Below are 57,671 nucleotides of genomic sequence, written 5' to 3'. Positions count from 1 at the left end.
GAGCGAGACGAGCTCCGGACCGGTCAGGTCACGGCCGAGCGATGCCGCTGCTGCAGCGCCGACGGCGTCCTCGTCGACCCCGGGGGACACGAGCACGGGTTCGATCCCGGACTGGGCGAGCAGTGCTCGGCGGGCGGGGGATGTACTCGCGAGGTACAGACGCATGGGACCATCTCACCATGGGTGAATCCGTCGGCACGCTGCTCGAACTCGACGTCACCGGGATCGCCCACGGCGGCATCTCGGTGGCACGACACGAAGGACGGGTGGTCTTCGTCTCGGACGCGATCCCCGGGGAGCGCGTCGTCGCCCGGGTGACCGAGGACCGCAAGAAGTCGTTCTGGCGCGCCGACACGGTCAGCGTCATCACGCCGAGCGAGCACCGCGTCGACCACGTCTGGCCCGAGGCCGCGCTCGAGCGTGACCCCGAGACGCGCCCGGGTGGTGCCGAGTTCGGGCACATCGCCCTCGCGCACCAGCGCACGCTGAAGCACGACGTCCTCGTCGACTCGTTCGCGCGGTTCGCACGGATGGACCTCGCCGAGGTGCTCGGCCACGACGTCGTCGTCGAGGCCGCGCCCGGCGACGACGCGGCGAACGGCCTCGGCTGGCGCACCCGCGTCCGGCTGCACGTCGACGAGCAGGGCACCGCCGGCCCGTTCGCGGCCCGCTCCCACTCCGTCATCCCGGTGACCGGCCTGCCGCTCGCGACCGCCGTCGTGCAGCAGAGCGCCCCGCTCGGCCGCGGTGCGCTGCCGGGGTCCTCGGTCATCGACGTCCTCGCACCGAGCGGCTCCGAGGGCGCGCGGCTCGTCATCGACGACCAGAAGCCCACCGTGGTGACCGAGGTCGTCGGGGAGCGCACGTTCCAGGTCGACGACAACGGGTTCTGGCAGGTGCACCGCGCTGCGGCGTCCGTGCTCACCGAGGCCGTGCAGGACCTGGTCGACCGCGACCGACTCGACCCCGAGGGCACCCACCTGGACCTGTACGGCGGTGTCGGCCTGCTCGCCGCCGCCCTCGGTGACCTGGTCGGCCCGAAGGCACGCATCACGAGCGTCGAGAGCGCCGCCCGTGCCACCGAGCACGCGCAGGAGAACCTGTCGGAGTGGCTCGGCGCCCGGGCGGAGACCGGCCGTGTCGACCGCTGGCTGACGAACACGGTGGCGAACGCCTCGCGCGCCGAGAAGGACCGCTTCCGCGCCGGCACGATCGTGCTCGACCCGCCCCGCGCCGGTGCCGGTCGTGACGTGGTCGTGCAGATCGCCGCGCTCCAGCCGGAGCAGGTCGTCTACGTGGCGTGCGACCCGGTGGCGCTGGCCCGCGACGTCGCGACGTTCGCCGACCTCGGCTACCGACTCGAAGCACTGCGGGCCTTCGACCTGTTCCCGCACACGCACCACCTGGAAGCCGTCGCACGCCTGGTCCCCACGCGCTGAGGTCCGGGGGTCGCTCGACCGCGGGTCCTTGCGTGTCGGGGTGTCCACCAATCGGCGGACCGGCCAGCGTGGCGCAGCGGAGAAGCCCCGCACCTGAGTCCGGGCTGGGTATCCTGGGTCGTTGATGGCACTCCGGTTTCAGGGGCCGGCGTCGCGCATCGGAACGAGAGGCCACTGTGGCAGCAGGAACGACAACCACCAGCACCGAGACGTCAGGGGCGGCCACCAGGCCGGTCCGGGTCGCGATCGTCGACGACCACGAGTCCGTCCGACTCGGGATCCAGGCGGCGTGCCAGAACGAAGGGTTCGAGGTGGTGCTCACCGCCGCCAGCGTCCCCGAGTACGTCCAGAACCTCGACGGGCGAGAGGTCGACGTCGTCGTCCTCGACCTGTCCCTCGGTGACGGTTCGACCGTGACCGAGAACGTCAAGGGCGTGCAGGGGACGGGATCGGCGGTGCTCGTGCACTCCATCGCGGATCGTGTCGCCAACGTGCGTGAGGCGCTCGCAGCAGGGGCTGCCGGCGTCATCCCGAAGTCCTCGGCCACCAAGACGGTGATGGCGGCGGTCGCCACCGTCGCACGCGGTGACGTGCTCAACAACCTCGAGTGGGCGAGCGCCATCGACGCCGACCGCGACTTCGCGAAGGCGCAGCTCGGCCGCCGCGAGCGCGAGATCCTGCACCTCTACGCCTCGGGTCTCCCGCTCAAGCTCGCCGCCCAGCAGCTCGGCATCGGCTACTCGACGGCCCGTGAGTACCTCGACCGGATCCGTGTGAAGTACGTCGAGGTCGGTCGCCCGGCCCCGACGAAGGTCGACCTGCTGCGTCGAGCCGTCGAGGACGGGATCCTCCCCGGGCTCGACTCGGGCATCGACCCCGACGGCGACGGTCGCTGACACGGATGGCGACCGCGGCTGAGTCGGCGCGGACGGTCGTCGAACCGGCGCCCTTCGGCGCCGATCCGGCGCGCAGCGTCCGCGCCTCGATCACGCAGGCGTCGGTCGAGCGCGCGTTCGCGATCCTCCTCGCGATGGCGGCGATCGGCCTCGGCATCGTCGACGCGCCCGCGGTCCTGCAGCAGCTGCCGTACCTCGACCCGTTCTGGGGGCCGACGCTGATGCTCGCCCTCGCGGCGTCGTTCGTGTTCATCGGGGTCTCGGCCTTCGTGCAGCGGGTCGCGCAGCTGGCGCAGATCGTCTGTGCGCTGCTGTTCCTCGTCGTGCTCGTGACGTGGACGGCGACCGTGCAGGAGCCCATCCCGTCGGCGCAGCAGCCGTGGCCGTGGTGGTTCTGCACGGTCGGCTGCACGGCGGCGGCGATGGGCTTCGCCACGTGGCGTGCGACGGTCTACACGGCGCTCGTGCCGGCGGTCTACGTCGTCATCCGGCTCAGCCCGCTCGGCGGCGACGTCGGGGTCCTCGCGGTCCTGCTCGACGGCGTGTACACGGCGCTGCTCAGCGGTGCGGTGCTCGTCATCGCCGTGGTGCTGCGGCGTGCGGCCACGTCGGTCGACACGGCGCAGTCCACGGCCGTGCGGCGGTACTCGCTCGCCATCCGGGAACACGCGACCGAGGTCGAGCGGGTCCAGGTGGACGCCATCGTGCACGACAGCGTGCTCACGACGCTGCTCTCCGCCGCACGTGCCGACACGCTCGAGGCCAAGACCCTCGCCGCGCGGATGGCCCGGAACGCGATCGACCACCTCGAGGCCGCCGCCACCGACGGTCCCGGTGACGTCGCGCCGGTCGCCCTCGGCGAACTCCGGGCGCGCATCCGCGAGGGGGTCGGTGCGTTGCCCGCCCCGGTCCGCCTCGTCCCGACGCCGACCGGGTCGGTCCGCCTGCCCGCGTCGGTCGCCGACGCGCTGGCCTCGGCGGCGCTGCAGGCCGCGGTGAACAGCGTGCAGCACGCCGGCGACGGCGACGTCTCCCGCTGGGTCCGCGTCGAGCAGCAGGGGCAGGGGGTGCTCGTCGAGGTCGGTGACGAGGGCCGCGGGTTCGACGTCGCGGCCATCCCCGCCGAACGGCTCGGTGTCCGCCGCTCCATCGTGGAGCGGGTCGCGACCGTCGACGGTCGCGCCGAGGTGCACACCGCCCCGGGCGAGGGCACCCGCATCGTGCTGACGTGGTCGCCGGCCGCGAGGACGACCGCATGAAGGTCTCCCTGCCGGCGAGCATCGCCCTCGGCCTGGCGTCGCTGTTCTCCCTCTACCACCTGGTCCTCGCCGCGGCCACGTTGCCGCGCGTCGACCAGGTCGCCCCGATCATCGCCTGCATGGTCCTGTACGTCGCGGCCACCGGCCTCGCACTGTTCGTCCCCGGCAGGGTCCTGCCGGTCTGGACGGCCTGCTTCTCCCTCGCCACCGCCATCGTGATGCCGGTGATCGCCGCCCCCGTCCTCGTCGATGGTCGTGGTCCCGGCTCCGCCACCTGGTGGATCGCGGCCATCGGCACGCTCATGGTGGTGCTCGTCGTGCGCGGCCGGGGCCCCTTCGCGTGGGCCGGCGTGCTGTTCCTGACCGTGTACACCGTCGCCTGGGCCGGCCTCGGCTCGCTCGGTGGGCTCGGCGTGGTCGGCAGCGTCGCCTGGGTCGCGATCGCCACCGTCTTCGCGGCCGCGATGAGCCGCGCCATCCGGAACACCCGTGAACTCGTCCTCGCCGAGCAGGAGACCGCCGACTGGCAGGCCGCGCAGGACGCCCACGTGTTCGAGCGGCAGTTCCGGCTGAGCCAGACCACCCGGATGGCCCTGCCGATGCTGCAGCGCATCATCGACTCCTGCGGCGACCTCGACGATGCCGATCGCGCCGAGTGCCTGCACCTCGAGCAGGCCATCCGCGACGAGATCCGGGGCCGGTCGCTGTTGTCCGACGACGTCCGCGACGAGGTGATGCGCCTGCGTCGCCGCGGCGCGACCGTTCAGCTGCACGACGACGGCGGGCTCGACGACCTGGACGCTCCGGACATCCGGCGCATCCACGCCCGTGTCGCCGAGGCGCTCCGGCAGGCCCGCGATGCCGACAACGTCATCGTCCGGACCGTGGGCGAAGGCTCCGACTCCGCGGTGACCGTCGTCGGACTCCGCCTCGACGGCGCTGCCAGCGAGTCCGCGGCGCTCGGCGCGGGGATGGACGACGACGACGGGGACGAGGACGACTCCGTCGCACTCTGGCTGGAGATCCCGCGGCACGAGCCGGCATAGCGCGCGGCACGCCCGGTACAGCGAGCGGCAGCGCGTGCGCGCGTGTTGCGACCCTGCACCACATGATCGACGCGTGGATCGTCGCGAACGTGGTGCGGACGGCGCTGCGGACGCGCGTGGTGCGCCGGGCGTGCGGGCGGCGGTGGACGCGATGGGGGACAGCCGGGAGGCCCGTGGCGGCGCCGCCACGGGCCTCCAGGCCGTCACGTGGGTGCGTCGGGCGGGCGCGCGCACGGAAGCGACCGTGTCGCTGTCGTACGACGTCGACGGTGTCGTTCCGGATCGGCCTCGCCACCGCCCCGCCAACCGCACTGACACCCGCCCGCACCCGCGACAGACCCCCGGAAACGGGGAACGGGCCGGTCGGATACCGACCGGCCCGTTCACGACCCGAGGCTGAGCGACAACCCGAATGTCGCCCTGCCTCGCAGCGGGCGGTGGCTTCGTACCCTAGTCGGCCACCGTCCTGCGATGTCTTTCGTTGAAGGACACCGAACACCAACCACTATGCCGACGCACGAGCCGCATGTCAGTCGTCATTATGGGGGACAATTCCGGCATTTCCGGTCCGTATCCGCTGAACGTGTCCCCCGAGTGAGGGGATACCGACCGGGAAGTGCGCCCTGCAACCGTTCCGGTCGCCAGCGCACCAGGGGTACATCAGCGGAGCGATCGGCCCCAGGCACCCGGTCCGTGGTCGAGCGGGCGGCGGAGTCCGCGGGCCGCGGCGTCCCACCCGGTGCGGGGCTCGACGACCACGGCGGCGCGCCCGGCGGCAGCGGCTTCATCGGCCTGGCGCTGCAGGACGGCCACGACGGCGGCGAGTTCCTCGGGGGTGGGGTCGCCGGAGACCACCCGGACGTCCGCCACCGAGGCGGGCTCGTCCGAGGGCACGGCTGCTGCGTGGCGACCCATCAGAGGGGAATGTTCCCGTGCTTCTTCGGGGGCAGCGTGGCGCGCTTGCCCCGCAGCGACCGGAGGGCCTTGATGACCGACACGCGCGTCGCATGCGGCTGGATGATGCCGTCGAGCTCACCGCGCTCGGCCGCCAGGTACGGCGACGCGACGTTGTACGTGTACTCGTTCGCGAGCTTCGTGCGGACCGCGGCGACGTCCTCGCCGGACTCCTCGGCGCGCTTGATCTCGGCGCGGTACAGGATGTTCACGGCGCCCTGGCCGCCCATGACGGCGATCTCGGCGGTCGGCCACGCCAGGTTGATGTCGGCGCCGAGCTGCTTCGAGCCCATCACGATGTACGCGCCGCCGTAGGCCTTGCGGGTGATGACGGTGACGAGCGGGACGGTGGCCTCGGCGTAGGCGTACAGCAGCTTCGCGCCGCGGCGGATGACGCCGGTCCACTCCTGGTCGGTGCCGGGCAGGTAGCCGGGCACGTCCACCAGGGTCAGGATCGGGATGCCGAACGCGTCGCAGAACCGCACGAAGCGGGCGGCCTTCTCGCCCGCGTCGATGTTCAGCGTGCCGGCCATCGCCTGCGGCTGGTTCGCGATGATGCCGACCGTGCGGCCCTCGACCCGGCCGAAGCCGATCAGGATGTTCGGCGCGAAGAGCGGCTGGACCTCGAGGAACTCACCGTCGTCGACGATGTGCTCGATGATCGTGGTGACGTCGTACGGCTGGTTCGTCGAGTCCGGGATCACGAGGTCGAGCTCGTGGTCGGCGTCGGTGGTCTCGAGCTCCGGGGCGACGTCGTAGGCCGGCGGGTCGGACAGGTTGTTGTCCGGCAGGAACCCGATGAGCGAGCGCGCGTAGTCGAGCGCGTCGGTCTCGTCCTCGGCCAGGTAGTGGGCCACGCCGGAGACCGCGTTGTGCGTCTGGGCGCCGCCGAGCTCCTCGAAGCCGACGTCCTCGCCCGTGACGGTCTTGATGACGTCGGGGCCGGTGACGAACATGTGGCTGGTCTTGTCGACCATGATGACGAAGTCGGTCAGGGCGGGGGAGTACACCGCACCGCCGGCCGCCGGACCCATCACGATCGACAGCTGCGGGATGACGCCCGAGGCCTGGGTGTTCAGGCGGAAGATCTCGCCGTACTTGCCGAGCGCGACGACGCCTTCCTGGATGCGGGCGCCGCCGGAGTCGAGAATGCCGATGATCGACACGCCCGTCTTCAGCGCGTGCTGCATGACCTTGATGATCTTCTCGCCGGCGACCTCGCCGAGCGACCCGCCGAAGACCGTGAAGTCCTGGGCGTAGACGGCGACGTTGCGGCCGTGGACCGTGCCGACCCCGGTGACGACCGCGTCACCGTAGGGGCGCTTGGCGTCCATGCCGAACGAGGTGGTGCGGTGCCGCACGAACTCGTCGAACTCCACGAAGGAGTTCTCGTCGAGCAGCTGCTCGATGCGTTCGCGCGCGGTGCCCTTGCCCTTCGCGTGCTGCTTGGCGATGGCGGATTCGCCCGCGGCGGTCACGGCCTCGTGGTACCGGTCGCGGAGGTCGGCCAGTCGGCCGGCCGTCGTCGACAGATCGGGGGTGTCTCCTGAAGTCACCCGCTCACCCTACCGGCGGGTGCCACGCTGCCGGTTGGAGGACCCCCACGGTTCCTGCCCGTACATTTGCGTGCATGTCCACATCCCCGTCGCCGTCGTTCCCCGCCACCAGCGAGGCTGTCCGGTCGGCGGGCGCGACGATCACCACTCCCGCCAAGACCGGGTCCACCAACGCGGACCTGCTCGCCGCCGCCCCCGGGCAGCAGCACGGCAGCGTCGTCGCGACCCTGCACCAGACCGCGGGCCGGGGTCGGCTCGACCGCACCTGGACCGCTCCGGCCGGTGAGACGCTGGCCGCCAGCGTGCTCGTCCGTGCGGACCTGGACGACCACGACCGCGGCTGGCTGCCGCTGGTCGCCGGGGCGGCGATGCGCGACGCGATCGCGTCGGTGCTCCCGCCCGGCGCCGACGTCCTCGTGAAGTGGCCGAACGACGTGCAGGTCGCCGGGGACAAGGTGTGCGGGATCCTCTGCCAGGTCGCCGCCGACGGCAGCGTCGTGGTCGGGGCCGGCGTGAACCTGACGATCCCGGCTGATCGGCTGCCCACCCCGACGTCCACCTCGCTCCTGCTCGCCGGCGCGGTCGACGACGCACCCGCCCTGGCCGACGCGGTCCTGTCCGCCTTCCTGCGGTCCGTCCTGGAGGCGGTGGCCGGCCTGGTCACCGGGGGTCCCGCCGCCGAGACGGTCCGGTCCCACGTCCGCGCCGCATGCGGCACCATCGGTCGCCGCATCCGCCTCGAGCTGCCGGACGGCACCGTCGAGGAGGCCGACGCCACCGGCATCGACGACGCCGGTCGCATCACGATCCGGGACCAGGCGGGCGGCACCAGGGGCGTCGCGGTGGGGGACGTCACCCACCTGCGGTATGCATGACGGCATGACCGCCGAGCCCCCGCCCGAACGTGTCGTCGCACGCCTGCGACCACACGCCCGTCGGCTGGTGCGCCCGGCGGTGTTCGTCGTGCTCGTCACCGCGGCCGGCGGGTTCGGCTTCGGCGTGTTCCAGGCGCAGCTGGCGTGGCTGAACGCCGTCGTCGCGCTCGTCGTCGTGGTGCTCGTCGTGTTCGGCGGCGCCGTCCCGCTGTTCCGCTGGATGTCGGAGCGGTACGTCGTCACCACGCGTCGCCTGGTCGTGGTCAACGGACTCGGCACGCGGACCCGACGGGAGCTCCTGCACTCCCGCGGCTACGACGTGACCGTGCGGCGCCGCGGGCTGCAGGGGCTGTTCCGCTCCGGCGACGTGCTCGTGTTCCCCGGGGACGACCCCGCCGTGGTCCTCGCCGACGTGCCGCACGCCGACCTCGTCGTCGCCGTCCTGCACGACCTGGTGGAGGCCTACGAGGCCAGGCGTCGGCACCGTGAGCCGGACTGGGACGAGATCGTCGGCGGTCCGGACCGTCCGCCGTGGGGCGACGTGCGGGCCTGACGCGGCCGCTGCGAGCCTCGTCGCGGGCGTCGTGATGAGACTTCGGCGAGAAACCGGTACCTTCTTCGACGTGCGTATCTCTGTGATCGGCTGCGGCTACCTCGGTGCCGTGCACGCCGCCTCCATGGCCAAACTCGGACACGAGGTCGTCGCCGTGGACGTCGACCCCACCAAGATCGAGCGGCTCGCCGCGGGCGAGGCCCCCTTCTTCGAGCCCGGCCTGCCCGAGATCCTGACCGAGGCCCTCGAGTCCGGTCGGATCCGCTTCACCACCGACATGGCCGAGGTCGCCGGTGCCCGCGTGCACTTCCTCGCCGTCGGCACCCCGCAGGGCCCCACCGGTGCCGCGGACCTGACCTACGTGAACGCCGCCGTCGCCGCGCTCACCCCGCACCTGTCCGCCGGCGAGTTCGTCGTCGGCAAGTCGACCGTTCCCGTCGGCACCGCCGCACGTCTGGCCGCCGAGGTCAGCGAGGCCGTCCCCGGTGCCACGCTCGTCTGGAACCCCGAGTTCCTGCGTGAGGGCTTCGCCGTGCAGGACACCATCGCGCCGGACCGCTTCGTCTACGGCGTGCCGGACGGCGAGGCCGGCGAGCAGGCCGTTGCCGCCCTCGACGAGGTCTACGCCGAGGCGCTGTCCACCGGCACGCCCCGACTCGTCGTCAACCTGCCCACCGCCGAGCTCGTGAAGATCAGCGCCAACGCGTTCCTCGCCACGAAGATCTCGTTCATCAACTCGATGGCCGAGATCGCCGAGGTCGCCGGTGCCGACGTGACGGCGCTCGCCGACGCGATCGGCCACGACGCCCGCATCGGCCGCAAGTTCCTGAACGCCGGCCTCGGCTTCGGTGGCGGCTGCCTGCCGAAGGACATCCGTGCGTTCCAGGCGCGGGCGAACGAGCTGGGCGTCGGGGAGTCCCTGGCGTTCCTGGCCGACGTCGACGCCACGAACCTGCGTCGTCGCGCCCACGTCGTCGAGCTGGCGCAGGAGCTGCTCGGCGGGGTCGTCAGCGGCAAGCGCGTCGCGGTGCTCGGCCTGGCCTTCAAGCCGAACTCCGACGACGTGCGCGACTCGCCGGCCCTGGACATCGCAGCCCGCCTGCAGGAACTCGGCGCCGTCGTCTCGGCGTACGACCCCGAGGCCGTCGTCACCGCGCGCCGCGTGCACCCTGAGCTCGACTACGTCGAGAGCGCGGCCGAGGCGCTGGGCGGGGCGGAGCTCGTGCTCGTGCTCACCGAGTGGACCGAGTTCCGGGAGCTCGACGCGACCGCCGCCGCCGCACTCGTGGCGTCGCCGGTCGTCATCGACGGCCGCAACTGCCTCGATCGTGACGCGTGGACCGCCGCCGGCTTCACGTACCGCGGCATGGGGCGCTAGCCGCGACCGACAGGAGGCCCGGTGCCGGTCCGTGGGACCGGCACCGGGCCTCCGGTGTGTTCGCCGCGTCGTCAGCCGATGGCCGCGCGCAGCACCGCCCGGTAGCGCTCGCCGATCCGTTCGGTGGAGAACTCCGCTGCTGAGACGACGGCCTGCTCCTGGTAGCGCGAGCGCGCTGCGTCATCGGTGAGCACGCGCTGCAGTGCTGCGCGGAGCGCCGGGACGTCGCCCGGGGGCACGAGCACGCCGGAGACGTCGTCCTGCACGACGTCACGGATGCCCGGCAGGTCGCTCGCCACGATCGCGGCCCCGACCGCCGCGGCCTCGAGCAGGGTGACCGGCAGGCCTTCCTGGTCGCCGTTCGCCGCGGGGATCGACGGCACCGCGACGACGGTGGCCGACGCGAGGGTCTCGAGCACCTCGGTGCGGCCCCGCTGGCCCAGGAACGTCACCGGCAGCCCCGCCGCCTGCTGCTCGAGCTGGGCGCGGTAGGGCCCGTCGCCGACGACGGTGAGCCGCCAGGGCACGTCGTCGCCCAGGCCGCGGAGTGCCTCGATCAGGTTGCCGAAGCCCTTCTTCTCGACCAGACGACCGACGGCGACCACGTGGTGCTCCTGCGGCGCGACGCGGGCACGGGTGTCGCGGGCCGGGCCGAGGTCGACACCCATCGGGATCACGGTCGAGCGCGACTCGGGGACGCCCCACTCGGTCAGGCGATCGCGCATCTCGGAGTTCACGGTGGTGACGTGCGCCGACCGTCCGAAGATCCAGCGCTTGAGCCGGACGAGGGGAGCCGCGCGGAGCGCGTAGATGTCCCCGCCGTGGGTCGTCACGACGACGGGCACACCCGGGGCGGCCAGGGTCGCGACGAGGGCCTGCGGGATGGCCCAGTGCGCGTGGATGACGTCGGGCTTCGCGGAGCGCACCACGCGCCGCACGGCCAGGTACTGCGCCAGCACCAGCGCGGGCACCTGCACGATGCGGGAGCGCCGCTCCTTGAGGTTGTCGAGGATCGCGCCGTCGGCCAGGTCCTCGAAGCGACGCGGGAAGTACGGGTAGCGGCGCACCGCGACCTCGCCGATGCGCTCCTTCGCGGCACCACCCGGCACGCGGGGGGTGAGCACGAGGGTGTCGAACTCGGTGGCCTCCTGGTGGGCGAGGTCGAGCACGAACGCCGGAACGCCGTCGTCCGGACGGGCCGGGAACGTCGAGCCCAGGACGAGCAGGCGGGGGCGGTCCTGGCGGGAGCGGGCGGAGCGAGTGGTGCGGGACATCGTGCCTTTCCGGGGCTGGCGGGGGACGGTCCGGTAGGCTCTCACCCCGTGCGCGTACTGATCCACAATAGCGATTCGCCCCACAACCGCGGGGACCGGGCGATCCTCGCCGGCAACGTCGAGCTCGTCCGTCGCCGGTGGCCGGACGCCGAGATCGTGTCCCTGTCCCAGTACCCCGAGCGGGACGCCGCGTGGTTCGGGATCCGGTTCCTGCCGGTCTCCCCGTACAGCACCGGCATCGGCGACCTGTTCGCGCTGCTCCGTGCCGCTCGCGGCGCCGACGTGGTGCTCTGGGGTGGCGGCGAGATCCTGAAGGACTACACGAACAAGCTCGGCCTCGTGTACTGGTTCGGCAAGATGCTGCTCGTCCGTGCGGTCAACAAGAACCTCGTCGGGGCGTTCCAGGGCATCGGCCCGACCACCGCCGGGGTCAGCAAGCGCCTGATCCGCGCCACCGTCGACCTGTGCAGCGCCTTCGCCGTCCGCGACGACGAGTCCCGCGAGAAGCTCCTGTCCTGGGGCGTGAAGACGCCGATCGTCTCGTCCTTCGACCCGGCGGTCGTCGGGACGGTCACCCCGCCCGACGCGGACGTGCTCGAACGGCTCGAGCGCACCACCGGCCTGAGGGCCGAGCAGCTCGAGGGCTCGATCGGCTTCGGCGTCCGTCGCTGGTTCCACTACAAGCGCAGCGGCTGGATCCCGTTCCGGTTCCTGCCGAAGCGCTTCCGCCAGACCGGTGTCGACAGCGACAAGCTCGTGACCTACCGGCAGGCCGTCGCCGACCTCGCCGACCGTGTGATCGACCGCTGGGACGCCGACGTGGTGTTCTACCCGATGCACATGGAGGCGTCCGAGGGTGACGCCGCCTTCGCCCGCGAGGTCATCGCCCTGATGCGGCACGCCGACCGCACCCACGTGGTCGAGGCCGACGAGTTCTCGCCGTCCGAGTACGCCGGGCTGATGTCGCGCAGCCGCCTGTTCCTGGCGAGCCGCCTGCACTCGGCGATCGTCGCGACCATCGCCGGGGTCCCCGCCGCGGTGCTCTACTACGTCGACAAGGGCCGGCTGTTCTTCGAGCAGATGGGCCAGCAGGCCTACTCGAAGCCGATCGAGGCGGCACTCGAGCCCACGTTCGTCGACGACGTCACGGCGCAGCTCGAGGCGCTCGACGCGGACCGCGACGCGGTCCGCGCGCAGCTCGCGCAGGGCGTTGCCCGCATGGCGACCGCCCTCGACGCCGACTTCGCCGAGGCGACGCGCGACGTCCGCTGACACTGCGCGCTGACACGGCGGGTGCGAACGCGCGCCCGTGACGGACAGGAGGCCCGTGGCGACACCGCCACGGGCCTCCTGTCCGTTCGTGGTGGCCGAGCGCCGGGGGCGCGCGCCCCTAGGCTGACGACATGACCGAGCGTCGATCCCTCACCGTCGCCGGCGGCGTCACCGCCGCCATCGGCGGAGCCGTCTCCGGAACCGGGGCGCTGATCCTCACCGTGTACGCCGCGACCGGCGGGAGCTTCCCGTTCGGTGCGGCGTTCCTCGTCTTCGCGGGTGGGCCGTTCCTGCTCGTCGGCGCGGTGCTGTTCGCCGTCGGCTGGTGGCAGGGCCGTCTGTCGCAGCGACGTCCCTGACGGGCGTCAGCTCGTCCGGGAGGCGAAGCGCTTCAGGTACGTGATGTCGTTGCGGTAGACGTCCTGGTCGCCGGGGAGCGTGCCGCTGGCCGCCCACTGCCAGAAGGTCCACTTCGACCAGCTGCGTCCGAGGGTGCCAGGGGTGGTGAAGTTCTTCACCGGGTAGATCGCGACGAACAGCGGGTTCTTCGAGAACTGGTTGCTGTTGTTCGTGCAGCGCTTCCACCAGTCGGTCGTGGTGTAGATCGCGGGGTACCGACCCGTCTTGGCGACGACGGTCCGGTTGAAGTCCTTGATCCAGGTGCGCATCGCGCCCCACGACTTGCCGTAGCAGGTGCCCTGGGCGGCGCTGCCGTACTCGATGTCGAGCAGCGGCGGCAGGGTCTTGCCGTCCTTGCTCCACTGGCCGCCGTGGGCGAAGAAGTAGTTCGCGGTCGCGGCGCCGCTCGCCTGGCTCGGCTGGGCGTAGACGTAGCCGCCGCGGTACAGGTTGCGCTGCTTGGCGGTGGCGTACTGCTGCTTGTAGGTGGAGCTGACGTACGAGGTGCCCTCGGTCGCCTTCACGTACACGAACCGGGCGCCGTTGCGGTAGGCCTGCAGGAAGTTGACGCTCGGCTGCCACGCGCTGATGTCGAAGCCCTGCACCCGGCCGGGGGGTGGCCCGCCGGCGGTGGCGGCAGCGGCCGACGAGCTGAGGGACTGTGCGCTCACGCCGCCGCCCGAGGTCGCGTCGGGGGAGGTCGTCACGTGGGTCTCACCGGCGTGGGCGGCGATGCCGGCACCCATGGTGTGGTTGCCGGTGCGGTCCATCTCGGCGATGGAGAGCTGCTGACCGGTGTCGGTGCCGGCGGGGTCGTTGGCGGTCGCGCCGACCGCCGGGCCACTGCCGAAGGTGATGACCCCGGCGACGGCGGCAGCGGTGCCGAGCCCGAGGATCCTGCTGATGGGTGCGCGCATGTGGTCTCGTCTTCCCTGTCGAGATGCCGTGGGCCTGATCTCCCACGCCGCGGTCCGAGCGATGCTACCCGGACTCGGCGACACCTGTCCGTGAGACGCACCCGTGCGGCGTCCGCTGCGGTGTCCGCTGTCGGGGCTAGCGGGCGGTGCGGGTGCCCTCGTCGTCCGTCTCGACCTCGGGCAGGCGCCCGCGCGAGGAGACCTCGCGGGTGGCGTGCTTCTGCCGGCGGTTCAGGAAGTTGCGCTCCACGAGCCACCACATCCCGACGCAGATCGCCAGGGTGATCGGGATCACCACGAAGACCATCATCAGGAACTGCCACTTCGGGTACAGGCCCATCGGCAGGAGCAGCAGGTTGCCGAGTCCGAGCAACGGGCTGTGGAAGAGGTAGATCGTGTAGGACACGAGGCCGGCGAGCACGAACGGCTTCCACGCGAAGAAGCGTGCGAGCCAGGTGTGCTCCCCGGTGACCGCCTTGCGGCCCATCCAGGTCAGCAGGATGCCGGCGAAGATGCCGAGGACGACCTCGGACGGCCAGGTCTGGTGCTGCCAGTAGTCGCGGTTGCGGAAGAAGACGAGGAGCATGCCGACGAACATCGCGGCCACGAACACGCCGCTCTGCCACCGCGGACCGCCGAGCTTCGAGGCGTTCAGCTTGCCGGTCATGTGCTCGTCACGGGCCTTGACGGTGAGCTCGGCGGCGAGCATGCCGACCGCGAAGAGGCCGACGAACCACGGGTGCATCCACGAGTAGCGGCTCTCGGCGCCCATCCACATGCCGATGAGGACCAGCGAGGACGCGGTCGCCCACCCGCCGAAGACCTTCCAGAGCGGCAGGATCAGCAGCGGCATGAGGAAGTAGATCTGCCACTCGACGGCGACCGTCCACATCGGGCCGTTGATCTTGCCGATGTACTGCGGGAAGAAGTCGTGCACCAGGAAGAAGTGCGTGAGGAACGTGCCCCAACCCATCGGCAGCTTCGTGTCCCACTGGGTGCCGCCGGGCTGCCCCATCACCGGGACGAACAGGATGATGAGCGCGAAGACGATGAGCGACGCCCAGTACGGCGGGATGATCCGTCGGGCGCGGCGCCAGATGAACTTCCAGAAGCCACCGGGCAACCGGTAGCGGTCGAACCGGGTGACCACGGGCAGCATCAGGACGTAGCCGGACAGGACGATGAACAGCGGGACGCCGAGGTAGCCCCACCCGATGAACGGTCGGAGCCACGGCAGTTCGGTGGGCCCGGTGCCGGTCGTCCCGGTGAAGAGGTACGCGTGGTAGAACACCACGGCCAGGGCGGCGAGACCGCGGAGCCCGTCCAGGTACGGGAACTCGAGCCGACCCCCTGCGCGGGGAGCGGCCGCCGTCGGTTCGGCTGCGGATTCGGCTGCGCGGGTTTCGGTGGCCAACGAACGTCCTCGAGGTGGTCGGAGCGGGGTCCCCGGCAGTCTCCCACACGCCGAGCGGGGCCCGCGATCCGCCTCGGTGCGGTCCGGCAAGCGAACGGATGTCATGATGAAGCACGTGACCGTGACGACGACCGCAGCACCGCAGAGCACCCACGAGCCCGCACGACGGCGTTCGGGGGCGGGTGCGCGACGGTACCGGCACATCGTCGCACCCCTGATCCTGGGCGTCCTCGTGGTGATCGGGGTCGCCCTGAGCGCCGCCGTGGCGTACCACAACCGCCTCGGCGTGACGAACGTCGACGGCATCTCCTACATGGGCATCGCGCGCGAGTACGCGAACGGCTGGCTGCCCGACGCGATCAACGCGTACTGGTCGCCGCTGGTCTCGTGGATGATGGCGCCGTTCATCGCCCTCGGGCTCGGCATGCAGACGGCCTTCGCGATCGTGAACTGCTTCGCCGTGGCCGTCGTGCTCGGCATCGGCGGGTGGCTGGTCTGGTCGCAGAACCACCGCATCGTCCCGGCCGTGCTCTTCATGGTCACCGCGATCCCCGCCCTGATGAGCGCCGTGTCGGTGCAGACCCCGGACCTGCTCGTCGTCGCGTGGATCGTCGGGTTCCTCTGGGCGCTCCGGTGGGCCGACCAGGCGCTGCACGGCTCGACGCGTGCGCGGGTCGCCTCCGGCGCGGTGCTCGGTGTCGTGGCCGCGCTCGGGTACTTCACCAAGCTCTTCCTGCTGCCCGTGGCCGTCGGTGCCGTGATCCTCTGGCTGCTGCTGCGCGTCTGGTCCGCCCGACGCCGCCGTGAACCCGTCCGGCACTGGTGGACGGCCCCGGTCGCCACGATCGTCGTGTTCGCCGTCGTCATCGCCCCGTGGGTCGGCGCACTGACCCTCAAGTACGGCACGGTGACGCTCGGGTCGTCGCTGTCGGTCAACATCGGTTCGAAGTTCGACGACGGCGGCCGTGCCACGGACTGGCCGTTCCTGCCGGTCCCGCCCAACGACCACGCCTTCTCGCCCAACGAGGACTTCACCCCGTCGGTCTACAAGCAGGGCCCGATGGACAACCCGGACCCCGCCGTGGTGCCGCCGCCCACGCAGTCCACCACCGAGGACACCGCGCCGAAGGTGACGAAGGAGTCCGGCATCGCGGCCCGTGCCGGGTACTACCTGCACGAGCGCATGCTCGCCCTGCCGTACTACCTGCAGAAGATCAGCACCTTCGCCCCGTTCGCGGCGCCGATCGCCCTGCTCTTCGCGGCGGCACTCGTCATCGGTGTCGTGCGGTTCCGCCGCTACGCGTTCACCTGCATCGTCGCGGCGACGACCCTGGTGTACTTCGTCGGCTACGGCATGATCACGTCGTCGTCGAGCGGCGGTGGCAACGCCCGGTACTACTGGCCGCTGTTCTACCTGACGGCGATGATCGGGGCGCTCATGCTGCCGGCCGTCTGGCGGCTGGTGCGCCGTCGGGGCGTGGTCCGCACGATCGTGGCGTGCGTCGCGATCGCCGTGGTGCCGATCGCCTCGTACACGCAGAACTGGTTCGGGTCCCCGGCGCCGTTCTACCCGTCGGTCAACCGCACCGAGGCGCTGCGGGTGTTCGGGCCGACCGACGTGCCGGAGATCGTCCGGCTCGCCGACCAGATCCGGGCGAGCGGCGCGCTGCCCGAGGACGCCACCGTCATCGGCTCGAACTACCGCTCGCTCTCCTCGCTCGCGTTCCTGACCGACACGCGTGTGTACGGTCGCTCAGGTCAGGGCTACACGTACCACTCGGACGCGATGCGCAACCTGTTCATCGACGAGGGCGTGCAGTACTTCGTGCAGTTCGACCCGGCGACCGCCCCGGCGCGTGACTACTCGGTGGCCGGCAAGCTGGTCGGCACGTACAACGCGACGATCTCGTGCAGCGCCGACCGCTCCACCGACCCGGAGATCCCCTGCCGCGTGCAGATCGTCAAGCTCGCCCGGTGACGCTCGACCGGTGACGTCCCCGGCACCCGCTCCCTGCGGCAGCACCGCAGGGAGCGGCCCGCACCAGCGTCTACCATGACCTGAGCCCGTGACCTGAGCAGGAGACCCGTTTGTCCGCAAGCACCAGCGACACCCCCGCGCCCGAGGGGAAGCGTCCGTCGAAGCGACGACGGTTCCTCGGCAAGGCGATCCCCATCGCCTTCTACGTCCTGCTCGCGGTGTTCCTCGTGCTGTACGTCCGGAGCGTCGACTGGGGACAGCTCGCCGGGCTCGACTGGCAGTGGTCGTGGGTGATCCTCGCGACGGTGATCAGCCTCGGCTTCCGGTACTGGGGCGTCGGCATCTGGTTCTACCTGCTGCGACGGCTCGGTGCGACCGGGCTGAAGGGCAGCGGCGTCACCCTGACCTACGTGTACGCGAAGTCCTGGATGGGCCGCTACATCCCCGGTGCCGCGACCTGGATCATCGGCAAGGTCTACTTCGCCTCGAAGCACGGCGTCTCGAAGGCCCGCCTCGGCGTGAGCGGGCTGCTCGAGGGCGCCCTGCAGATCGCCGCCACGCTGGCCCTGGCGCTCGTGCTGCTGCTCATCGACCCGCGGACGCACAACCTCGACCCGTGGCTCATCGTCCTGATGATCGCGGCGTTCGTGGGCTGCGTCGTCTGCCTGATCCCGCGCGTGTTCGTGTTCCTGATCGGGATCGCGCTGAAGATCCTGCGTCGCAAGCCGCTCGAGGCCGACGTCCGTCCGAACCTCGGCACCGTCCTCGGCGGAGCCGGGCTCTACGTCGCGGGTGCGGTGCTGTCCGGCACGGCGTACTACTTCATCACCCTCGGCGTGTACCCGTCGCTGAAGCTCACCGACGCGGCCTTCGTGATCGGTGCCGCGAGCATGGCCTCGGCGATCAGCATGCTGGCCGTCTTCGCCCCCGGCGGACTCGGCGTCCGGGAGGGCGTGCAAGCCCTCCTGCTGGCGCTCGTCATGCCGGCGCCCATCGCACTGGTCGTGGTCGTCGTCACCCGAGTCTGGAGCCTGGCGGTCGACGGACTCTTCCTGCTCTGCGCTGCGGCCCCCACGTGGTTCCGGCGCAACCGCCCGACCGACGACCCCTCCGCGGTCGAGGGCGGCGTCCCCGCCGCCTGACGCGCGTCGCGCGCGGCGTTTCGTGAGCAGCAATGGTCGGGTCCGGATGACGGACCCGACCATTCCTGCTCACGGAGTGGGGCACCGGTCGCGCGTGATGACGGACGGGAGGCCCGTGCCAGCTGGCACCGGGCCTCCCGTCCGTCTCGTGGGTGCGCCCACCGCACGCTGCGCGCCGTCCGCCGAGGGGTCACGAAGTGTCGTCTGCGGCCGCGCCTGCCGACAGTTCACGACCCCTCGGCGCCGGGCCTGCGGCACGTCGTGCCACCGCGGCGCTCCGCGGCCGGGCGTGTCAGCGGACGGGAACCGTCGTCGGCAGGGCGCGACGGTCGGCGCGCGCGACCTGCACGACCGACGCGACGAGCCCCACCGCGACCAGGGCCACGACGACCACGAGCACCGCGGGTGGCACCGGCCCGATCTCGGAGTACCGCAGCAGCCCGCGGCCGGTCACCGGGAACAGCGCCGCGTTCCAGAACCAGGCCGACGCCACCGCGAAGCCGTACACGCCCACCGCGGGCAGCACGACGGCCAGCGCCACCGCGGCCCAGGTGCGTGCCCGGCCGGCCGGCACCAGGCGTCGCCACGCGAGCGCGCTCAGCACGATCAGGCAGACGATCGCGGGGAAGTAGTACCGGCCCTGGGTGGCGGCGACCTCGGTGGTGGTGAGGTACGAGTGCGCGCTCGTGCGGTTCTGGATGCCGATCAGGAGCGCCGGGAACACCGCGAGGCACAGGGCCACCCGCAGGTCCGGGCCGCGGCGGAACGCCCAGCCGACCAGCACCACGAGGGCGACGAGGGTCAGGACGGCGGTGAGCAGGTCGCCGATGGTCACCTGGGCGCGACCGCCGAAGCTGCCCCAGAACGTGCGCGACAGGGTGCCCCAGCTGACGTCGAGGAAGTGTCCGAGCGTGGGGCTCTCGCCCGGCGGGAAGTCCTTCGGGGGCCGCATCGCCGTGTAGCCGTTCGGCTGGATCCGGCCGTACGACACGAGGTTGTGCAGCCACCACCAGGTACCGATGCCTCCGGAGACCGCCATCGTGACGACCGTGCGGACGATCCGTTGCCGCAGGGACAGCACCCCGGCGCCGGCGAACAGCACCACCACCGCGACGAACGGCACCGCCGGCAACCCGGTGCCCTTGATCCAGACCAGGGCCCCGAGGACCACCGCCAGTGCGATCGTGGTGCGCCAGCGGGTGTCACCGGTGAGCAGACGGGTGGCGAGCCAGACGACGATCCCGGCGACGAGCAGCACCGGGGCGTCGTTCGAGAACGACGAGCCGATGGACGCGAGTTCGGGCGTCGCGAACACGGCGAGGGCCCCGATCAACGCGGCGCGGGGGCTGCGGGTCACCCGGCGCACCGACGCCCAGGCGAGCAGGGGGAGCGCGGTGACGGCCAGCACGTCGGCCAGTCGGAGGGCGACGAACGCGTGGTCCCAGCGGAGCTCGCCGAAGTCGACGGCCCGGAGCACGGCGGCTCCGGCCAGGTACGCGGTCGGCGGGTGCTGGGTCATCTGGTTGACCGTCGCCGAGGGTCCTGGTGCGTTCTGCAGCAGCTCGCTCACCGTCGACCACTCGTCGGACGGCTTCGTCGCCTGTTCGACCTTCGCGGCCTGCACGGCGTTGGTGACGTGCAGCTCGCCGGGGGCCGCCCAGGCGTCACCGAGGGCGACGTGCACGGCGGCGTCGATGTGCGCGGTCTCGTCGGGGGCCTCGAACACCGGGACGAGCAACGCCCACGCCACCAGCCAGAGCCCGAAGGTCGCCGTGATCACCGCGATCGCGACACGTTCCCAGCGCGCGGTGCGGGGTGGGGCGGGGGTGGTGGTCGTCTCGGCCGTCACCCCACCGATCCTAGGTCAGACGTCGTGGGGGACCCGCGGGCCGTCGGACACCGACTCGTCCGCGGCGGCCGACTGCGTGGCCGTGCGCTCGGGGTGGTAGACCCAGACCTTGTAGAGCCAGAACCGGAAGACCGTGCCGAGCACGAGCCCGATGATGTTCGCGACGTTGTCGGCGAGCACCGAGGTGAGCCCCATCGCGTAGTGGGACACCCCGAGGCAGGCGAGTGCGATGACCATGCCGCCGAGCGACACGACGACGAACTCGATGCCCTCGCGGGTGGCCACGGCGCGACGCTGCTCGCGGAACGTCCAGTACCGGTTGCCCATCCAGTTCACGAAGATCGCCACGACGGTGGAGATGACCTTCGCCCAGAACGGCCCCGAGTGGACGTCCTCGGGGTTCAGGACGGTGATGCGCAGCACGTTGAACACCGTGGTGTCCACGACGAAGCCGACGGCACCGACGACGCCGAAGCGTGCCAGCTGGGCGATGAGGCGCCGCACGAGCCCTCCAGGATCCGTAGAGTTGTGACCGGTCGTGCAGAGCGCGACCCGAACAGCGATTGTAGACAACGCGTTCCCACCGCACGGTGGGAGCGCCGGAAGGATCACACAGCATGGCGTTGCGCGTCGGGGTCATCGGTGGGGGACAGCTGGCACGGATGATGGTGCCGGCCGCGGTCGAACTGGGGATCGACATCCGGGTGCTCGCCGAGGGGCCGGGCATGTCCGCTGCGATCGCCGCCACCGCCGAGGGCGACTACCACGACGCCGCCACGGTGCTCGAGTTCGCCCGACAGGTCGACGTCGTGACCTTCGACCACGAGCACGTGCCGCAGGACGTCCTGCGCAGCCTGGTCGACGCGGGCGTGTCGGTCCACCCCGGACCGGACGCGCTGGCCGTCGCCCAGGACAAGATCACCATGCGTCGCCGGCTGAGCGAACTCGGACTGCCGGTGCCCGACTGGGCCGCCGTGCAGGGACCCGACGACCTCCGAGCATTCCTGGCGGACCACGGTGGCCGTGCCGTCGTCAAGACGCCGCGGGGCGGGTACGACGGCAAGGGCGTCCGGGTCGTCTCCGACGCGTCCGACGTCGACGACTGGTTCATCGCCGTGGCCGAGGCCGGCGGCGACCAGGCCCTCCTGGTCGAGGAGCTCGTCCCCTTCACCCGCGAGCTCGCGCAGTCCGTGGCACGCCGTCCCTCCGGGCAGGTCGTCGCCTGGCCGCTCGTCGAGACCGTGCAGCGCGACGGGGTCTGCGCCGAGGTCATCGCACCGGCCCCGGACAGCGCCGGCCGGATCGCCGACCTGACCGAGTCGATCGCCGTCCGCATCGCGGAGGAACTCGGTGTGACCGGCGTGCTGGCGGTCGAGCTGTTCCAGACCGACGACGAGCGCATCCTCATCAACGAGCTCGCGATGCGTCCGCACAACACCGGGCACTGGACCATCGACGGCGCCACCACGAGCCAGTTCGAACAGCACCTGCGCGCTGTCCTCGACCTGCCGCTCGGGGCCACCGGCTCGTTCGCCCCCGCGTCCGTCATGGTCAACGTGCTCGGCGGGCCCGCGGACGGCGACCTCGCCGCCCGGTACCCCGCAGCGCTCGACGCCTTCCCCGAGGCGAAGTACCACTTCTACGGCAAGGCGCCCCGGCCCGGCCGGAAGATCGGGCACGTCACGGTGCTCGGCGACGACGTCGACGACGTCGTCTACCGCGCCCGCGCGGCCGCGGCGCACTTCGACGACTGAGCCGGTGTCCGCGACACCGGGTGGCGTCCTCGACGTGACCGGATGACGGACGGGAGGCCCGTGGCGACGCCGCCACGGGCCTCCCGTCCGTCACGGGTGCGGGACACACTTGTCGGCCGCTCTGCGGACACTCCCTCGGGTGGCACCCGCTCGGGAGGCTGGCGGGAGCCGGGAGCGCGTGTTCCCCTGGTACAGTCCGCGCCCACCGTCCAGGGAGTCCCCATGCGCCGCCGTCCGCGTCGTGCCGCCGTCTGCGGTGCAGCCATCGCCCTCGTCGCGGCCGTCGCCGGCCTGCTGCCGACCGCGACCGCGTCCGCGGCGACCTCGGCCTCGACCATCCGCTCGGCCACGTCCGCGTCGCTCTACGGCGCCGGGCCGTACCGGTCGCCGACGAGCGAGGCCGCGAAGGCGCAGGCCGCCCTGGCCGCCACCGACCCCGCCGGGGCCGCGGCGGCGAAGACCATCGCCGGGTACCCCGTCGCGACCTGGCTCGGCGACTGGAGCCAGGGGACGCAGCTGACCAAGACCATCAGCACCGCCCTCACCGGTGCCGAACAATCCGGCACCACCCCCGTGTTCGTGCTCTACGCGATCCCCGACCGTGACTGCGGCGGGTACTCCGCCGGCGGCTTCGACGAGGGGTCCTACGACGCCTGGGTCGACCAGGTCACCGCGGCGCTGGCGGGCCACCGCGCAGCCGTCATCGTCGAACCGGACTCGCTCGCGATGCTCAGCAACGCCAAGTGCAGCACCGCGCTCGACGAGCAGCGCTACCGGATCCTGTCCCGCACCGTCGCCGGGCTGACCGCCGCCGGGGTCCCCGCCTACCTGGACGCCGGCAACTCGAACTGGGTGCAGCCCGCGCTGATGGCGTCGCGGCTGAACAGCGCGGGCGTGCAGCAGGCCCGCGGGTTCTTCACGAACGTCGCGAACTACTACCCGACCGCGCAGGAGCAGGCCTACGCGCAGAAGGTGTCCGCCGCCACCGGGGGCTCGCACTACGTGATCGACACCTCGCGCAACGGGCAGGGCTGGCGCGGAACCTGGTGCAACGGCCCGGGTGCCGGGCTCGGCACCTCGCCCCGGGTGGTGTCCGACGGCACAGCGCTCGACGCCCTGCTGTGGGTCAAGACCCCCGGCGCGAGCGACGGCACCTGCAACGGGGCCCCGGCCGCCGGCAAGTGGTTCTCGACCTACGCACAGGCCCTCGTCGCGAACGCACGCCTGGGTGTGCCCGCCGCCGACCTGACCCCCCGTGGCACGCTCGAGGCCGTCGCCGGCACCGGCGGCGGCGTCCGCGTGTCCGGGTGGGCCTACGACGAGGACGACCCCACGCAGCCCGTGCGGGTCCGTGCCACCGTCGACGGCGTCTCGGCCGGCGTCACCACCGCCGGGCTCGACCGTCCGGACGTCGACGCACGCTCCGGGGTCGGCGCGACCCACGGCTTCGACGTCGTGGTGCCCACCGCGGCCGGCGCTCGCCGCGTCTGCGTCACCGCGGTGAACATCGGCGCGGGATCGGACACCCCGCTCGGCTGCTCGACCGTCCGCGCCTACCGGCACGACCCGTACGCCGAACTGGAGTCCGCCAAGGCCGCGACCCGGGGCATCGCGGTGCGCGGCTGGGCGTTCGACGGCGACGCGGTGGCCTCGGCGAGCCGGGTGGCGATCACCGTCGACGGCAAGCGGGTGACGTCGCTGGACGCCGGTCGGAAGCGCGCCGACGTGGACGCGACCTGGGGCTCCGGTGGGTCGCACGGCTTCGCGGGCACCGTCCGGGCGGCGGCCGGCAAGCACACCGTCTGCGCGATCGTCCACAACACCGGGAGCGGAGCGGACCGCAGGGCGTCGCCGTGCCGGACGGTGACGGTGCGCTGAGGCGGCGTCCGCCGTGCGGCGTCCGCCGTGCGGCGTTCGCCGTGCGGCGTTCGCCGTGCGGCGTCCGCCGTGCGGCGTTCGCCGTGCGGTGCGAGGTGCCAGGTGCGAGAGGATGGGCGCATGCCGCGTGATCTCGTCCGCCGGGCCGCCGGACGTCTGCGCCGCGCCGTCGCAGGTGCCCCGCCACAGCCGGCGCCCCTGCCCGTCCTCGGGTACGTCGTCGCGGGCGGTGGCGGCGCCCACCCGGCCTCGGCACACGTCCGTGTCGTCCGCCGCACCGAGCACCTGGCTGCGAGCGGCACCGCCGAGGTACGCCAGGTGGACCCGGCGGCGTTCGTCGACGGCTCCGACCAGGCGCCCTACGCCGCACTCCTGGTGCAGCGGGACATCCTTCCCCGTGCCGACGTGCAGCCCTTCCTGGCGGCAGCCGCCTCCCGGGGCATCCGCGTCGTGGCCGAGGTCGACGACGACTTCTTCACCGAGTCCGGACGCGCCCGCTTGGCCCGCGCCGAGTACGACCCCGACCGGCTCGCCTCGATCGACGCCCTGGTGCGCGGTGCCGACACCGTCGTCGTGAGCACGCCCGAACTCGCCGACGTGGTCCGTCCGGTGGCGCGGGACGTCGTCGTCGTGCCGAACGCCCTCGACCCGACGATCTGGACTGCCGGCCCCACCGCGGACGACGACGAGCGGCCCGCGGGGGAGCACCGGGTGCTGTACATGGGCACGCTCACCCACGCCGCCGACCTCGAGCTCCTGCGTGACGTCTTCGCCGACCTCACCACCGCCGACGGCACCCCGATCCGGCTCGAGGTCATCGGGGTGACCGACGAGGGCGGTGCCGACTGGTTCCGCCGGGTCGAGGTCCCCGACGGGCACTACCCGGCGTTCTCCCGATGGCTCGTGGCGCACCGGGAGCGCTGGCGGGCGGGTGTCGCACCGCTCCGTGACGAGGAGTTCAACCGCGCGAAGAGCGACCTGAAGTTCCTCGAGTACACCGCGCTCGGGCTGCCCGCCGTGGTGTCCGACCGTCCGTCCTACGCCGTCGCACGGGCCCACGGGGCCGTGGCCGTGCCGGACGACGTGTCGGCGTGGCGGGACGCCGTGCGGACCGCCGTCGACCGTGGCCGGGCGGACGAGGGGGCGGCCCGCTGGGTCGCCGAGGACCGCACGATCGGCCGTGACGGCGACACCTGGCGACGCGTGCTGCTCGGCTAGGCTCGTCGCGTGACCGACACCGCCGCACCCGCACAGCCGCTCGTCTCGATCATCATGGGGTCGGACTCCGACTGGCCGACCATGCGGGCAGCGGCGGACATCCTCACCGAACTCGGCATCCCCTTCGAGGCGGACGTCGTGTCGGCGCACCGCACCCCGGACAAGATGACCCGCTTCGCCCGCGGCGCCGCCGCCCGTGGCATCCGGGTCGTCATCGCCGGGGCCGGCGGAGCGGCACACCTGCCGGGAATGGTGGCCTCGATGACGACGCTCCCGGTGATCGGTGTCCCGGTGCAGCTCGCGCGTCTCGACGGCCTCGACTCGCTGCTCTCGATCGTGCAGATGCCGGCGGGGATCCCGGTCGCGACGATGGCGATCAACGGTGCCGCCAATGCCGGTCTGCTGGCCGCGCGCATCATCGGTTCCTCGGAGCCGGCCGTCGCCGCTCGCCTGACCGAGTACGCCGACGGGCTCGAGCGCCTGGTCGAGGAGAAGGCGGCGCGCCTCCGCGACTCGCTCTGAGGCCGCCGCTGCGGGGTCCGAGCCGCGCTACGGTAGCGGGATGCGCCGCGCCGTCCCCGTCCTTGTCCTCTCCGTGGTCGCCGTGGTCGCAGCGGTGGTCTGCGCGGTCGCTGCGGGCGCGGCCGGTCCGGTGAACCCCGTGGCGGGGTGGTTCCGCGGCGCGGGCCCGGACGTCGTGGCGACGAAGTCGCAGTTCGACTCGTGGTTCGCGGCGCTCCACGTCGCCGAGGCCGCAGCGGTCGTCGCCGTCCTCGCCGTGGTGGCCGCCGTCGTGGTCGCCGTGGTCGCTCGACGCCGTCGCGCACGGCCCTGACCCCACCACCCGACGTCGGCGCGCGGCTGATCCGACCGATGCCGACGCCACGCCACGCGCACTGACCAGGACTTCTTGCCCGACGGCTGATCCTCGCGCAAGCCCCGTGTACTGGGGGTGCGCTGAAGTGTCAACCCCCAGGCGCAGATTGTGGACAGCAACTACCGTGAACGCCGGGCAGTCGAGATCCGATGGCCCGGCACCCACGGGAACGGGTGCGAACAGTCACGTCAGGGAGTGACCGACCTCATGCAGAAGCGCACCACCAGGAGGGCCGCACTCGCCGTCGTGCTCCTCGGAGCAGCACTCGTCGCCGGACCGCTCGGTCAGGGGACCGCAGCGACCGCCAGCTCGGCACCGCTCGGCGACGTCGGGAACTTCAAGCAGACCTTCCGCGAGCAGTTCAGCACCGCGGCCAGTGCGAAGGGCGCCTTCGCCAAGAAGTACGCCAACTCGTGGCAGCCGTACCCGGACGGGACCGGCGGCATGTACTACTCGGGCTCGCAGATCAGCTCGCACAACGGGTACATGGACGTCAAGCTCGACGGCAAGCACGGCGCCGCCGGTACCTTCGGCACGCCGACGGGAGCCTGGGGCCACAAGGGCGGCAAGTTCATCGTCCGCGCCAAGGCCACGGGCGGTGCCGGCAACGGCGCGGCCTTCATGCTCTGGCCGTCGTCCGACCGCTGGGCCGACGGGGAGATCGACTACCCCGAGGCCAACTTCGACCAGCAGCCGATGCTGCACCACCACTCGATGATCGCGGGCCAGGAGGCCAACGCGACGAGCCTGAGCACCGGCGTCTCGTGGCGTTCGTGGCACACGTACTCCATCGAGTGGGTGCCCGGGAAGTCCGTGCGGTACCGCCTCGACGGCAAGGTGATCAAGACGATCACGACCCACGTGCCGAAGACCGCGCACCGCTACATGTTCCAGGTGGGCGACTGGGGCGACGCGGGGCACCTGTACATCGACTGGGTCAGCACCTACACGTACAAGGGCTGACGCGCTCCTGCCGTCAGAGGTCGGCGTGCAGCTGCCAGGTCTCCGCGGCGGAGTCGGACCAGTCGTACATGCGTGCGCGGTCCGGCCCCGCCACGGCCAGCCGGCTGGACAGTTGCGGGTCGTTCACGACCTGGTAGACGGCCTGTGCAATCCGTGCGGGGTAGGACTCCCGCGGTGACCGGGCGACGGTGACGCCGGCGTCCGACGCGACCTCTGCCACGGCGGGGTCGTCGGAGTGGATCACCGGGGTGCCGAAGCTCATCGCCTCGATCACGGGCAGGCCGAAGCCCTCGGCGAGGCTGGGGAACACGAACACCGTCGCACGGTCGTAGACCACCGCGAGGTCCGCGTCGTCGATGCGGCCGAGGACCTTCACCCGGTCGCGCGACAGGCCCGCGAGCTCCGCGGTGCCGTACACGTCGACGTCGCCCCAGCCGTCCGGGCCGGAGATGACCAGGGGCACGTCGCTGGGGGCGTCGGGGTGGGCCATCGCCTCGATCAGGGACGCCAGGGCCTTGCGCGGCTCGAGCGTGCCGACCGCGAGCACGTAGCGGTCGGGCAGGCCGAGGCGCTCGGCGCGCAGGTCGGCGTCGACGGGCAGGCGGAGGCGTCCGCTCGGGGCACCGCCGATCACGCGGAGCCGGTCGTCGAACCGGTGGATCTCGTTCAGCGCCCCCGCCACGGCGTGGGTCGGCACCACCACGGCGTCGGCGTGCTTCCACGCCCGCTTCACCATCGCCTTGTGGAAGTGGACGCCGCGCGGCGTGAGCGTCTCGGGATTGGTCCACGGCACCACGTCGTGGACGGTCACCACGGTCTGCCGGCCCGGGTCCTGGAAACGGTCGTGCTTGACCAGTGGCGCGAGCACGCTCGGCGCGTGCACCATGCCCTTCGCGATGCCGCCCACGAACCCGCCCTGCCAGGCGAGCGACAGCTCACGACGCGGCAGCGGCAGTCGCTGCAGGTCGGACAGCCCGGGCAGGAGCGTCCGCAGGTGCGCCATCTCGTCAGACCCGACGGCGGAGACCACACCCGCGACCTCGCAGCCGCTCGGCGCGTGCTCGACGAGGTGGCGCGCGAGCTCCTCGGCGTAGCGCCCGATGCCGCCCGGCACGGGCGCGACGATCTGGTCGACGATGACGTGGAGGGTGGTCATGGTGCTGTGCTCCTCGTCGTGGTTCGTGGACCCGTGGTCAGGGGGCCGAGGGCCGGCCCCGCGCTCGGCTGCCCGACACTACCAGGGTGGTCCCGGCGCCCCCTGGGCGCGGTCGGTGGTCGGACAGGAGGCGCGGGTCGGGTCCGCGGTGTGCGGAACCCGACCCGCGCCTCCCGGTCGAGAGCCGTGCCTACGCGGTCAGCGCACCCGCCGCGACCGCAGCGTGCAACGCGTCGCGCCAGTCGCGCATCGGCGCGAGTCCGGCGCGCGACCAGCCGTCGTGGCCGAGCACGCTGTACGCCGGGCGCGGCGCCGGCCGGACGAAGGCGGCGCTGTCGGTGGGCAGCACGCGCTCCGGGTCGAGCCCGAGTTCGCGGTAGATGGCCTGCGTGAAGTCGAACCAGGAACCCTGGCCGGCGTTCGTCCCGTGGTAGATGCCCGCGGGGGCGTCCCCGTCGACGAGCTCGACGATCCGCGCGGCGAGGTCGCCCGTCCACGTCGGCTGGCCGACCTGGTCGGTGACGACGCTGACGGTGTCGTGCGATCCCGCGAGCCGGAGCATCGTCGCGGCGAAGTTCGGCCCGTGCGCGCCGTAGATCCACGCGGTGCGGACGACGTACGAGGTGTCCGGGGCGATCGCGCGCACGAACGCCTCGCCGGCGGCCTTGGTGCGGCCGTAGGCGTTGATCGGGTCGGTCGGGGCGTCCTCGGCGTAGGGCGCGGTGCCGTTGCCGTCGAAGACGTAGTCGGTCGACACGGTGACGAGCTTCGCGCCGTGACGGACCGCGGCCTCGGCCAGGAGCTTCGGCCCCGTCGCGTTGACCGCGTGGGCGTCGTCCTCGTGGTCTTCCGCGTCGTCGACCTTCGTGTAGGCGGCCGAGTTGATCACGACGTCGTGCCCGGCGACGGCGGCGTCCACCGCGGTCGGGTCGGTGATGTCGAGGTCCGCCCGCGACAGCGCGGTGACGTCGCGGCCGGCGAGTGCGGCCTGGAGGTCCTGGCCGAGCATGCCGGCGGCGCCGGTGATGAGGTACCTGGTCACGGTGTGCCGGTTCAGCTCAGGGCCGCACGCTGCTTGAGCGGCTCCCACCAGGCGCGGTTGTCGCGGTACCACTGCACGACGTCGGCCAGGCCCTGCTCGAACGGCACGAGCGGCTCGTAGCCGAGCTCGGCCTGGATCTTCGAGATGTCGACCGAGTAGCGCAGGTCGTGGCCGAGACGGTCGGCGACGCGGTCGACGTACGACCAGTCCTTGCCGGTCGCGTCGAGCAGCAGCTGCGTGAGCTCCTTGTTGGTCAGCTCGGTGCCGCCGCCGATGTTGTAGATCTCGCCGGCGCGGCCACGGGTCAGGACCATCGCGATGCCACGGGTGTGGTCGTCGACGTGCAGCCAGTCGCGGATGTTGTTGCCCTCGCCGTACAGCGGCACGTGCACGTCGTCGATGAGGTTGGTGACGAAGAGCGGGATGACCTTCTCGGGGAAGTGGTACGGCCCGTAGTTGTTCGAGCAGCGCGTGATCGAGAGGTTCAGCCCGTGCGTGCGGTGGTAGCTGCGAGCGAGCAGGTCGCTGCCGGCCTTCGACGCCGAGTACGGCGAGTTCGGCTCGAGCGGGCGCTCCTCGTTCCACGAGCCCTCGCTGATGGAGCCGTAGACCTCGTCGGTGGAGACGTGCACGAACCGCTCGGTGCCGTGGCGGAGCGCGGCGTCGAGCAGGCGCTGGGTGCCCACGACGTTGGTCTCGACGAAGATGCCGGAGTCGCGGACCGAGCGGTCGACGTGGGACTCGGCGGCGAAGTGCACGATGGCGTCGACGGTCGGGACGACCTCGTCGAGCTTCGCGGCGTCGCGGATGTCGCCGTGCACGAAGGTGTAGCGGGGGGAGTCGGCGACCGGGGCGAGGTTCGCTTCGTTGCCGGAGTAGGTCAGTGCGTCGTAGACGACGACCTCGGCGCCCTCGAGGCCGGGGTACGCGTCCTCCAGCGTGCGGCGGACGAAGTTCGAGCCGATGAAGCCGGCTCCTCCGGTGACGAGGATCTTCACGAGTTCTCTTTCCTGACGGTCGGTTCGTGGGTCGGCGGCGATTCTAGCGGGCCGCTGGTGGGGTCGGCGGGCTCGGCGGCTTCGGCGTCGGCGGGCTCGGCGGTGGTGGCGGGTGCTCCCGGCTCGGCGACGGTGCGCCACACCAGGACGACGGTCGCGACGGCGGCGGCCGTGAACACGATGGCGACCAGCAGGATCGCGAACGGCCCGGCGACCGCGCCGCCGGCCATCGCGGAGATCCCGCCGGGCGTGATGCGGAACTGCGTGTTCTCCCACCCGCCGCGGTAGGTCAGGCCGATGCCGTACGTGCCGATCGCGAGCGAACCGACGACCGCCAGCCGGGCCAGGCGTCGGCGGAGCTCCGGACGGACGACGAGGGCGTGCCACGCGACCGCCTGTGCGAGCACGAGCGCGACGACCGCGACGAACAGGAACCGGCCCTGCAGCCCGTTGCCCTGGTGCGTGCCGAGGTAGTTCCGCCAGTTGTAGGCGAGGGTGGCGACGAGGACGACCGTCGGCCAGACGAGCAGGATCGTGGTCACCCGGCGACCCGGAGCCCGGCGGGCGTACGACCACCCGATGACGGCCAGTCCGACGATCGCGAGCGTGTCGATGACCATCGCCGGCAACGGCCACTGGTTCGCACCGAGTGCGCCGAAGAACGAGGCGGTCAGGCCGTCCCACTGGCGCCCGGCGAACGCCCCGGGGTTCGCACCGCCCGCCGGGTACGGCTGCACGGTCGTGACGGCGCGCAGGGCGTCGGGCAGGAGCGTCCCGCTCACGAGCAGCGTCCGCACCCACCACCAGCCGGACACGGCGACGGCAGCGAGGACGACCACGCCGGCGTGCAGGGCCCGGCGACGCCACGTCCGGCCCGGTGCCAGGACGGACACGAGGACGACGAACGGGATCGCCAGGAGCCCCAGCGCGTTCAGGGCGGCCAGCCCGGTGACGGCCACGGCGAGCCCGGCGGTGGTCCACCACGAGCGATCACCGGTCAGCACGCGTGCACTCAGCCAGACGAGCACGGCACCGAGCAGCACGACCGGTGCCCACACCGTGACGCCGGAGGTGACCTGCGCCAGCTGCGGGACGGCGAAGAGCAGGACCGGGGCGACGAGTGCCGTGCGGGGCGAGCGGGTCACCCGACGGACCGTCGCCCAGACCAGGACCGGCAGCGCGGTGACGAGCAGCACGTCGAACACGCGGAGCACGAGCACCGAGGTCGCCCAGTCGTGGGAGCCGAACCGGATGACGCGCAGGATCCCGGCGGCCACCAACCAGTAGGTCGGCGGGTTCTGGGACATCGGGTCGATCGCGGGGGAGTCCCCGGGCACCGCCGCCAGCAGCGCGTCGACCGTGGGGCGGTCGACGGCCGGTGCGGGGTGCTCGACGATCTGCCGCACGGCGGCGAGGTAGTGCATCTCGCCGCCGTGCGGCCAGCCGAGTCCGAGCGCGAGGCGGAACGCGGCGTCGACGTGTGCGGGCTCGTCGGGTGCCCCGAAGGCCGGGGTGACCAGGGCGAAGGTCAGCAGGAAGGCGAGCCAGGCCAGCGTCACGGTGCCGAGCAGGACCCACTCGTGCCGGCCGACGAGCGGTCGCGGGGCGCTCACGCGGGGACCTCCGGACGGCGCATGAACCGGACGAGCAGCACGGCGGTGACGGTCAGTGCGACCGCGGCGACGGCGACGAGGGTGAAGTTCGTGCCGGCGGGGACCATGCCGTAGCGGTCGAACCGGCCGACCGCGAACTCGTCGACCCAGAAGGCGGCGTCGCGCCCGAAGGCCCGCAGCGCGTAGACGACGCCGTACAGCGCGATGGCCATCGCCGCGATCGACATCCCGACGGCGAGCCGGGTGGTGCCGGCTGCCGTCACGGTGACCCGGCGCCAGGCGAGGGCGCTCAGGGCGATGAGGGCGATGAGCGTGGGGTAGTAGTAGCGCCCCTGGGTGCCGGCGACGATGGTGCTCCGGACGTACCCGCCCCACCCGCTCTGCAGGTGCAGGGCGATGAGGATCACGGGGAACGACGCCAGCACGATCGCCGGGCGGAGCGACGGGCCGCGGCGGAAGCCCCAGACGACGATGCCGACGAGCGACGCGATGGTCAGCCCGTCGATCAGGACCTGGGCGAGCTGGAACTGGGTGAGACCACCGACGCTGCCCCAGAAGGTGCGGGTGACGCCGTTCCAGTAGTCGCGGAGGAACACCTCGGGGCTGGCGGCGGTGCCGGCCGGGAACGGCATCGGCGGACGTGCGCCGGCCATGCCGTCCGGCTGGATGTCGCGGTACACGAGGATGTTGCGCAGCCACCACCAGCCACCGACGACGGCGGCGAGCCCCAGGGTCCACAGCGTCCGGAGCGCGTTCCGCCAGACGGTCGCCCGGGTGCAGCCCGCGGCCATCACGGCGATGCCCACGAACGGGATCGCGGGGAGCGCGGTGCCCTTGACGAGCAGCATCGCGCCGAGCAGCAGCCCGATCCAGATGGTCGTGCGCACCCGCAGGTCGCCGGTGAGCAGTCGCACCACGAAGTACACGAGCGCCCCGGACAGCGGCAGCATGAGCGCGTCGTTCGTGACCGAGGTGCCGATCGAGGCGACCTCGGGCAGGGCGAACACCGCCGCACCGCCGACCAGGGCGGCCCGTGGTGACCGCGTCAGCCGACGCACGGTGGCCCACGCCAGGAACGGCAGCGGCAGGACGAGCAGGGCGTCGAACAGTCGCAGCACCATGACGGCGAGGTCCCAGCGGAGGTCCTCGAAGTGCACCAGCTGCAGGACCCCGGCGGCCAGGGCGTAGTACGTGGCGGGGTGCTGCGACATCTGGTCGATGCTCGTCGGGTGCACGCCCGGGAACTCGCGGAGCAACTCGCCCCACGTCTGGTTCACGTCGGTCGACTGCCGCATGTTGCTGATCTGGGTGTCGTGCACCGCGTTGAGGTAGTGCATCGCGCCGGGCGCCGGCCAGCCGTCACCGATCGCCAGGTGCAGCACGGCGTCGACGTGGGTCGGCTCGTCCGGGGCCTTGTACGTCGTGGTGACGACGGCCCAGACCGCGAGGACGGCGGCGAAGGCCACCGTCAACGCGATCACGAGGATGCGCTCGCGCCGCCCGACCGCGGGTCGGACGTCGGAGCGCGACACGGCCGGGGCCGTGTCAGTCGCCATACCGCTGCAGTTTCTGCAGGTCGAGCTGCTCCTCGGCCAGCGTGCGGTTGAGGCGGGTGAGGTCGGCCACGACGCCGATGACTATGGAGAGGAGCGCCGTGATGAGCAGGACGACACCGAGGATGATCGACTGCAGGTGGTTGCCGCCGGTCTGCATCGCCAGGAGCACCAGGTAGCGGATGAGCGGCCAGAGCCCGAGCGCACCGAGCACCGCGGCGACCCAGAGGAACAGGGCCATCGGCCGGTACATCAGGTAGACGCGGGCGATCGCCGAGCCGGACTCGAACATGTGCTGGAAGATGTTGTTGAAGAGCCGCGACTCGCGGGTCTTCGGGTTCGTCGTGATCGGCACCGACGCGATCGCCAGGCGCTTGTAGCCGGCCTGCACGATGGTCTCCATGCAGTAGCTGAAGCGCGTCACGATGTTCAGGCGGATGAGCGAGTACTTCGAGTACGCGCGGAACCCGCTGGCCGCGTCGGGCAGGTCGAGCCCGGCAGCGCGGCTGGCGACCCACGAGCCGAAGCGCTGCATGATCTTCTTGAAGCCGGAGAAGTGCTCGATGGTGCGCGTCTGCCGGTCACCGATGACGATCTCGGCCTCCTTACGGAGGATCGGCTGCACGAGCTCGGCGATCTGTGCCTGCGGGTACTGGTTGTCCCCGTCGGTGTTCACGACGATGTCCGCACCGTGCAGCAGCGCGTAGTCGACGCCGTCACGGAACGAACGGGCGAGACCCATGTTCGTGGTGTGGTGGACGAAGTGCTTGACGCCGTGCTCCTTGGCGACCTCGACGGTGCGGTCGGTGCTGCCGTCGTTGATCACCAGGATCTCGATCTCGTCGATGCCGTCGATCTCCCGCGGGATGGAGTCGATGACGCTGGCGAGGGTGTTCTCCTCGTTGAGGCAGGGGATCTGGACGAATAGCTTCACGGGCTCGCTTGGTCTCGTTTCGGGAGTCGCAGCGCGCGGGGCGCGGGGCACAGAACCAGGACAGCCTATGCGAACTCACGGCTTGCTAGGCTTCCCCGGTGCAGATCCGCGAACTGAAGATCCCTGGCGCGTGGGAGTTCACGCCCGTCCAGCACGGCGACGCACGAGGAGCATTCCTCGAGGCGTACCGCGCCGACGTGCTCGAGGAGACCGTCGGTCACCCGCTCGACCTCCGCCAGGTGAACATGTCGATCTCCGCGGCCGGTGTCGCCCGCGGGATCCACTACGCCCTCGTGGCACCGAGCCAGGCGAAGTACGTCACCGCCGTGCGCGGGGCGTTCATCGACTACATCGTCGACATCCGCGTCGGGTCCCCGACGTTCGGCCAGTGGGACTCCGTCCGGATCGACGACGTCGACCGCAAGGCCGTCTACCTGTCCGAGGGGCTCGGCCACGCGATCGTCGCGCTCGAGGACCAGTCGACCGTGAACTACCTGGTCAGCGCGCACTACGACCCCGAGCGTGAGAAGGGGATCACGATCCTCGACCCGACGGTCGGGCTCGACCTGCCCGAGGGCCTCGGCGAGCTGGTGCTGTCCGAGAAGGACACCAGCGCCCCCACCCTCGAGGAAGCCGCGGCACAGGGCCTGCTGCCGACGTACGAGGAGTGCGTCGCGTACACCGAGTCGCTCCGGACGAAGAAGTAAGGGACGGGACACCGATGAAGGGCATCATCCTCGCCGGCGGTTCCGGCACGCGCCTCTGGCCGATCACCAAGGGCATCAGCAAGCAGCTCATGCCGATCTACGACAAGCCGATGGTCTACTACCCCCTGTCGACCCTGATGATGGCGGGCGTCCGAGAGGTGTTGGTCATCACGACGCCGGAGTACAACGACCAGTTCCGGGCCCTGCTCGGTGACGGCTCGGCGCTCGGCATGGAGATCCAGTACGCCGTGCAGCCGTCCCCGGACGGTCTGGCGCAGGCCTTCGTCATCGGCGAGGAGTTCATCGGCGACGACAGCGTCGCCCTCGTCCTCGGCGACAACATCTTCCACGGCACCGGCCTCGGCACGAACCTCCGGAAGAACACCGACGTCCAGGGTGCGACGATCTTCGCCTACCACGTGGCCGACCCGAAGGCGTACGGCGTCGTGGAGTTCGACGACGACTTCACCGCCGTCTCCATCGAGGAGAAGCCGGCCGAGCCGAAGTCGAACTACGCCGTCCCCGGCCTGTACTTCTACGACAACAAGGTCATCGAGATCGCCAAGACGATCGAGCCGAGCGCCCGTGGCGAGCTCGAGATCTCCACGGTCAACGAGCGCTACCTCGAGGCAGGCGAGCTCGGCGTCCAGGTCCTCGACCGCGGCACCGCGTGGCTCGACACCGGCACGTTCGAGTCGATGATGCAGGCGTCGGAGTACGTGAAGGTCATCGAGGACCGTCAGGGCTTCAAGATCGGCTGCATCGAGGAGATCGCCTGGCGGAACGGCTGGATCGACGACGCGCAGCTCGCCGAGCTCGCCGCGCCGCTGGTCAAGGGCGGCTACGGCGTCTACCTGCAGCGACTCCTCGGCGTCTAGCTCCGCACGTGACCCCCGCCCCTGGTTGGTTCGGTCGACGCCGCCGTCCGGAGGCGACGGCCTCCGGCCTCCCCGGCCACCCCGGCCACCCCGGCCAGGAGGCCCGTCCCGCGTCCGTGACGGCGGCGTCCGTCGTTCCCGTGACCGGGTTCCCGGACCCGCTGCCGCGGCTGGACCAGGACGTCACGGTGCTCGTCACGACCCGTTCGGACCGGCACGCCGAGGTCGGCCGGCTCGTGTCGGTCGCCCGTGATGCCTTCGGCCGCGGGGTCGACGTCCGCGCCGTGAGCTACGTGGCGGATGCCTCGCCGGTCGACCCGTTCGGTCGTCGCCTGCCGTGGGTCCGACCGGAACCCGTCGACGGCCTCGGCTCGGCGATCAACGCCGGTGTCGCAGCCGGTGTGGGCCGGACGCTCGTGGTGGTCGACACCTCGGTGTCGGTCGACGTGCCGGCGCTGCACGCGCTGGCGGCGGCGGGCTCGGTCGCGCAGGCCCGGGTCCGGATGCCGGACCGCACGCTCCGCTCCGGTGCCCGGCTGCTGCGCCCCGGTGCCCTGCCGTGGTCGGACGACCGCGCCGACACCGTGACGGGCGTCGACACCGTCTTCGCGGCGGACCAGCCGGTGCTCTCGGTGCCGGGGGCGGCGCTGGTGCCGGCACCGTGCCTCCCGGACGAACGCATGACCCTGACGGCCTGGACCCGCGCGGTCGCCGATGCCCACGGCGGAGCGGTGCGCGTCGTCGGCGAGGCGACCCGCTCGGTCGAGGCCGGCCGCACCGTCGACGCCGCGACCGTCGACGCGTTCACCGCCTGGCGCGACCGCGCGTCCGAGGGCGCCGGTGTCGTCGCCGGACCGCCGCTGCCGCCCTGGGGTGCCCGGCCGGTGGCCTCGGCCGCGCGCCTGACCGGTGGCGACGCCGAACACCTCACCTGGTCGCTCAAGATCGCTGCGCCCGCCGGGCCGGAGGGCGACGGCTGGGGCGACGTGCACTTCGCCGCCGAGCTCGCCGGGGCACTCGAGCGGCTCGGGCAGCGGGTCCGGATCGACCGACGCGACGCCCACGTGCGGGACGACGATGCCTCGGACGACGTCACCCTGGTGATCCGGGGCCTCGACCGGGTGCCGCCGAACCCGGCGTCGGCGAACCTGCTCTGGGTGATCAGCCACCCCGACGACGTCGCCGACACCGAACTGCGGTCGTTCGACGCGGTGTTCGCGGCCGGGCCGGTGTGGGCAGCCGCAGCCGCTGCGCGTGCGGGCGTGCCGGTCCGGACCCTGCTGCAGGCGACCGAGCCGGCGGTGTTCCACCCGGTCGCGCGCACGGCGACGAGTCCCGATGCCGACCACGTGGTGTTCGTCGGCTCGACTCGCGGTGCCGCGCGGCCCATCGTGTCCGACGCGGTCGCGCTCGGTGCCGATCTGCGCGTGCACGGTCCGGGCTGGGACGAGGTCGTCCCCGCGGAGTCGCTCGGCGAACCGTCGCTGACCCGGGCCGAGGTCGCGGCGGCCTACGCCTCGGCGCGTGTGGTGCTCAACGACCACTGGCCCGACATGGCCGCCGGGGGCTTCGTGTCGAACCGGGTGTTCGACGTGCTGGCGTCCGGGGGAGTCGTCGTGACCGACCCGGTGGCCGGGCTGTCCGACGTGCTGGACGTCCCGACGCTCGCGGTCGCGCGCTCCCGCGACGAGTTGGCCGACCTGCTCGAACCGGCGCGCGCGTGGCCGTCGGCTGCCGAGCGGGCCGCCGTGGCCGAGCGCATCGCCGCCGAGCACTCCTTCGACGCCCGCGCTGCCGTACTGCTTGCGGCGGCCCGCGCGTCGCGCGCGCGCCTGCACCCCCGCCGCCCCTGACGCCCCCGGGCCCGCAAGACACCGGTGTTCGCACTCGGAACACCCGCAGACCGCGGTGCAACGCGCGAACACCGGTGTCTTGCGAACGAGACAGCCCGACCGAGCGGGAGCTACTTGCGCGTGACCCAGCGTGCGCGGAGCGACAGGCCCGCGTGCAGGGCGACGCGCAGGGGCCAGAGCCACCACGCGCGGTACTTCCGCGACAGGAACCGGTACGCGCTGCGGTGGTGCTCGATCTCCATGCGGCGCCGGTTGGACGACGTCGAGTGGGCTCCGGTGTGGGTGACGACCGCCGAGGGCACGTACACGTTCGCCCGGCCCGACCGTCCGACGCGCTGCCCGAGGTCGACGTCCTCGAAGTACATGAAGTACGACTCGTCGAACCCGTCGAGTTCGCGGAAGAGCGACGTCCGGATGAGGAAGCACGCGCCGGAGAGCCATCCGGCCTCGCGCTCGACGACCTTCGTGGTGGACCAGTACCGCTGGCTCCACGGGTTCGCCGGCCAGAACCGCGAGAACGCCGCGTGGCCGAGGCCGGTCCGGAGCGAGGGGAGCTGCCGGGCGGACGGGTAGGTCTCGCCCTGGTCGTCGAGGATCCGGGGGCCGAACGACCCACCCGACGGCAACCGGTCGGCGGCGGCCACGAGTTCGTCGATCGAGCCCTCGCCGAGCACGACGTCGGGGTTCGTCACGAGCAGGAACTCCGGGCGGACGTCCGGCAGCACGTCGTCGAGGGCGCTCAGGGCCGCGTCGATCCCACCGCCGTAGCCGCGGTTGCCACCGGAGGACACCACGACGGCGCCGTACGACTCACCGATCGCCCGGAGTGCGTCGATGTCGGCCGAACCGTTGTCCGCGATGACGACGGCGACCGGGTCCTTCGAGGCACCGGCGACGCTCGCCAGGAACGGCCGGATGGTCTCGCCGGTGTTGTAGGTGACCGTCAGCACCGCGACCCGGATCACCGCACACCTCCGGCGACGGACTCGTAGGCCTCGACGTGCACCGCGGCGGTGGCCTCCCAGGTGAACGAGGAGGCCCGCGTCAGCGCCGCCGCACGGTGCGACGCCACGAGCGCGGGATCGTCCAGCAGCGCCGTCATCGCGGACGCCAGCGCGGTGGCGTCGGGCTCGCTGTAGACGGCCGCGTTACCGCCGACCTCGGGCAGCGACAGCCGCCGGGTGGTCAGGACGCACGCGCCGGAGGCCATCGCCTCGACCACCGGCAGGCCGAAGCCCTCACCGAGGGACGGGTAGACGACGAACTCGGCACCGCCGAGGAACCCGGCGAGGTCCTCGAGCGGCAGGTAGCCGGCCTCGATGACGTGGTCGGTGGGCTGCAGGGCGTCGAGCCGCGCGATGGCCGCCTGGTCCCAGCCGCGGGCCCCGGACAGCACGAGCCACGGGGTCTCCGCACCCGGGTGACCGTCCGACCCGGCAGCCGCGCGCGCGGCGCGCACCGAGGCGTACGCGTCGAGCAGCGCCGTGACGTTCTTCCGCGGTTCGATGGTGCCGAGGAACGCGATCCACGGGGCACCCTCGGGCAGGGTGGCGGCGATCCGGGCGTCCTCGACCGCGGCGACGTCGGGCTCGTGGAACACCATGCGGTCGACGCCGAGCGGTGCGACCCGGACGTCGGCGCGGATGCCCCGCACGACCCGGGCGGCCTCGGTCGCGGTCGCGGCGCTCGGCACGATGACGACGGGTCGGGTGCGCAGGGACCGGCGGCTCCACCAGGTGAAGAAGGTGCGCTTCAGGCGCGAGTGCCACTCGGGGTTCGAGAAGAACGTGGCGTCGTGCAGCGTGACGACGGACCCGCCGCGCCAGCCGAACGGGAACGTGTAGTGCGGGGAGTGCAGCACCTGCGCCCCGAGCCGACGGCCGAGCGCCGGCAGCCCGGTCTGCTCCCACAGGAACCGGAGCGGCACCGAGTCGGTCCAGCCCGGCGCCGTGTGCACGGTCGCGTGCGGCGCGACGGCGGTGAAGTGCGGAGCGTGCACGGGGCGGACGACCAGGTGGACGTCGAGCGACGGGTCGGTCAAGTGCGACACGACCCCCTCGACGTAGCGTCCGACGCCGCCGAGCGCCTGCGGTACCGCGGTCCCGTCGACGAGGACGGTGAGCTGCGGCACGCGTGGTTCCTTCCGGGCGGGGACGTCGTGGCCGGGGCCGTCGACGGGGGAGTGTCCAGGATAGCCCGCTGCACTCATGCGCCCGGGTCCACGCTGCGGCGCGGGACGGACGCGCGCCGGGTCTCGCGCAGCCGGCGCGCGAGGTGGACCGGCAGGGTCCCCGCGACGTCCGCGAACGCCGTCAGGACGAGCCGCGCCTCCCGGCGGGTGCGACCGGAGGCCAGCCCGCGCAGGCCGCGCACCAGGGTGCGGACGCTCGCCCGCACGACGGTCGGCCACGGGGCGTGCCAGAGCGCGACGACGATGCGGTTGCGCGCGTTCCGGAAGACGAACAGGTCGCTCTGCACGCCGGACGACGCCGAGTGGTCGTGCTCGACGACCGCGTCGGCCGCGTGCTCGACGCGCCATCCGCGGCGGCGCAGCCGCCAGGCGAGCTCGGTGTCCTCGTAGTACATGAACAGGGACTCGTCGAGCAGGCCGACGTCGTCCAGCGCCGTTCGGCGGAGCGCGGACGCGCCGCCGGAGAACCCGAAGACGTCGACGTCGGCGACCCGGTCGACGGGCGCGAACCAGTCGCGGTCCATCCCGTTGCCGTCGCGGTCGACACGGACGCCGGTCGAGTTGAGCCGGACCTCGCCGTCCGCCGACGGCGTCCAGCGACGGCCGTCGTGGTCGCGCAGCACGCGCTGGCCGGGGGCGGGCTCCACCCCGGCCGGGAGGCCCGTCCAGCGTCCGGCGAGCACGATCCGGCCCGTCACGGCGGCGACCTCGGGCCCGGCGTGCGCCAGGTGGTCGCGGAGCGCCGCGACGAAGCCCGGTGCGGGCACGGCGTCGTTGTTCAGGAGCACGACGACGTCGGCGTCCGTGTGCCGGATGCCGGTGTTGGCACCGGCCGCGAAGCCGCCGTTGTCGCCGCGTGCGATGACGGTGGCGTCCGGCAGGGCACGGCGGAGCACCGCGACGGAGTCGTCGGACGACCCGTTGTCGACGACGATGACGTCGTCGGGCGTGCCCTCGTCGAGCACGGCGCGGACGGCCGCGGTGGTCAGGTCGGCGCGGTTCCAGTTCACGACGACGACCGCGGTGCGGAGCGTGCCGTCGGCCCGTGGCGCGGAGCCGGCACGGGGCGTGCCGTCGGCGCTGGTCCCGGTGTCGCCGTCGTCCGGGGTCAGTCGAGCTCCTCGATCGAGGGTTCGGCGTAGACCGTGCCCACGGCGTGCTCGAACCCGGGGACCTCGAACGAGTCGCACTCCGGCATGTCGTGCAGGTGGCGCCCGGCGGAGTCCATCATCGACACGTTGATGAAGTACTTGCCGGTGCCGAACGCGGTGTCGGCGATCCGCAGGCGGAGCTTCCGGCGACCGTGCAGCGGCTGCAGTTCGAGGCCCATGATGCCGGTGGTGGTGCCGTAGACGACCTGACCCCCGGCGTTGTTGATCTGGACCGCGGCCTCCCAGTCGGCGATGCCGTCGAGGTGCTCGAACTCCATGTCCACGACGAGGTCGTCGCCGGGCATGACGTCCGCGCGGGGCTCCTTGCCGTCGACGTGCACGCTCGCGCCGATGACCTTGCCCCTGCCGACGGCGACGTCGGTGCTGAGCTCGCCCTGACGGCGTTCCTCGAGCACCTCGCGGAACATGCTCACGGCCTGGACGGGGTCACCGTCGTGCAGCACCTTGCCCTTGTTGAGCAGGACGACGCGGTCGCACATCTCCTGCACCTGGCTGAGGGAGTGCGTGACGATGATGATCGTCTTGCCGGCCTCCTGGAAGGTGCGGATGCGGTCGAGGCACTTGCGCTGGAAGGCCTCGTCACCGACGGCCAGGACCTCGTCGACGAGCAGGACGTCGGGGTCGGTGTGCACGGCGACGGCGAACGCGAGCCGCACGTACATGCCCGATGAGTAGAACTTCACCTGGGTGTCGATGAAGTCCCCGATGCCCGAGAACGCCAGGATGTCGTCGAACTTCTCGTCGGTCTGCTTGCGGCTGAGGCCGAGCAGGCTCGCGTTGAGGTAGACGTTCTCGCGGCCGGACAGGTCGGGGTGGAACCCGGCGCCGAGCTCGAGCAGGGCGGCGAGGCGACCGCGGCGGGACACCGTGCCGGAGGTCGGCTGGATGATGCCGCCGATCGCCTTGAGCAGGGTCGACTTGCCGGAGCCGTTCTGGCCGATGAGCCCGACGGTCGAGCCGGCCTGGATCGACACCGTGACGTCGTCGAGGGCCCAGAAGTCCTGGCGGTGCTTCCGCCCGGCGCGGCCGAGCGTGACGATCCGCTCGCGCAGGGTGTTGTCCTTGCGGACCGTGAAGCGCTTGCGGACGTGGTCGATGACGATGACGTCGGGACGCTCGGCGGTCTCGCCGGCGGTCGACGGGGCGACGGGGGTGCTGATGGCCATGGTCTAGAGCTCCTGCGCGAAGTTGCCCTGCAGGCGGGAGAAGATCCGCTGCGCACCGATGAGGCAGAGGAGGCCGATCACGAACGCGATCCCCAGCCGGAGCATCAGGTGGTCCGGGTACGTGACGTCCGCCGGGTCGTGCAGCCAGATCGCGTTCTGCAGGCCGAGCACCGACAGGGTCAGCGGGTTGTTCGTGTAGAGGGTGAGGAGCCAGTCGGCGTTCACGGTCGCGACCACGCGCGAGTACGAGTAGACGATCGGCGAGGCCCAGAGCAGGACCATCAGGCCGACGTCGATGACGAACTGCACGTCGCGCAGGTACACGTTGAGCGCGGACAGCACCAGGCCGATGGCGGCGCCGTAGACCAGGATCACCGCGAGCGCGGGGATCAGGTAGACCAGACCCTCGTGCCACGGGAAGACGCCGATGACGACCGTCGCGGCCAGCAGGATCGCGAACTGGATGGTGAAGTTCACCAGGGCCGCGCCCACACTGGCGAGCGGGAAGACCTCGCGCGGGACGTAGACCTTCTTGATCAGCCCGGAGTTGCCGACGATCGAGCCGGTCGACCCGGCGACGATCTCGCTGAAGAGCGTGTAGGCGGTCAGGCCGGTGAAGACGTAGATCGCGAAGTTGTCGATGCCGTTGGCGGCGCCGAGGACCTTGCCGATGACGAAGTAGTAGATGAGCAGTTGGGTCAGCGGGCGCACGAGCGTCCACACGAACCCGAGTGCCGAGTCCTTGTAGCGTGCCTTCAGGTCACGTCGGACGAGCATGCCGAGCATCTCGCGCTGCCGGAAGACGTCGCGCAGCTCACGGAAGGTCCCGCGGAAGGCGCTCGTCGGAGCGCCGATCACGACGAGGGGTTCCTTCGCGAGCGCGGTCATGCGGGCTTGGTCGACCATACGTCTCTTCGTTCGTGGGGGCAGGACCGGAACAGCATACTCACCGGGCCCGCGGGACGGGGTTGGGCGACGGTCGTCGTGCACCCCGAGTGGGGGTGATTCCGGCCGATCCAACCCTCAACCTTCACTTTCGAGTTACCGTTGTTGCAACCCGGACCCTTGTCAACATCCACAGGACGGCCCGTCAGCATGCTCCTCGCATCCAGGCCGATCGCTGCGTTCGCGGTGGTCGGTGCACTCAGTCTCCTCTTGGCCGGTTGTTCCGGTGGTGGCGACGACGCCACCCCGTCGCCGTCCGCGTCCGTCTCGCGCACCCCGAGTGCGACCCCGACGGACGACGACTCGGCGACCTCGGCCCCCACCGACGCGGCCTCGACGCCGACCGACGGTGGGTCCGACGACGGTGACGGCGACGACGCCGGCGCCTCCGACGACGACACCCCCGGTGCGTTCCCGGGCAGCGGCGCGACGAACCAGCCGGACGCCGACCCGTCGGAGTACCCGGCCACGGCCGTCGTCACGTTCGCCGGCTGGGACACCGGGTCGAAGACCCTCCAGGCCGGTGGCCTGGTCTCCGGCACCACCGACACGAGCGGGAAGTGCACCTTCACCGCGACGAAGGACGGCGTCACGCGCACCGCCACGAGCACCGCACAGGCGAGTGCCTCGTCGGTGAACTGCGCGCAGGTGTCGTTCCCCGCGGCGAAGGTGTCGAGCGGCACCTGGACCGTCACCCTGACCTACGCCGTCGGCTCCGCGTCGACGACGTCCGACCCCCTGACCGCCGAGGTCCCGTGATGCGCACCCCCCGCACCCCCCGCACCCCCCGCACCACCCGTTCCCCCCGAGCAGCCCGCTCCCGCCGTTCCCTCCGGAGCTCCCTCGCCCTGGTGGCGGCCTTCGCCGTCGCGATGAGCGGCCTGACCTTCGGCACGGTGCTCGCGGAGCAGAACACGACCCAGTCGGCCTCGGCCGCGGTCGCGTCGGACTTCGACCCGGGCAACATCATCAGCGACGCGAACTTCTACAACGGCTCGGCGATGAACGCCGCCGCCGTGCAGTCGTTCCTGACGAGCGTCGCGCCGAACTGCCGGAAGTCGTCGAGCGGCCCCGCCTGCCTGAAGGACTTCTCGCAGAAGATGAGCTCGATCGGTGCCGTCTCCGGCCGGTGCGCGGCCATCGCTGGTGGCACCAAGTCGGCCGCGACGATGATCGCCCAGGTCGGTGCCGCGTGCGGTATCAGCCAGAAGGTGCTCCTCGTGCTCCTGCAGAAGGAGCAGGGCATCGTCACGACGTCCTCGCCGACGTCCTACATGTACCTGCACGCCACCGGCTTCGCGTGCCCGGACACCGCCCCGTGCGACCCGGCGTACTTCGGCTTCGGCCAGCAGGTCTACGCAGCGGCCCTGCAGTTCAAGCGGTACCAGGCGTCGCCGACCTCGTGGGCGTACCAGGCGGGCCGGACGAACTCGATCCTGCTCAACCCGAACGCGGCCTGCGGTCGGAAGTCCGTCTACATCCAGAACCAGGCCACCGCGAGCCTGTACATCTACACCCCGTACACCCCGAACGCGGCGGCCATGTCGAACCTCTACGGTTCCGGTGACAGCTGCTCCGCCTACGGCAACCGCAACTTCTGGCGCATGTACACCGACTGGTTCGGTGCTGCGGCCGGCGGCGGCAACCCCTACGGCGACGTCGACTCCGTGACCGCGACCTCCACCTCGTCGATCACGGTCACCGGCTGGGCGGCCGACCCGGACACCACCAACGCCCTGCGCGTCGCGTTCTACGTCGACGGCGCCGGCGCGAAGACCGTCACCGCGGACAAGACCCGGAGCGACCTGGCCGGCACCCTCGGCGCGAACAACACCCGGCACGGGTTCTCGGCCGAACTGACCGGGCTGAGCCTCGGCAAGCACTCCGTCTGCAGCTACGCCATCAACCAGGGCCGCGGGGCGAACACCCTGCTCGGCTGCTACACCCGGACCATCACGAGCGCGGCCCCCAAGGGCGTCCTCGACTCGGTGACCGGTGGCGTCGGCACGATCTCGGCCACCGGCTGGGTCCTCGACCCCGACTCGTCCAAGCCCGGCTCGTGGAAGATCCTCGTCGACGGCGTGAGCAAGGCGACCGGCACGGCGGACAAGACCCGCACCGACGTGGCGAAGGTCTACCCCGGCGTCGGCAGCACCCTCGGCTTCTCGAAGACGATCGGCGGCATCAGCGCGGGCTCGCGCGCCGTGACGCTGTACGTGATGGACAAGCCCGGCACGAAGTACGTGAAGGTCGCGTCGAAGTCGGTCGTCGTGGACGCCCCGACCACCGGCAAGACCGGCAAGACCGGTGCCGTGCGCGGGTCGTACGACTCCGTCACCGGCGGCGTCGGCACGGCCACCGTGCGCGGCTGGGCGATCGACCCGGACGTGTGGGACCCGGTCAAGTACAAGATCCACGTCGACGGCGTGAGCACGAACAGCGGGGTCGCGGACGCGACCCGCACCGACGTCGAGGCGACGCACCCCACGTGGGGCTCCGACGTCGGCTTGACGCTCCGACTCACCGGCCTGAAGGCGGGCAAGCACACCGTGCGCGTCTACTTCCAGGACCTGCAGGGCGGCAAGTACGTCAGCTTCGGCACCAAGTCCGTGACGGTGACCGCCGCGTCGACCGCCGAACCCGACGCGTCGGGGACGACCGGCAAGACGGGCAAGACCGGCTCGCTCAAGGGTGCGTTCGAGTCCGTGGTCGGTGGCGTGAACAGCGCCACGGTGCGCGGCTGGGCGATCGACCCCGACGTCTGGGACCCCGTCGCCTACAAGATCCACGTCGACGGTGTCGCCATCGCCCCCGGGACCGCGAACGCGAAGCGGACCGACGTCGAGGCCGTGCACCCCGCGTGGGGCTCCGACGTCGGCCTCTCGCTGAAGATCCCCGGGCTGACCGCCGGCACGCACACCGTGCGCGTGTACTTCCGGGAGCTGCCGAGCGGAACGTACAAGAGCTTCGGCACGAAGAGCGTGACGGTCACCGACCCGCCGACCACCGGCAAGACGGGCAAGACCGGCTCGGTCAAGGGCCTGTACGAGTCCGTCACCGGCGGCACGGGCACCATCACCGTGGCCGGCTGGGCGATCGACCCGGACGTCTGGGACCCGGTCAAGTACAAGATCCACCTGGACGGCGTCGCCGTCTCGCCGGGCACCGTCAACGCGACCCGCACCGACGTGCAGGCCGTGCACCCGGACTGGGGTTCGGACGTCGGCCTGTCGCGGAAGCTCACCGGGGTGAAGAAGGGCACGCACACCGTGCGCGTCTACTTCCAGGACCTGCCGAGCGGCACCTACAAGAGCTTCGGCACGAAGACCGTCACCGTGCAGTAGACGGTCACCGTGCAGTAGACGGTCACCACAAGACGGACGGGAGGCCCGGTACCAGCTGGTACCGGGCCTCCCGTCCGTCGTGGGTCGCGTCGACCGCCGTCAGCGGCGCACGCGCCGCGCCATCAGGCCGACGCCGTGCAGCAGCCGGTACTCGGGGGAGCGCGTGAGGCCCTCGAAGCGGGCCGCGATCTGGTCGCGCTCCGCCTCGGCCAGGCGACGGGCGGTGTCGTACGCGCCGACCTTCTGCTCCGACTCGACCAGGCGGGCATTGATGTCGTGCACGCCGGCCAGGTGGACGTCGCGGTCGTGCTCGGTCTGCCGGAGTGTCTCGCGCTGGGCGGTGGCCCACCGCAGGAACGCGCCACGCTCGCCGCTCCGGCCCGAGGCGGCGGCGACCGCGGCGTCGAGCGACGGACCGACCTGCTCGGCTCGGCTGCGGAAGGAGTGCCGCTCGACCACGACGGCGCGGAGCCGGGCGACCAGGGCGGTGCGCTCGTCGCGGGGCATCGCGAGCACGCGCTCGAGGGAGTCGGCGTCGTCGAACACCGGCACGTCGGACAGGCCGAGCTCGTCGAGCCCGAGCGCGCAGTCGGTGACCGGCAGCGCCCCGGACGCGAGCGACTCGTACAGGCGGGAGTTCAGGGTGCCGTACTCGGCGGCCGGCTCGATGACGTCGTCGACCACGAAGCCGGCGGCACGGTAGACCTCGGGCAGGGCGAAGTAGGACACGGCCGGGCGGAGCTCGACGCCCGCGGAGGCCTCGACGTGGTCGACGTTCGCGGCGAACCAGACGATCGGTTCGGCCGGGGCGACCTCGGCGAGGACGTCCTGCACACGGCGGCGGACGCCCCAGAAGTTGACGGTGGTCACGGCGCGGTCCGTGCGCTCGCGCGGTGCGGGGGCGTCGGTCGTGAACAGCTCGGTGTCGACGCCGATCGGCACCACCTCGACGGGGCCGGAGTACGCGGCCGCGATCGCGTCGCGGGCGATCCCGGACGACGTCCAGACCGCGTCGAACTCGTCGAGGTACGGCAGGGCTGCCCACTTGGCGGTCCAGTTCCGCACCCACGCCACCAGGGCGGTGCCGGCTGGGACGTACCCGGGCACGAAGGACTCGATCATGCTGACCACGACGGCGGTGTCGGCGGGGAGTTCCTCGCCCCAGCGCTCGAGCGGCCACATCGCGACGCCCCAGCCCTCGGCCCGGAGCGCTCGTGCCAGCCCGAGCGCGACGAACAGGTCGCCCTTGCCCTCGGCCGGGTCGGCGGTCGACACCGCGAAGCGGATCGTGCCGCGGGGGCCCTCGGCGTGCTCGTCGGCCGCGAGGGCCGCGTAGTCCTCGCGGAGGGGAGAGGACATGGGGGTGCTCGGGATCACTGCGGTCACGCACGCCATTCTGCACGAATCCGCAGCGGCGGCAGGGAGTCGCTGGGCGCGCCTTGTAGGGTGTCATCGGCCCGCGGCACCCCGTCGGCCGACCCATCGACCCGCGCCCGGTGCGCGGCAGCTGCTGGAGGAACTCGCGTGACAGAGCGCAAGCCGGGAGTCGTGTCCGTCATCCTCGTGAACTACAAGGGCACGGACGACACCCTGACGAGCATCGCGGAACTCCGCAAGCAGGACTGGCCGCAGGACAAGCTCGAGGTGATCGTCGTCGAGAACGGTTCGGGCCCCGAGCACCTCGGGCGTCTGAAGGCCTCGAGCCTCGACTTCACCCTGATCGACGCTGGCGCGAACCTCGGGTTCACCGGCGGGTGCAACCTCGGCGTCGAGAAGTCCTCCGGCGAGGTCGTGGCGTTCCTCAACAACGACGCCCGCCCGGACACCGGTTGGGTGCGCGAGGCGATGGCCACCTTCGCCTCCGGTGCCGACATCGGCGCCGTCGCCTCGAAGGTCCTCGACTGGGAAGGCGTCAACGTCGACTTCACCGAGGCCGCGATGACCTGGTACGGCATGGGCTACAAGCCCTTCGCCGGGTCGCCGGACACCGGCCGGTGGGAGAGCGAGACCGACGTCCTGTTCGGCACCGGCGCCGCGATGTTCATCCGCGCCGAGCTCTTCGAGCAGCTCGACGGCTTCGACGACCGCTACTTCATGTTCTACGAGGACGTCGACCTCGGCTGGCGGCTCAACCTGCTCGGCTGGCGCTTCCGGTACCAGCCGAAGTCGGTCGCGTTCCACAAGCACCACGCGTCGATGAACAAGTTCGGCGACTTCCGCGAGACCTACCTGCTCGAGCGGAACGCGCTGTTCACGCTCTACAAGAACCTCGGTGACGAGCAGCTCGCCGCGGCGCTGCCCGGTTCCCTGGCGCTCGCCGTCCGCCGTGCCGTGGGCCGCGGGGAGCTCGACTCCACCGAGCTCGACCTGCGCAACCCCGGCGACGACAGCGTCCCGACGATCCCGGTGCCGAAGACGAGCATGGCGGGCATCTACGGCGTCGACCAGTTCGTCGAGCAGCTGCCGTCGATGACCGAGTCCCGCCGCCAGATCCAGGCGACCCGCGTCCGGTCCGACCGCGAGCTCCTCCGCCTGTTCGGCAACCGCGACGAGCCCGCCTACCCGATCGAGAACTACCTGGCCGGCTACGACAAGATCGTGCACTCCCTCGGCGTGCTCGAGGTCGGTACCCGTCGCCGCGTCCTCATCATCACGGGCGACTCGATCGGCGCGAAGATGGCCGGTCCGGCGATCCGGGCCACGCAGATGGCCAAGCAGCTGGCGTCCGAGCACGACGTCCGCGTGGTCAGCCTGACCCGTTCGTCGCCGATCGACCCGTCGTACGAGGTCGTCACGGTCCCGCACCGTCACCCGCGCCAGATGGTCGAGCACGAGGGCTGGGCCGACGTCATCATCGTGCAGGGCCACGCGCTCCGGCTGTTCCCGGTGCTCGAGTCGACCAGCAAGATCCTGGTCGTCGACGTCTACGACCCGCTGCACCTCGAGCAGCTCGAACAGGGCCGCAGCGACGACGTCGACAAGTGGAACCGCCAGATCCTCGACGCCTCGGACACGCTGAACCACCAGCTCGAGCTCGGCGACTACTTCATCTGCGCCTCCGAGCGCCAGCGGATGTTCTGGCTCGGGCAGCTCGCCGGCTCCGGCCGTGTGAACGCCCGCACGTACTCGCGCGACGCTGACCTGCGCTCGCTCATCGGCGTCGTGCCGTTCGGCCTGTCCTCGACGCCGCCGGTCCACGACCAGCAGCGCGTCAAGGGTGTCGTGCCGGGCATCGGCAAGAACGACAAGCTCGTCGTCTGGGGCGGTGGGATCTACGACTGGTTCGACCCGATCACCCTGGTCCGCTCGATCGCCCAGCTCGCCGAGCGCCGTCCGTCGGTGAAGCTCTTCTTCATGGGCGTGCAGCACCCGAACCCCGACGTCCCCGAGATGGACATCGTCGCGAAGGTCCGCGCCGAGGCCGACGCCCTCGGTCTCACCGGCAAGCACGTGTTCTTCAACGACCAGTGGATCCCGTACGAGGAGCGCGGCGCCTACCTGCTCGAGGCCGACGCCGGCGTCTCGACGCACTACGAGCACCTCGAGACCACCTTCTCGTTCCGCACCCGCATCCTCGACTACCTGTGGGCACGTCTGCCGATCGTCACGACGGCCGGCGACTCGTTCGGTGACCTCGTCGCAGAAGAGAAGCTCGGCATCGCGGTGCACGAGCAGGACATCGACGGTCTGGCCACCGCGCTCGAGACGGCGCTCTTCGACAAGAAGGCCCGCACCGAGTTCATCGGCAACGTCGACCGCGTGCGCGAGCAGTTCACGTGGGAGAACGTCCTCGCCCCGCTCGTCGAGTTCTGCCGGAACCCGATCCGCGCTGCGGACAAGTCGGTGCGCGACACCGCGTCGTCGATCGAGCCGCACAAGATGCGCGTCCGCGTCCCGGAGCGCAAGAAGCTCTCCGGCGTCCGCTACGACCTCGGCCGTGCCGTGCACTACCTGCGCACCGAGGGCCCCCGCAGCGTCGCCGGCAAGGTGAAGCGGCGCCTGAACCGGTGACCCCGGGGGAGACCACCGCCCTCGTCATCGTCCCGACGTACGACGAGGCCGAGAACATCCGTGCGATCACTGCCGCCGTGCTGGCGGCGGTGCCCGGTGCCCACCTGCTCGTCGTCGACGACGGCAGCCCGGACGGCACCGGGGACATCGTGCGGTCCCTGGCGGCCGCGGACGACCGGGTGCACCTGCTGCAGCGCTCCGGCAAGCTCGGGCTCGGCACGGCGTACGTCGCCGGTTTCCGGTGGGGTCTGGAGCGCGGGTACCCGCTGCTGGTCGAGATGGACGCCGACGGCTCGCACCCGGCCGACCGGTTGCCGGCCCTGGTCGACGCCGTGACCGCGTCCGACGACGTCCTGCTCGCCATCGGGTCCCGCTGGGTCCCCGGTGGGTCGGTCGTCGACTGGCCGCTCCGGCGCCAGGCGCTCAGCCGCGGGGCCAACACCTACGCCCGCCTGGCGCTCGGGCTCGACGTGCGGGACATCACCGCCGGCTACCGCGTGTACCGCTCGTCGGCGATCGCGCGGATGGACCTCGGGTCGGTGGACTCGAAGGGGTACTGCTTCCAGGTGGACATGACGCTGCGCGTGGATGCCCTCGGTGGCCGCATCGTCGAGGTGCCCATCCGCTTCCGCGACCGCGTGCACGGCGTCTCCAAGATGAGCCGGTCCATCGTCCTCGAGGCGATGCTCCGCGTCACCCAGTGGGGCGTGCAGCGCCGCGTCGGTCGCCGCACGCGCCCGTAGCGCGCGCGCCCGGAACGCTGGCGCGACGGCCTGGAGGCGCGGTGCGGGGCAGCCACGGGCCTCCAGGCCGGCCGTGGGTCGCGCCGTACCGCCGCTACACGCGCGGCAGGTGCCGACGCCAGGAGCGGCGCCGCGCGGCGATCACGAGGACCGTCACGAAGAACATCAGGCCCGCGCCGTGCAGCAGGTAGCTCTCCGCCGTGCTGGTGACCGCGAGCAGCACGAGCACGGCGGCCGGCCACACGTACGCCACCCCGGGGAACGTCGTCGCCGTGACCCAGGCACGCGCGAACGCGAGCAACGCGGTGATGCCGAGGATGAGCGTGCCCGCGAACCCGATCTGCAGCCAGGCGTCCACGAAGGCGTTGAGGCCCGAGGTGAACCGGACGCCGGCGGGGTCGATGAGCGTGACGTAGGGCACGACGGGCTCGGTCGGCCACGTGCCCACCCAGCCCCAGCCCTGGATCGGGTAGCGCTCCACCAGGACCCGGATCTGCGACCACAGGTCCGTCCGGGTGGCCGTGCCACCGGCCGCCCCGATCTCGGCGAGCAGGCGGTGCCGGGCGAGCACCCCGACGGCCAGCGTCAGCAGGACGACCGCACCGAGGACGCCGTTGACCACCGGTCTGGTCGCCGGTCGTGCGTGCCGGAGTGACCAGAGCGCCAGCGCGGTGACGGCGAGCGCGATCATCGCGAGCCCGGTGATGGGGGACTGCACGAGCATCAGGGCGATCACGGCGAGCGAGGTCGAGGCGATCGCGCGCCAGACCGTGACCGACCGGGTGAGGAACTCGACCACGAAGGTGACCAGGGCCATCGCGGCGATGAAGCCCATGAAGTTGCGGGTGCCGCCGATGCCCTGGATCGGGCCGCCGTACGCGATGTCGCCGCGGATGCCGAACGCCGGGAACGGGACGTCGAGGACCAGGCCGGACAGGACCTCGAGCCCGAGGGCCGTCACGAGCAGGATCCGGAAGGCGTCGCCCGAGGCCCGGATCACCTGCACCAGGTCGCGGCCGAGGGCCAGGTACAGCCCGAGGCCGATGAAGCACACGGTCTGCACCAGTCCGCGGAGCGCCACCCAGGAGTACTCGCTCCAGAGCACGCTCAACGCGCAGTACCCGACGAAGGCCAGCAGCGAGAGGGGGAGGACCCCGTGCCACTCGATCCGGTAGCGCTGGCCGAGCAGGCTCAGCCCCGCGAGCACGAACAGCGTCACGAGCACCGCCCAGGTCCCCGCCCGGCCGACGAGGGCCTCGACGGTCGGCTGGCCGAACCCGAACAGCACGATGACCGTCGCGAGCGCCTGGCTGAACCGTCCACCGGCCGAGAAGCCGATCCAGGCGGAGAGGTACCGGCGCCCGAGCACCTGTCTGCTCACCCGGCCGTCCGTCACGCGTCCATCTTGGCGCACGACCTTGTGACGAGCACACCGCATCGCGGTGTGGCTGTATCGACGATGCGCGATGACCGAACTATCCTCACCGGATGGACCTCGCGCGCAGGGTCGCCGGCGTCCCCCTCGTCGCGGTCGTCGTCGGCCTGCTCACGACCGCCCTGGCCTGGTACCGGCTCGGCCCGGTGCCGCGGAACACCGTCTGGGCCGAGGACGGTGGCGTGTTCCTGCGCGAACGGATCGCGATGGGGCCCGTCGACACCCTGCTGCACCCCTACGCCGGGTACGTGCACCTGCTGCCCCGGCTCATCGTCGACCTCGGGTACGCGCTGCCGCCCGAGCGGTACGCGCAGGTGGTGGCGCTCGCTGCGTGCTCGGTCGTCGGCGGGGTCTGCGCCCTGGTGTTCGTGCTGTCCCGCGACGTCGTCCGCCCGTGGCCGTTGCGGCTGGTGCTCGCCGCCGTCCCCGTCGTCCTGCCGCTCGCCCCGTACGAGATCAGCGGCAACGCGGCGAACCTGCACTGGTTCCTGCTCGTCCTGGTGCCGTGGGTCTTCGCGTGGCGTGCTCGGTCGTGGTGGGCGGCCGGGGCACTCGCCGTGGTCGCGGGTGCGGCCGTGCTCACGGAACCGCTCACCGCGCTGTTCGCGCCCCTGCTGCTCCTCGCCTGGACGCCCCGTGGACGTGCGCCCGGACCGGCCGGCCGGTGGACCGCGCTGCCGGTCACGCTCGTCGTGGTCGTCGCCCTGGCGGTGCAGGGCGTGACGACCCTGACGAGTCCGCGCGCCCTCGCCACGGGGTCGCCGGCGGCGCGCGACGTGCTCGCGGGGTACCTGCTGCGTCCGGTGGCGGGTGCCTGGGACCCGGACCTCGGTGCTGTGCTGACGGCGGTGGTCGAGCACGGCTGGGCGGTGGTCGTGGTGCCCGCAGCCCTGCTGCTCGTCGTCCTGGTGGCGGCCGTCGTGGTCGGGCCGGCGCGCACGCGGTGGATGGTCGCAGCCCTCGCCGTCGGCTCCGTCGCGGTGTGGTGGGTGGCCCTGCTCGCCAACGGCGGCGACGGCCTCCGCTGGTCGGCGCCGGTCGCCGCGATGGCCGCCGTGCCGCCGCAGCGCTACGCCGCGGCCGCCGGCCTGCTGCTGGTGAGCGCCGCGGTGGTCGCCGCCGCCACGCTCGTGGACGCCCGCAGCAGGTCGCGTGCTGCCGGACGGACGGGAGGCCCTGGTCGCCTCGTCGGCGCGCTGGCCGGTTGGTGCGTGGTCACCGCCGTCGTCGCGTCGGCGGTCCTGCACGTCGCGCCGACGGACACGCGGCGGAGCGACGGGCCGGTGTGGGCGGGGCAACTGCCGGCGGCGGTGGCGGCGTGCGACGCGGACCCGACGCTCGAGGTCGCCCGGGTGAAGTCGAACCCGTGGTCGTCCCCGGTGTCGTGCTCGTGGCTGTCGCGCTGAGGGAGCGTGCGGGTCAGCGCGTGCCGGCCCAGCGGAACTCGCGCTTGGCGGGCGGCGTGCGCGGACCGTCGCCGGTGGACACCGGTTCCTCGCCGGTCAGCACGATGCGCGTCTTGATGGCGAGCAGGGCGAAGAGCACCCAGTTCCCCTGGTAGAGCAGGCGGGACTCGGCGACGGACTGCACGAGCAGGGCGACGACGACCAGGAGCGGCAGGAGCGACACCGGGTCGAACGACCGCGGACGCAGCGCGGCGTCGTACCCGATGCGGGTCGCGCAGGCCCACGAGCGGGACAGCGTCGTGACCACGTAGATCGCGAAGAGCACCAGGCCGATGATCCCGGTCTGCATCCAGACGTCCAGGTAGGCGTCGTGGGCCTGCAGGTACGTGACGCCCTTGCGCTGCGCCAGGTCGGCGAGCGTCGGGATGCCCGGCCACCAGTACCCGATCCAGCCCCAGCCGCCCACGGGGTGCTGGTCGATCAGGCCGAGGACCTTGGCCCAGATCTCCCCGCGTCCGGTGGCGTCCGAGCCCTTGCCGAGCAGCTCGGACACCGGGCCGCGCAGCACGAACGCGGCGACGGCGACGGCGACGGCACCCACCGCCAGCAGCAGGTAGCGCGGGGTGCGGCGCTCGGTCGGGACACGGCGCATCCAGACGGCGGCGAGTGCGACCACGGCCACCACGAGTGCGGCGGCGATGACCGTCGACGAGCGGGTGAGGACGAAGCCGAGTGCCGCGACGACGAGCCAGCCGATCGCCTGGTTCCGGCGGATCCGACCCTCGGCGAACTGCACGGCGACCACGATCGCGACCAGCAGGGCCACCATCGCGAGCAGGTTGGCGTTGCCGGGCAGCCCCTGGATCCGGCCCCCGGTGAAGAGCTCGGCGCGCGAGAAGTAGAAGGCGTCGGGGACGTCGCGGTCGCCGTAGTCCGTCCAGATCGGGGCGATCGGGTGCCGGACGAACACCGCGACGGCGGCCTCGAACAGGAGCGAGAGCATCAGGACCCAGCGGAGCGCGAGGCTCAGGGCGTCGGTGATCCGGCGCCACGTCAGGGTCGAGGCGATCGTGAACGCGACGGCCGCGCAGATCACCTGCACGGTCAGGCTCGAGATCGTCGCGAAGCGCCAGTGCGACCACACCAGGGTCACCAGGCACCAGCCGAGGAACGCCCAGAGCGCCCAGGGAGTGCGGACGAGCGGTGGCCTCGCCCGGACCAGGATCGTGATGCCCCACGCCGCGACGAGGGCCCAGAGGACGCCGGCCCCGACCCAGGTCAGGGTGTTCGGCACGGCGTCGCCCGCGAACAGCACGAACAGGGTCGTCGCTCCGAAGGCGAACGCCTCGCGCTCCGGTACGGTCCCGCGCGCCAGTGGCCAGGTGTTCGTCACGACGCCAGGCTACCGGCCGGTCGCCGTCCGCAGGACTCCACCGGCAGCGCCGGTAGGCTCGGGCCCATGTTCCTCGGCATCACGAACACCCCCCGCGACTACGCCTGGGGCTCGGTCACCGCGATCCCGGAGCTTCTCGGCCGCACCGTCACGGGTGCCCCGCAGGCGGAGCTCTGGCTCGGCGCCCACGCCGGCAGCCCCAGTGTCGTGGTCAACCCGGCCATGGTCGGCGGGGCCGACACGCTCCGCGACTGGATCGCCGACGAGCCGGAGACCGCACTCGGTCCGGACCGCACCGGCCTGCCCTTCCTGCTCAAGGTGCTCGCCGCTGCGGCACCGCTCTCGCTGCAGGCGCACCCGACCCCGGAGCAGGCAGAAGAGGGCTTCGCCCGCGAGGAGCGCGAGGGGATCCCGCTCGACGACCCGGCCCGCAACTACAAGGACCCGTTCCCGAAGCCCGAGCTCGTCGTCGCGCTGAGCGAGCGGTTCGAGGCGCTGAGCGGCTTCCGCCCGGTCGAGGAGACCCTGGCCGAGGTCCGCGTGCTCGACGCCGGTACCGGCCGCCTCGGTCCGCTCGAAGTGCACCTGCTGCACGGGCTCGAGGACACCGTCCGCTGGCTCGAGACCGCCGACGAGTCCGCGCTCGCCGTGGTGCAGGCCGCGAGCGACCTGGCCGTCTCGCTCGACGACGACCTGCTCACCCCGAACACCGCGACCGTCCGCGACCTGGCGACCAGCTGGCCCGGCGACCCCGGCATCGTCGTCTCCCTGCTCATGCACCGGGTGACGCTCACCGCGGGGCAGGCCATGTACCTGCCCGCCGGCAACATCCACGCGTACCTCGACGGACTCGGCATCGAGCTGATGGCGCCGTCGGACAACGTGCTGCGCGGCGGGCTCACGCCGAAGCACGTCGACGTGCCGGAGCTCCTGCGGGTGCTCGACTTCACCGCGTACCCGGCACCGGTCCTCGAGCCCGAGCGCATCGCCCAGGGTGTCGACCGGTTCGCGCCGGACGGCGTCGGTTTCGCGCTGCTGCGGGTGGACGGCGACGGTCGCCCGGTGGGACTGAGCACCGGCGGGGTCGCCCCGCTCGTGGGGCCGTCGATCGCGATCTGCACCGAGGGCGTCGTCACGCTCGTCGGCGCGCAGTCGGCGACCCTGCTCCGCAAGGGCGAGTCGTGCTTCATCACCCCGGACGAGGGCGACGTGACGGTCGAGGCGGACTCCTCCGACGGCATCACGTCGACCGTGTTCATCGCCACCGGCGCCTAGGGGCGCGGACCGGCACCGGGACCGGCGCGGGGCCGCACGCCGCGGCGTGGACCCGCACACCGCCACCGGGGCGTCGCCGACGTCCGCTAGCGTGGCGACCATGAGTTGGCTGGTCACCGGCGGTGCCGGGTACATCGGGTCCCACGTCGTCCGAGCACTGCGCTCGGCCGGCATCGACACGGTCGCGTTCGACGATCTGTCGAGCGGTTTCCGCGCGTTCGTCCCGGACGACGTGCCGTTCGTCGAGGGCACGATCCTCGACGGCGAGCTCGTCGCACGCACGCTGCGCGAGCACGAGGTCACCGGCGTGGTCCACGTCGCGGGGTTCAAGTACGCCGGCGTCTCGGTCGAGCGCCCGCTGCACACCTACGAGCAGAACGTCACCGGCATGGCGACCCTGCTGCGCGCGATGGCCGAGACCGGCGTCACCAAGGCGGTCTTCTCGTCCAGCGCGGCGGTCTACGGCACGCCGGACGTCGAGACCGTGGTCGAGTCCACCCCGAAGAACCCGGAGTCGCCGTACGGCGAGTCGAAGCTCATCGGCGAGTGGCTGCTGCGCGACATGGAGGTCGCCGCGGGCTTCACCACCACGTCGCTCCGGTACTTCAACGTCGTCGGTTCGGGGGAGCCCGACCTGTACGACGCCAGCCCGCACAACCTGTTCCCGCTGGTCTTCGACGCGCTGCTCGCCGGCCGGACCCCGCGGATCAACGGCGACGACTACGCCACCCCGGACGGCACCTGCGTCCGCGACTACGTGCACGTGGCCGACCTGGCGCACTCGCACGCGGTGGCCGCGCGGAAGCTCGAGGCGGGGGAGCCGCTCGAGCGTGCCTACAACCTCGGCAGCGGCGACGGCGTGAGCGTCCGGCAGATCATGGACGCGATGGCGTCGGGCACCGGGATCGCCTTCGACCCCGAGATCGCACCGCGGCGCCCCGGCGACCCGGCCCGAATCGTCGCGA

At 72.0% G+C, this 57,671-nt stretch carries 49 protein-coding genes (2 of these 49 only partly in view); 27 read left to right on the top strand and 22 right to left on the bottom strand.

Annotated elements, in window-relative coordinates:
* Positions 1–165: the 5' portion of a Maf family protein gene (locus tag DEJ08_RS12090; RefSeq protein ID WP_111054468.1), read on the bottom strand. The gene continues 630 nt to the left of window position 1, outside the view; only the first 165 of its 795 coding nucleotides appear in the window; it begins with the start codon at positions 163–165; its stop codon lies off the left edge, out of view.
* Between the two features lie 14 nt (positions 166–179).
* Here DEJ08_RS12090 and DEJ08_RS12085 point away from each other — a divergent pair, with 14 nt between their 5' ends.
* The 4 genes from DEJ08_RS12085 to DEJ08_RS12070 all read left to right on the top strand — a co-directional run bounded on the left by DEJ08_RS12085 (position 180) and on the right by DEJ08_RS12070 (position 4,640).
* Positions 180–1,439 (top strand): class I SAM-dependent RNA methyltransferase, encoded by a 1,260-nt coding sequence (locus DEJ08_RS12085; protein WP_111054469.1) that lies wholly within the window; start codon positions 180–182, stop codon positions 1,437–1,439.
* Between the two features lie 176 nt (positions 1,440–1,615).
* A complete protein-coding gene (locus DEJ08_RS12080; RefSeq protein ID WP_017888757.1) occupies positions 1,616–2,335 on the top strand; it encodes a response regulator transcription factor in 720 nt (239 codons plus the stop codon).
* 5 nt (positions 2,336–2,340) lie between these two features.
* Entirely contained in the window at positions 2,341–3,594 is a 1,254-nt protein-coding gene (locus DEJ08_RS12075) for a sensor histidine kinase (protein WP_111054470.1), read from the top strand.
* Positions 3,564–4,640 (top strand): DUF8320 family protein, encoded by a 1,077-nt coding sequence (locus DEJ08_RS12070; protein WP_284180466.1) that lies wholly within the window; start codon positions 3,564–3,566, stop codon positions 4,638–4,640. Before DEJ08_RS12075 ends, DEJ08_RS12070 begins: the two co-directional genes overlap by 31 nt.
* A 660-nt stretch (positions 4,641–5,300) precedes the next feature.
* On the opposite strand, the gene DEJ08_RS12065 is transcribed toward DEJ08_RS12070, so the two are convergent.
* Positions 5,301–5,555: an acyl-CoA carboxylase subunit epsilon gene (locus DEJ08_RS12065; protein ID WP_051596908.1), complete on the bottom strand. Its 255-nt coding sequence runs from the start codon at positions 5,553–5,555 to the stop codon at positions 5,301–5,303.
* Positions 5,555–7,150: an acyl-CoA carboxylase subunit beta gene (locus tag DEJ08_RS12060; protein WP_111054472.1), complete on the bottom strand. Its 1,596-nt coding sequence runs from the start codon at positions 7,148–7,150 to the stop codon at positions 5,555–5,557. Before DEJ08_RS12060 ends, DEJ08_RS12065 begins: the two co-directional genes overlap by 1 nt.
* Positions 7,151–7,224: 74 nt before the next feature.
* Here DEJ08_RS12060 and DEJ08_RS12055 point away from each other — a divergent pair, with 74 nt between their 5' ends.
* The 3 genes from DEJ08_RS12055 to DEJ08_RS12045 all read left to right on the top strand — a co-directional run bounded on the left by DEJ08_RS12055 (position 7,225) and on the right by DEJ08_RS12045 (position 9,956).
* Positions 7,225–8,025: a biotin--[acetyl-CoA-carboxylase] ligase gene (locus DEJ08_RS12055; protein WP_111054473.1), complete on the top strand. Its 801-nt coding sequence runs from the start codon at positions 7,225–7,227 to the stop codon at positions 8,023–8,025.
* Between the two features lie 4 nt (positions 8,026–8,029).
* Positions 8,030–8,578 carry a PH domain-containing protein gene (locus DEJ08_RS12050; RefSeq protein ID WP_071244247.1) on the top strand — a complete coding sequence of 183 codons (549 nt, stop codon included), beginning with the start codon at positions 8,030–8,032 and terminating at the stop codon, positions 8,576–8,578.
* Between the two features lie 70 nt (positions 8,579–8,648).
* A complete protein-coding gene (locus DEJ08_RS12045; RefSeq protein ID WP_071406414.1) occupies positions 8,649–9,956 on the top strand; it encodes a UDP-glucose dehydrogenase family protein in 1,308 nt (435 codons plus the stop codon).
* A gap of 71 nt (positions 9,957–10,027) precedes the next feature.
* On the opposite strand, the gene DEJ08_RS12040 is transcribed toward DEJ08_RS12045, so the two are convergent.
* The gene (locus tag DEJ08_RS12040) at positions 10,028–11,230 is read right to left on the bottom strand and encodes a glycosyltransferase (RefSeq protein ID WP_146248484.1); all 1,203 of its coding nucleotides are present in this window, start codon (positions 11,228–11,230) and stop codon (positions 10,028–10,030) included.
* A 48-nt stretch (positions 11,231–11,278) separates the two neighbouring features.
* Between DEJ08_RS12040 and DEJ08_RS12035 the strand changes: the two genes are divergently transcribed.
* Both DEJ08_RS12035 and DEJ08_RS12030 read left to right on the top strand, forming a co-directional pair.
* Complete coding sequence (locus DEJ08_RS12035) at positions 11,279–12,502, top strand: polysaccharide pyruvyl transferase family protein (protein ID WP_181438984.1); 1,224 nt, start codon at positions 11,279–11,281, stop codon at positions 12,500–12,502.
* A 131-nt stretch (positions 12,503–12,633) separates the two neighbouring features.
* Positions 12,634–12,861 (top strand): hypothetical protein, encoded by a 228-nt coding sequence (locus DEJ08_RS12030; protein ID WP_111054476.1) that lies wholly within the window; start codon positions 12,634–12,636, stop codon positions 12,859–12,861.
* Positions 12,862–12,867: 6 nt separating this feature from the next.
* On the opposite strand, the gene DEJ08_RS12025 is transcribed toward DEJ08_RS12030, so the two are convergent.
* Together DEJ08_RS12025 and DEJ08_RS12020 are read right to left on the bottom strand one after the other, a co-directional pair.
* Positions 12,868–13,818, bottom strand: coding sequence for a GH25 family lysozyme (locus tag DEJ08_RS12025; RefSeq protein ID WP_111046851.1), 951 nt, complete (start codon positions 13,816–13,818; stop codon positions 12,868–12,870).
* A gap of 136 nt (positions 13,819–13,954) precedes the next feature.
* On the bottom strand, positions 13,955–15,232 hold the full coding sequence (locus tag DEJ08_RS12020; protein WP_181438985.1) for an acyltransferase family protein: 1,278 nt from the start codon (positions 15,230–15,232) through the stop codon (positions 13,955–13,957).
* A gap of 106 nt (positions 15,233–15,338) precedes the next feature.
* Between DEJ08_RS12020 and DEJ08_RS12015 the strand changes: the two genes are divergently transcribed.
* Both DEJ08_RS12015 and DEJ08_RS12010 read left to right on the top strand, forming a co-directional pair.
* Positions 15,339–17,210 (top strand): ArnT family glycosyltransferase, encoded by a 1,872-nt coding sequence (locus DEJ08_RS12015; protein WP_181438986.1) that lies wholly within the window; start codon positions 15,339–15,341, stop codon positions 17,208–17,210.
* A gap of 110 nt (positions 17,211–17,320) precedes the next feature.
* Entirely contained in the window at positions 17,321–18,352 is a 1,032-nt protein-coding gene (locus DEJ08_RS12010; RefSeq protein WP_111029461.1) for a lysylphosphatidylglycerol synthase domain-containing protein, read from the top strand.
* Between the two features lie 292 nt (positions 18,353–18,644).
* Here the strand turns inward: DEJ08_RS12010 and DEJ08_RS12005 are convergent, their stop codons facing one another.
* Together DEJ08_RS12005 and DEJ08_RS12000 are read right to left on the bottom strand one after the other, a co-directional pair.
* Entirely contained in the window at positions 18,645–20,201 is a 1,557-nt protein-coding gene (locus tag DEJ08_RS12005) for a DUF2142 domain-containing protein (protein WP_111054478.1), read from the bottom strand.
* Positions 20,202–20,216: 15 nt separating this feature from the next.
* On the bottom strand, positions 20,217–20,705 hold the full coding sequence (locus tag DEJ08_RS12000; protein WP_111031919.1) for a GtrA family protein: 489 nt from the start codon (positions 20,703–20,705) through the stop codon (positions 20,217–20,219).
* Positions 20,706–20,818: 113 nt separating this feature from the next.
* Here DEJ08_RS12000 and DEJ08_RS11995 point away from each other — a divergent pair, with 113 nt between their 5' ends.
* From DEJ08_RS11995 to DEJ08_RS11970, 6 genes are all read left to right on the top strand, one after another.
* Positions 20,819–21,955 (top strand): 5-(carboxyamino)imidazole ribonucleotide synthase, encoded by a 1,137-nt coding sequence (locus DEJ08_RS11995; RefSeq protein WP_111031918.1) that lies wholly within the window; start codon positions 20,819–20,821, stop codon positions 21,953–21,955.
* 222 nt (positions 21,956–22,177) lie between these two features.
* A complete protein-coding gene (locus DEJ08_RS11990) occupies positions 22,178–23,833 on the top strand; it encodes a glycoside hydrolase family 6 protein (protein ID WP_220035447.1) in 1,656 nt (551 codons plus the stop codon).
* A 120-nt stretch (positions 23,834–23,953) separates the two neighbouring features.
* Positions 23,954–25,051 (top strand): glycosyltransferase, encoded by a 1,098-nt coding sequence (locus tag DEJ08_RS11985; RefSeq protein WP_111054479.1) that lies wholly within the window; start codon positions 23,954–23,956, stop codon positions 25,049–25,051.
* A 9-nt stretch (positions 25,052–25,060) separates the two neighbouring features.
* The gene (gene purE, locus DEJ08_RS11980) at positions 25,061–25,573 is read left to right on the top strand and encodes a 5-(carboxyamino)imidazole ribonucleotide mutase (protein ID WP_206647624.1); all 513 of its coding nucleotides are present in this window, start codon (positions 25,061–25,063) and stop codon (positions 25,571–25,573) included.
* Positions 25,574–25,613: 40 nt separating this feature from the next.
* On the top strand, positions 25,614–25,886 hold the full coding sequence (locus DEJ08_RS11975; protein ID WP_111054480.1) for a hypothetical protein: 273 nt from the start codon (positions 25,614–25,616) through the stop codon (positions 25,884–25,886).
* Between the two features lie 237 nt (positions 25,887–26,123).
* On the top strand, positions 26,124–26,891 hold the full coding sequence (locus DEJ08_RS11970) for a family 16 glycosylhydrolase (protein ID WP_110863316.1): 768 nt from the start codon (positions 26,124–26,126) through the stop codon (positions 26,889–26,891).
* Between the two features lie 13 nt (positions 26,892–26,904).
* On the opposite strand, the gene DEJ08_RS11965 is transcribed toward DEJ08_RS11970, so the two are convergent.
* The 6 genes from DEJ08_RS11965 to DEJ08_RS11940 form a co-directional block, all read right to left on the bottom strand.
* The gene (locus DEJ08_RS11965; RefSeq protein WP_111054481.1) at positions 26,905–28,047 is read right to left on the bottom strand and encodes a glycosyltransferase family 4 protein; all 1,143 of its coding nucleotides are present in this window, start codon (positions 28,045–28,047) and stop codon (positions 26,905–26,907) included.
* 190 nt (positions 28,048–28,237) lie between these two features.
* The gene (gene rfbD / locus DEJ08_RS11960) at positions 28,238–29,089 is read right to left on the bottom strand and encodes a dTDP-4-dehydrorhamnose reductase (RefSeq protein WP_111054482.1); all 852 of its coding nucleotides are present in this window, start codon (positions 29,087–29,089) and stop codon (positions 28,238–28,240) included.
* An 11-nt stretch (positions 29,090–29,100) separates the two neighbouring features.
* A complete protein-coding gene (gene rfbB / locus DEJ08_RS11955) occupies positions 29,101–30,087 on the bottom strand; it encodes a dTDP-glucose 4,6-dehydratase (protein ID WP_111054483.1) in 987 nt (328 codons plus the stop codon).
* On the bottom strand, positions 30,084–31,700 hold the full coding sequence (locus tag DEJ08_RS11950) for a glycosyltransferase family 39 protein (RefSeq protein WP_111054484.1): 1,617 nt from the start codon (positions 31,698–31,700) through the stop codon (positions 30,084–30,086). Before DEJ08_RS11950 ends, rfbB begins: the two co-directional genes overlap by 4 nt.
* A complete protein-coding gene (locus DEJ08_RS11945) occupies positions 31,697–33,256 on the bottom strand; it encodes an ArnT family glycosyltransferase (RefSeq protein WP_111054485.1) in 1,560 nt (519 codons plus the stop codon). Before DEJ08_RS11945 ends, DEJ08_RS11950 begins: the two co-directional genes overlap by 4 nt.
* Complete coding sequence (locus tag DEJ08_RS11940) at positions 33,246–34,187, bottom strand: glycosyltransferase family 2 protein (protein WP_111029469.1); 942 nt, start codon at positions 34,185–34,187, stop codon at positions 33,246–33,248. Before DEJ08_RS11940 ends, DEJ08_RS11945 begins: the two co-directional genes overlap by 11 nt.
* Before the next feature lie 98 nt (positions 34,188–34,285).
* Here DEJ08_RS11940 and DEJ08_RS11935 point away from each other — a divergent pair, with 98 nt between their 5' ends.
* The 3 genes from DEJ08_RS11935 to DEJ08_RS11925 all read left to right on the top strand — a co-directional run bounded on the left by DEJ08_RS11935 (position 34,286) and on the right by DEJ08_RS11925 (position 37,625).
* On the top strand, positions 34,286–34,894 hold the full coding sequence (locus DEJ08_RS11935) for a dTDP-4-dehydrorhamnose 3,5-epimerase family protein (protein ID WP_017888782.1): 609 nt from the start codon (positions 34,286–34,288) through the stop codon (positions 34,892–34,894).
* A 14-nt stretch (positions 34,895–34,908) separates the two neighbouring features.
* A complete protein-coding gene (rfbA, locus tag DEJ08_RS11930) occupies positions 34,909–35,772 on the top strand; it encodes a glucose-1-phosphate thymidylyltransferase RfbA (protein ID WP_111029470.1) in 864 nt (287 codons plus the stop codon).
* A 140-nt stretch (positions 35,773–35,912) separates the two neighbouring features.
* Positions 35,913–37,625 carry a glycosyltransferase gene (locus DEJ08_RS11925; protein WP_146248485.1) on the top strand — a complete coding sequence of 571 codons (1,713 nt, stop codon included), beginning with the start codon at positions 35,913–35,915 and terminating at the stop codon, positions 37,623–37,625.
* 110 nt (positions 37,626–37,735) lie between these two features.
* Here the strand turns inward: DEJ08_RS11925 and DEJ08_RS11920 are convergent, their stop codons facing one another.
* The 5 genes from DEJ08_RS11920 to DEJ08_RS11900 all read right to left on the bottom strand — a co-directional run bounded on the left by DEJ08_RS11920 (position 37,736) and on the right by DEJ08_RS11900 (position 43,060).
* Positions 37,736–38,590 (bottom strand): glycosyltransferase family 2 protein, encoded by an 855-nt coding sequence (locus DEJ08_RS11920; protein ID WP_111054487.1) that lies wholly within the window; start codon positions 38,588–38,590, stop codon positions 37,736–37,738.
* Positions 38,587–39,756, bottom strand: a complete 1,170-nt coding sequence (locus DEJ08_RS11915; protein ID WP_220035448.1) for a glycosyltransferase family 4 protein — start codon at positions 39,754–39,756, stop codon at positions 38,587–38,589. Before DEJ08_RS11915 ends, DEJ08_RS11920 begins: the two co-directional genes overlap by 4 nt.
* Positions 39,757–39,830: 74 nt before the next feature.
* A complete protein-coding gene (locus tag DEJ08_RS11910; protein ID WP_258367052.1) occupies positions 39,831–41,006 on the bottom strand; it encodes a glycosyltransferase family 2 protein in 1,176 nt (391 codons plus the stop codon).
* The gene (locus tag DEJ08_RS11905; RefSeq protein WP_111054489.1) at positions 40,925–42,154 is read right to left on the bottom strand and encodes an ABC transporter ATP-binding protein; all 1,230 of its coding nucleotides are present in this window, start codon (positions 42,152–42,154) and stop codon (positions 40,925–40,927) included. Before DEJ08_RS11905 ends, DEJ08_RS11910 begins: the two co-directional genes overlap by 82 nt.
* Before the next feature lie 3 nt (positions 42,155–42,157).
* Positions 42,158–43,060: an ABC transporter permease gene (locus DEJ08_RS11900; protein ID WP_111029474.1), complete on the bottom strand. Its 903-nt coding sequence runs from the start codon at positions 43,058–43,060 to the stop codon at positions 42,158–42,160.
* Between the two features lie 189 nt (positions 43,061–43,249).
* Between DEJ08_RS11900 and DEJ08_RS11895 the strand changes: the two genes are divergently transcribed.
* Entirely contained in the window at positions 43,250–43,858 is a 609-nt protein-coding gene (locus DEJ08_RS11895; RefSeq protein WP_111054490.1) for a hypothetical protein, read from the top strand.
* Entirely contained in the window at positions 43,858–46,443 is a 2,586-nt protein-coding gene (locus tag DEJ08_RS11890) for a hypothetical protein (protein WP_284180465.1), read from the top strand. Before DEJ08_RS11895 ends, DEJ08_RS11890 begins: the two co-directional genes overlap by 1 nt.
* 99 nt (positions 46,444–46,542) lie before the next feature.
* Here the strand turns inward: DEJ08_RS11890 and DEJ08_RS11885 are convergent, their stop codons facing one another.
* Entirely contained in the window at positions 46,543–47,829 is a 1,287-nt protein-coding gene (locus DEJ08_RS11885) for a glycosyltransferase family protein (RefSeq protein ID WP_181438467.1), read from the bottom strand.
* A gap of 138 nt (positions 47,830–47,967) precedes the next feature.
* Between DEJ08_RS11885 and DEJ08_RS11880 the strand changes: the two genes are divergently transcribed.
* Both DEJ08_RS11880 and DEJ08_RS11875 read left to right on the top strand, forming a co-directional pair.
* Positions 47,968–50,454 (top strand): glycosyltransferase, encoded by a 2,487-nt coding sequence (locus DEJ08_RS11880; RefSeq protein WP_071405761.1) that lies wholly within the window; start codon positions 47,968–47,970, stop codon positions 50,452–50,454.
* Positions 50,451–51,197 carry a polyprenol monophosphomannose synthase gene (locus tag DEJ08_RS11875; protein WP_111055272.1) on the top strand — a complete coding sequence of 249 codons (747 nt, stop codon included), beginning with the start codon at positions 50,451–50,453 and terminating at the stop codon, positions 51,195–51,197. The genes DEJ08_RS11880 and DEJ08_RS11875 overlap by 4 nt, the downstream gene beginning before the upstream one ends.
* A 94-nt stretch (positions 51,198–51,291) precedes the next feature.
* Here DEJ08_RS11875 and DEJ08_RS11870 read toward each other — a convergent pair whose 3' ends face one another.
* On the bottom strand, positions 51,292–52,593 hold the full coding sequence (locus DEJ08_RS11870) for an O-antigen ligase family protein (protein ID WP_146243540.1): 1,302 nt from the start codon (positions 52,591–52,593) through the stop codon (positions 51,292–51,294).
* Positions 52,594–52,685: 92 nt separating this feature from the next.
* Between DEJ08_RS11870 and DEJ08_RS11865 the strand changes: the two genes are divergently transcribed.
* Entirely contained in the window at positions 52,686–54,038 is a 1,353-nt protein-coding gene (locus DEJ08_RS11865; RefSeq protein WP_111055273.1) for a hypothetical protein, read from the top strand.
* 13 nt (positions 54,039–54,051) lie between these two features.
* Here DEJ08_RS11865 and DEJ08_RS11860 read toward each other — a convergent pair whose 3' ends face one another.
* The gene (locus DEJ08_RS11860) at positions 54,052–55,431 is read right to left on the bottom strand and encodes an O-antigen ligase family protein (protein WP_111055274.1); all 1,380 of its coding nucleotides are present in this window, start codon (positions 55,429–55,431) and stop codon (positions 54,052–54,054) included.
* A gap of 66 nt (positions 55,432–55,497) precedes the next feature.
* On the opposite strand from DEJ08_RS11860, the gene manA reads away from it, so the two are divergent.
* Complete coding sequence (manA, locus tag DEJ08_RS11855) at positions 55,498–56,706, top strand: mannose-6-phosphate isomerase, class I (RefSeq protein ID WP_111055275.1); 1,209 nt, start codon at positions 55,498–55,500, stop codon at positions 56,704–56,706.
* A 100-nt stretch (positions 56,707–56,806) separates the two neighbouring features.
* Positions 56,807–57,671: the 5' portion of a UDP-glucose 4-epimerase GalE gene (gene galE / locus DEJ08_RS11850; protein ID WP_071405789.1), read on the top strand. It continues 98 nt past the right edge of the window; only the first 865 of its 963 coding nucleotides appear in the window; it begins with the start codon at positions 56,807–56,809; its stop codon lies off the right edge, out of view.

This window comes from Curtobacterium sp. MCLR17_054 (genome assembly GCF_003234335.2).
Taxonomy (GTDB): Bacteria; Actinomycetota; Actinomycetes; order Actinomycetales; family Microbacteriaceae; genus Curtobacterium; species Curtobacterium flaccumfaciens.
The sequence above is the reverse complement of the archived record's forward strand: the minus strand, read 5'-3'. Positions and strand labels throughout refer to the sequence as shown.

Bases quoted from the DNA above. Each gene is read 5' to 3' on its own strand.
- DEJ08_RS12085 (WP_111054469.1), top strand. From the start codon at position 180: ATGGGTGAATCCGTCGGCACGCTGCTCGAACTCGACGTCACCGGGATC.
- DEJ08_RS12075 (WP_111054470.1), top strand. From the start codon at position 2,341: ATGGCGACCGCGGCTGAGTCGGCGCGGACGGTCGTCGAACCGGCGCCC.
- DEJ08_RS12065 (WP_051596908.1), bottom strand. From the start codon at position 5,555: ATGGGTCGCCACGCAGCAGCCGTGCCCTCGGACGAGCCCGCCTCGGTG.
- DEJ08_RS12055 (WP_111054473.1), top strand. From the start codon at position 7,225: ATGTCCACATCCCCGTCGCCGTCGTTCCCCGCCACCAGCGAGGCTGTC.
- DEJ08_RS12050 (WP_071244247.1), top strand. From the start codon at position 8,030: ATGACCGCCGAGCCCCCGCCCGAACGTGTCGTCGCACGCCTGCGACCA.
- DEJ08_RS12040 (WP_146248484.1), bottom strand. From the start codon at position 11,230: ATGTCCCGCACCACTCGCTCCGCCCGCTCCCGCCAGGACCGCCCCCGC.
- DEJ08_RS12030 (WP_111054476.1), top strand. From the start codon at position 12,634: ATGACCGAGCGTCGATCCCTCACCGTCGCCGGCGGCGTCACCGCCGCC.
- DEJ08_RS12025 (WP_111046851.1), bottom strand. From the start codon at position 13,818: ATGCGCGCACCCATCAGCAGGATCCTCGGGCTCGGCACCGCTGCCGCC.
- DEJ08_RS12015 (WP_181438986.1), top strand. From the start codon at position 15,339: ATGAAGCACGTGACCGTGACGACGACCGCAGCACCGCAGAGCACCCAC.
- DEJ08_RS11995 (WP_111031918.1), top strand. From the start codon at position 20,819: ATGGCGTTGCGCGTCGGGGTCATCGGTGGGGGACAGCTGGCACGGATG.
- DEJ08_RS11990 (WP_220035447.1), top strand. From the start codon at position 22,178: ATGCGCCGCCGTCCGCGTCGTGCCGCCGTCTGCGGTGCAGCCATCGCC.
- DEJ08_RS11985 (WP_111054479.1), top strand. From the start codon at position 23,954: ATGCCGCGTGATCTCGTCCGCCGGGCCGCCGGACGTCTGCGCCGCGCC.
- DEJ08_RS11975 (WP_111054480.1), top strand. From the start codon at position 25,614: ATGCGCCGCGCCGTCCCCGTCCTTGTCCTCTCCGTGGTCGCCGTGGTC.
- DEJ08_RS11965 (WP_111054481.1), bottom strand. From the start codon at position 28,047: ATGACCACCCTCCACGTCATCGTCGACCAGATCGTCGCGCCCGTGCCG.
- DEJ08_RS11945 (WP_111054485.1), bottom strand. From the start codon at position 33,256: ATGGCGACTGACACGGCCCCGGCCGTGTCGCGCTCCGACGTCCGACCC.
- rfbA (WP_111029470.1), top strand. From the start codon at position 34,909: ATGAAGGGCATCATCCTCGCCGGCGGTTCCGGCACGCGCCTCTGGCCG.
- DEJ08_RS11905 (WP_111054489.1), bottom strand. From the start codon at position 42,154: ATGGCCATCAGCACCCCCGTCGCCCCGTCGACCGCCGGCGAGACCGCC.
- DEJ08_RS11900 (WP_111029474.1), bottom strand. From the start codon at position 43,060: ATGGTCGACCAAGCCCGCATGACCGCGCTCGCGAAGGAACCCCTCGTC.
- DEJ08_RS11895 (WP_111054490.1), top strand. From the start codon at position 43,250: ATGCTCCTCGCATCCAGGCCGATCGCTGCGTTCGCGGTGGTCGGTGCA.
- DEJ08_RS11890 (WP_284180465.1), top strand. From the start codon at position 43,858: ATGCGCACCCCCCGCACCCCCCGCACCCCCCGCACCACCCGTTCCCCC.
- DEJ08_RS11865 (WP_111055273.1), top strand. From the start codon at position 52,686: ATGGACCTCGCGCGCAGGGTCGCCGGCGTCCCCCTCGTCGCGGTCGTC.
- manA (WP_111055275.1), top strand. From the start codon at position 55,498: ATGTTCCTCGGCATCACGAACACCCCCCGCGACTACGCCTGGGGCTCG.